Origin of the sequence: Pseudomonas sp. D4002, assembly GCF_013385665.1 — a bacterium.
GTDB lineage: Bacteria > Pseudomonadota > Gammaproteobacteria > Pseudomonadales > Pseudomonadaceae > Aquipseudomonas.
Genome location: NZ_JACAPN010000049.1, coordinates 1 through 53255, shown reverse-complemented (window position 1 = coordinate 53255; position 53255 = coordinate 1). Strand labels below are relative to the sequence as shown.

At 61.7% G+C, this 53255-nt stretch carries 47 protein-coding genes, 1 pseudogene and 2 riboswitches; of the genes and pseudogenes, 24 read left to right on the top strand and 24 right to left on the bottom strand.

What is annotated here, in order from left to right; all coding sequences use genetic code 11:
- Window positions 1–190: 190 nt before the first annotated feature.
- A complete protein-coding gene (locus tag HX824_RS29890; RefSeq protein ID WP_177055852.1) occupies window positions 191–1117 on the bottom strand; it encodes a carbon-nitrogen hydrolase family protein in 927 nt (308 codons plus the stop codon).
- A 109-nt stretch (window positions 1118–1226) separates the two neighbouring features.
- Window positions 1227–2111, bottom strand: a complete 885-nt coding sequence (locus HX824_RS29885) for a LysR family transcriptional regulator (protein ID WP_177055850.1) — start codon at window positions 2109–2111, stop codon at window positions 1227–1229.
- 119 nt (window positions 2112–2230) lie between these two features.
- Here HX824_RS29885 and HX824_RS29880 point away from each other — a divergent pair, with 119 nt between their 5' ends.
- From HX824_RS29880 to HX824_RS29870, 3 genes and pseudogenes are all read left to right on the top strand, one after another.
- Window positions 2231–3619 (top strand): M20 family metallopeptidase, encoded by a 1389-nt coding sequence (locus HX824_RS29880; RefSeq protein ID WP_087694379.1) that lies wholly within the window; start codon window positions 2231–2233, stop codon window positions 3617–3619.
- A gap of 66 nt (window positions 3620–3685) precedes the next feature.
- A pseudogene (locus tag HX824_RS29875) lies at window positions 3686–4962 on the top strand (MFS transporter).
- A 55-nt stretch (window positions 4963–5017) separates the two neighbouring features.
- Complete coding sequence (locus tag HX824_RS29870; protein WP_087694394.1) at window positions 5018–5935, top strand: LysR substrate-binding domain-containing protein; 918 nt, start codon at window positions 5018–5020, stop codon at window positions 5933–5935.
- On the opposite strand, the gene HX824_RS29865 is transcribed toward HX824_RS29870, so the two are convergent.
- Window positions 5910–6161, bottom strand: coding sequence for a hypothetical protein (locus tag HX824_RS29865; RefSeq protein ID WP_003217960.1), 252 nt, complete (start codon window positions 6159–6161; stop codon window positions 5910–5912). The genes HX824_RS29870 and HX824_RS29865 overlap by 26 nt on opposite strands.
- A gap of 176 nt (window positions 6162–6337) precedes the next feature.
- On the opposite strand from HX824_RS29865, the gene HX824_RS29860 reads away from it, so the two are divergent.
- On the top strand, window positions 6338–6658 hold the full coding sequence (locus tag HX824_RS29860; RefSeq protein ID WP_003217958.1) for a YqjD family protein: 321 nt from the start codon (window positions 6338–6340) through the stop codon (window positions 6656–6658).
- Between the two features lie 40 nt (window positions 6659–6698).
- Here HX824_RS29860 and HX824_RS29855 read toward each other — a convergent pair whose 3' ends face one another.
- Window positions 6699–7736 carry an Ldh family oxidoreductase gene (locus HX824_RS29855; protein WP_177055849.1) on the bottom strand — a complete coding sequence of 346 codons (1038 nt, stop codon included), beginning with the start codon at window positions 7734–7736 and terminating at the stop codon, window positions 6699–6701.
- Between the two features lie 170 nt (window positions 7737–7906).
- Here HX824_RS29855 and HX824_RS29850 point away from each other — a divergent pair, with 170 nt between their 5' ends.
- Entirely contained in the window at window positions 7907–13021 is a 5115-nt protein-coding gene (locus tag HX824_RS29850) for a dermonecrotic toxin domain-containing protein (RefSeq protein WP_177055846.1), read from the top strand.
- Between the two features lie 41 nt (window positions 13022–13062).
- On the opposite strand, the gene HX824_RS29845 is transcribed toward HX824_RS29850, so the two are convergent.
- The gene (locus tag HX824_RS29845) at window positions 13063–13332 is read right to left on the bottom strand and encodes a PepSY domain-containing protein (protein ID WP_003217951.1); all 270 of its coding nucleotides are present in this window, start codon (window positions 13330–13332) and stop codon (window positions 13063–13065) included.
- Between the two features lie 152 nt (window positions 13333–13484).
- Between HX824_RS29845 and HX824_RS29840 the strand changes: the two genes are divergently transcribed.
- From HX824_RS29840 to HX824_RS29810, 7 genes are all read left to right on the top strand, one after another.
- Window positions 13485–14480, top strand: a complete 996-nt coding sequence (locus HX824_RS29840; protein WP_003217949.1) for a FecR family protein — start codon at window positions 13485–13487, stop codon at window positions 14478–14480.
- A 317-nt stretch (window positions 14481–14797) separates the two neighbouring features.
- A complete protein-coding gene (locus HX824_RS29835) occupies window positions 14798–15244 on the top strand; it encodes a hypothetical protein (protein ID WP_003217947.1) in 447 nt (148 codons plus the stop codon).
- Window position 15245: 1 nt separating this feature from the next.
- Window positions 15246–15803 (top strand): hypothetical protein, encoded by a 558-nt coding sequence (locus HX824_RS29830; protein WP_003217945.1) that lies wholly within the window; start codon window positions 15246–15248, stop codon window positions 15801–15803.
- 79 nt (window positions 15804–15882) lie between these two features.
- A complete protein-coding gene (locus tag HX824_RS29825; protein ID WP_003217943.1) occupies window positions 15883–16578 on the top strand; it encodes a hypothetical protein in 696 nt (231 codons plus the stop codon).
- Between the two features lie 61 nt (window positions 16579–16639).
- Window positions 16640–17320, top strand: coding sequence for a C39 family peptidase (locus tag HX824_RS29820; RefSeq protein WP_003217941.1), 681 nt, complete (start codon window positions 16640–16642; stop codon window positions 17318–17320).
- A gap of 37 nt (window positions 17321–17357) precedes the next feature.
- Window positions 17358–18107 (top strand): hypothetical protein, encoded by a 750-nt coding sequence (locus HX824_RS29815; RefSeq protein ID WP_003217939.1) that lies wholly within the window; start codon window positions 17358–17360, stop codon window positions 18105–18107.
- 49 nt (window positions 18108–18156) lie between these two features.
- Complete coding sequence (locus HX824_RS29810) at window positions 18157–19470, top strand: autotransporter domain-containing protein (protein WP_043224814.1); 1314 nt, start codon at window positions 18157–18159, stop codon at window positions 19468–19470.
- A 65-nt stretch (window positions 19471–19535) separates the two neighbouring features.
- On the opposite strand, the gene HX824_RS29805 is transcribed toward HX824_RS29810, so the two are convergent.
- The gene (locus HX824_RS29805) at window positions 19536–20864 is read right to left on the bottom strand and encodes a sigma-54 dependent transcriptional regulator (protein ID WP_003217935.1); all 1329 of its coding nucleotides are present in this window, start codon (window positions 20862–20864) and stop codon (window positions 19536–19538) included.
- Window positions 20865–21207: 343 nt separating this feature from the next.
- On the opposite strand from HX824_RS29805, the gene HX824_RS29800 reads away from it, so the two are divergent.
- Entirely contained in the window at window positions 21208–21468 is a 261-nt protein-coding gene (locus HX824_RS29800; protein WP_088423840.1) for a hypothetical protein, read from the top strand.
- A 137-nt stretch (window positions 21469–21605) separates the two neighbouring features.
- On the opposite strand, the gene HX824_RS29795 is transcribed toward HX824_RS29800, so the two are convergent.
- From HX824_RS29795 to gnd, 3 genes are read right to left on the bottom strand one after another with little or no spacing between them, the layout of a single operon-like run.
- Window positions 21606–22430 carry an HAD family hydrolase gene (locus tag HX824_RS29795; RefSeq protein ID WP_003217930.1) on the bottom strand — a complete coding sequence of 275 codons (825 nt, stop codon included), beginning with the start codon at window positions 22428–22430 and terminating at the stop codon, window positions 21606–21608.
- Entirely contained in the window at window positions 22427–23950 is a 1524-nt protein-coding gene (gene zwf, locus HX824_RS29790; protein WP_177055844.1) for a glucose-6-phosphate dehydrogenase, read from the bottom strand. Before zwf ends, HX824_RS29795 begins: the two co-directional genes overlap by 4 nt.
- The gene (gene gnd, locus HX824_RS29785) at window positions 23947–24954 is read right to left on the bottom strand and encodes a phosphogluconate dehydrogenase (NAD(+)-dependent, decarboxylating) (protein ID WP_371319425.1); all 1008 of its coding nucleotides are present in this window, start codon (window positions 24952–24954) and stop codon (window positions 23947–23949) included. The genes zwf and gnd overlap by 4 nt, the downstream gene beginning before the upstream one ends.
- Window positions 24955–25198: 244 nt before the next feature.
- Between gnd and HX824_RS29780 the strand changes: the two genes are divergently transcribed.
- The 4 genes from HX824_RS29780 (at window position 25199) to HX824_RS29765 (ending at window position 30040) form a co-directional block, all read left to right on the top strand.
- Entirely contained in the window at window positions 25199–25375 is a 177-nt protein-coding gene (locus HX824_RS29780; RefSeq protein ID WP_157222824.1) for a DUF6026 family protein, read from the top strand.
- Between the two features lie 154 nt (window positions 25376–25529).
- Window positions 25530–27269: a phosphoethanolamine transferase CptA gene (locus HX824_RS29775; protein WP_003217921.1), complete on the top strand. Its 1740-nt coding sequence runs from the start codon at window positions 25530–25532 to the stop codon at window positions 27267–27269.
- A gap of 155 nt (window positions 27270–27424) precedes the next feature.
- On the top strand, window positions 27425–29674 hold the full coding sequence (locus HX824_RS29770) for a TonB-dependent siderophore receptor (RefSeq protein WP_177055840.1): 2250 nt from the start codon (window positions 27425–27427) through the stop codon (window positions 29672–29674).
- Between the two features lie 150 nt (window positions 29675–29824).
- Window positions 29825–30040, top strand: a complete 216-nt coding sequence (locus HX824_RS29765; protein WP_177055838.1) for a hypothetical protein — start codon at window positions 29825–29827, stop codon at window positions 30038–30040.
- A 99-nt stretch (window positions 30041–30139) separates the two neighbouring features.
- On the opposite strand, the gene HX824_RS29760 is transcribed toward HX824_RS29765, so the two are convergent.
- The 4 genes from HX824_RS29760 to HX824_RS29745 all read right to left on the bottom strand — a co-directional run bounded on the left by HX824_RS29760 (window position 30140) and on the right by HX824_RS29745 (window position 32989).
- The gene (locus HX824_RS29760; protein WP_008432012.1) at window positions 30140–30631 is read right to left on the bottom strand and encodes a GNAT family N-acetyltransferase; all 492 of its coding nucleotides are present in this window, start codon (window positions 30629–30631) and stop codon (window positions 30140–30142) included.
- A gap of 91 nt (window positions 30632–30722) precedes the next feature.
- Window positions 30723–31856: a cell division protein ZapE gene (gene zapE / locus HX824_RS29755; protein WP_177009799.1), complete on the bottom strand. Its 1134-nt coding sequence runs from the start codon at window positions 31854–31856 to the stop codon at window positions 30723–30725.
- Window positions 31857–31878: 22 nt separating this feature from the next.
- The gene (locus tag HX824_RS29750; protein ID WP_008432007.1) at window positions 31879–32220 is read right to left on the bottom strand and encodes a nuclear transport factor 2 family protein; all 342 of its coding nucleotides are present in this window, start codon (window positions 32218–32220) and stop codon (window positions 31879–31881) included.
- Between the two features lie 52 nt (window positions 32221–32272).
- Window positions 32273–32989 carry a YafY family protein gene (locus HX824_RS29745; RefSeq protein ID WP_177046601.1) on the bottom strand — a complete coding sequence of 239 codons (717 nt, stop codon included), beginning with the start codon at window positions 32987–32989 and terminating at the stop codon, window positions 32273–32275.
- A 182-nt stretch (window positions 32990–33171) separates the two neighbouring features.
- Between HX824_RS29745 and HX824_RS29740 the strand changes: the two genes are divergently transcribed.
- A complete protein-coding gene (locus HX824_RS29740) occupies window positions 33172–34227 on the top strand; it encodes an aldo/keto reductase (RefSeq protein ID WP_177055836.1) in 1056 nt (351 codons plus the stop codon).
- A gap of 121 nt (window positions 34228–34348) precedes the next feature.
- On the opposite strand, the gene pepN is transcribed toward HX824_RS29740, so the two are convergent.
- The 6 genes from pepN to HX824_RS29710 are packed head-to-tail and all read right to left on the bottom strand — an operon-like array spanning window position 34349 to window position 40856.
- Window positions 34349–37006 (bottom strand): aminopeptidase N, encoded by a 2658-nt coding sequence (pepN, locus tag HX824_RS29735; RefSeq protein ID WP_177055833.1) that lies wholly within the window; start codon window positions 37004–37006, stop codon window positions 34349–34351.
- Window positions 37007–37019: 13 nt separating this feature from the next.
- On the bottom strand, window positions 37020–37850 hold the full coding sequence (locus tag HX824_RS29730; RefSeq protein WP_003217902.1) for a DUF2797 domain-containing protein: 831 nt from the start codon (window positions 37848–37850) through the stop codon (window positions 37020–37022).
- Window positions 37847–38107 (bottom strand): YeaC family protein, encoded by a 261-nt coding sequence (locus tag HX824_RS29725; RefSeq protein ID WP_003217900.1) that lies wholly within the window; start codon window positions 38105–38107, stop codon window positions 37847–37849. The genes HX824_RS29730 and HX824_RS29725 overlap by 4 nt, the downstream gene beginning before the upstream one ends.
- Before the next feature lie 15 nt (window positions 38108–38122).
- On the bottom strand, window positions 38123–38998 hold the full coding sequence (locus tag HX824_RS29720) for a rhomboid family intramembrane serine protease (RefSeq protein ID WP_003217899.1): 876 nt from the start codon (window positions 38996–38998) through the stop codon (window positions 38123–38125).
- A complete protein-coding gene (locus HX824_RS29715; protein WP_177055854.1) occupies window positions 38995–39969 on the bottom strand; it encodes a metallophosphoesterase in 975 nt (324 codons plus the stop codon). Before HX824_RS29715 ends, HX824_RS29720 begins: the two co-directional genes overlap by 4 nt.
- Complete coding sequence (locus HX824_RS29710) at window positions 39966–40856, bottom strand: NAD(+) kinase (protein ID WP_003217892.1); 891 nt, start codon at window positions 40854–40856, stop codon at window positions 39966–39968. Before HX824_RS29710 ends, HX824_RS29715 begins: the two co-directional genes overlap by 4 nt.
- Before the next feature lie 143 nt (window positions 40857–40999).
- On the opposite strand from HX824_RS29710, the gene HX824_RS29705 reads away from it, so the two are divergent.
- Complete coding sequence (locus HX824_RS29705) at window positions 41000–41986, top strand: DUF1853 family protein (RefSeq protein WP_008431991.1); 987 nt, start codon at window positions 41000–41002, stop codon at window positions 41984–41986.
- Here HX824_RS29705 and HX824_RS29700 read toward each other — a convergent pair.
- The 5 genes from HX824_RS29700 to HX824_RS29680 all read right to left on the bottom strand — a co-directional run bounded on the left by HX824_RS29700 (window position 41943) and on the right by HX824_RS29680 (window position 49245).
- On the bottom strand, window positions 41943–42545 hold the full coding sequence (locus tag HX824_RS29700) for a VWA domain-containing protein (RefSeq protein ID WP_177055856.1): 603 nt from the start codon (window positions 42543–42545) through the stop codon (window positions 41943–41945). The genes HX824_RS29705 and HX824_RS29700 overlap by 44 nt on opposite strands.
- Window positions 42546–42598: 53 nt before the next feature.
- Window positions 42599–43597, bottom strand: coding sequence for an ATP-binding protein (locus HX824_RS29695; protein WP_008431987.1), 999 nt, complete (start codon window positions 43595–43597; stop codon window positions 42599–42601).
- On the bottom strand, window positions 43597–47370 hold the full coding sequence (gene cobN / locus HX824_RS29690; protein ID WP_177055831.1) for a cobaltochelatase subunit CobN: 3774 nt from the start codon (window positions 47368–47370) through the stop codon (window positions 43597–43599). The genes HX824_RS29695 and cobN overlap by 1 nt, the downstream gene beginning before the upstream one ends.
- A gap of 3 nt (window positions 47371–47373) precedes the next feature.
- Window positions 47374–48435: a cobalamin biosynthesis protein CobW gene (gene cobW / locus HX824_RS29685; protein ID WP_177055828.1), complete on the bottom strand. Its 1062-nt coding sequence runs from the start codon at window positions 48433–48435 to the stop codon at window positions 47374–47376.
- 92 nt (window positions 48436–48527) lie between these two features.
- A riboswitch (cobalamin riboswitch) is annotated at window positions 48528–48730 on the bottom strand.
- The gene (locus HX824_RS29680) at window positions 48727–49245 is read right to left on the bottom strand and encodes a helix-turn-helix domain-containing protein (protein ID WP_134326793.1); all 519 of its coding nucleotides are present in this window, start codon (window positions 49243–49245) and stop codon (window positions 48727–48729) included. It overlaps the preceding riboswitch by 4 nt.
- A gap of 113 nt (window positions 49246–49358) precedes the next feature.
- Here HX824_RS29680 and fabF point away from each other — a divergent pair, with 113 nt between their 5' ends.
- The 5 genes from fabF to cobM all read left to right on the top strand — a co-directional run bounded on the left by fabF (window position 49359) and on the right by cobM (window position 53094).
- Window positions 49359–50627: a beta-ketoacyl-ACP synthase II gene (gene fabF / locus HX824_RS29675; RefSeq protein WP_087694357.1), complete on the top strand. Its 1269-nt coding sequence runs from the start codon at window positions 49359–49361 to the stop codon at window positions 50625–50627.
- 36 nt (window positions 50628–50663) lie between these two features.
- Window positions 50664–50880, top strand: a riboswitch (cobalamin riboswitch).
- Between the two features lie 96 nt (window positions 50881–50976).
- Window positions 50977–51165, top strand: coding sequence for a CbtB-domain containing protein (locus HX824_RS29670; protein WP_003217883.1), 189 nt, complete (start codon window positions 50977–50979; stop codon window positions 51163–51165).
- A gap of 11 nt (window positions 51166–51176) precedes the next feature.
- Window positions 51177–51875: a CbtA family protein gene (locus tag HX824_RS29665; protein WP_177055826.1), complete on the top strand. Its 699-nt coding sequence runs from the start codon at window positions 51177–51179 to the stop codon at window positions 51873–51875.
- Complete coding sequence (locus HX824_RS29660) at window positions 51872–52264, top strand: cobalamin biosynthesis protein (protein ID WP_003217881.1); 393 nt, start codon at window positions 51872–51874, stop codon at window positions 52262–52264. The genes HX824_RS29665 and HX824_RS29660 overlap by 4 nt, the downstream gene beginning before the upstream one ends.
- An 83-nt stretch (window positions 52265–52347) precedes the next feature.
- The gene (gene cobM, locus HX824_RS29655) at window positions 52348–53094 is read left to right on the top strand and encodes a precorrin-4 C(11)-methyltransferase (protein WP_003217880.1); all 747 of its coding nucleotides are present in this window, start codon (window positions 52348–52350) and stop codon (window positions 53092–53094) included.
- Window positions 53095–53255 lie beyond the last annotated feature (161 nt).

The following is a 53255-nucleotide window of genomic DNA, read 5'->3' as shown; positions in this document are numbered from 1 at the left end:
TTAGCCGCGCCGGGCCATGGATGGCCCGTCGCGGCGGCCCGCGGAGCAATGCCGGAGTGAGGGAACACCGAGCCTAGGCGAGGTGCCGACAGGCGGGGCAGAGCCCTTTGCTTACTTTGGGGCTTTTCCAAAGTGAGCCGCTGTAAGAGCGGAACCATAAGCCGCCGTTACCGAAGAAACGGATATGTACTCAGTCAACAATAAACCGCACCCCCGCCCTAACCCGCTCATCCACGGTCAATTCGAAAATATCCGGCCGGGCATAATGCCCAACCACATCATAGTCATACCGCGCCCGCACCAAATCATCCGTATCAATCCGCGCCACCAGCAACCCCGCCCCACCGAGCAATGGCCCGGCAAGAACGTCCCCCATGGGCCCGACAATCACACTGCCCCCCGCGATCAGAGGCCGATCCACCGGCCAGTTCGCCACCTCCACACCCAACGCCTGGGGTGACGCCTGCACCTGACACGCACTCACCACAAAACACCGCCCCTCATGGGCAATATGCCGCATGCTCACCTGCCACATTACCCGCTCATCCACCGTCGGCGCGCACCACACTTCCACACCCTTGGCGTACATCGCGGTGCGCAACAACGGCATCATGTTCTCCCAGCACACGGCGCCACCGATGCGCCCTACCGCGGCATCAATCACCGGCAACGTCGAACCATCACCCTTGCCCCAGATCAGCCGCTCAGTGCCGGTAGGCATCAATTTGCGATGCCTGGCCACCAACCCGCCCACCGGCTCGAAATACAGCACCGTGCAATACAACGTGCTGCCACTGCGCTCAATCACACCCAACACCAGGCTCGCCCCGGTGCGCGCCGACAAGCCGGCCAGCGCTTCGGTCTCCACGCCCGGCACATCAATCGCATTGGCAAAATACCGCGCAAAGGCCTCACGCCCTTCAGGCAGGCGATAACCCAGCTGGGTGCCGAAGCCCTCACCCTTGGGATAACCCCCGAGCAACGCTTCGGGCATCACCACCAGTTGCGCACCGCTGCGCAGGATTTCGTCCTCGTAGGACAGGATCTGTTCCAGGGTCTCAGCCTTGCCTCCCGGCAAGGAACCGATTTGCAGCGCAGCCACGGTAGAAACAGGCATCACGATCACTCCGTATCAATGGGGGTTGCCCATTCTCCGGCCAGCGGCAATCATGAATAAAGCCCGCTTCGCTGCTAACTGATATGAGCCATATGAATATCATCATCCATCAGTCAGCGTCCTTCAGGAATCCGACAAGACTCTCGATAAACCGCTCCAGCGCCACCGGCAAAGCACGCTTGGGCATGGTCAGGACTTGAATCGCCCGGTCTGAAAACTGCGGGTCCGACAGCGCAACCGAGGTCAGCTCGTCGCTCCCATTCGCCCGATGACTGATCGCCCCACCAAACGCGATGGTGTCCGTGTTGCGAACGAATTCATGGATGGCGCCCGAATAATTGCAGGTCATTACGTGATTGAACGTCAGCCCTTCCATCTGGCAAACCAGGTCGAACAATTGCCGCTGGGTGGAGCCTTTTGGCGTCAGCGCCAACGGGTAAGCGGACAGCGATCGAAGGGACAGTTGCCTGACCGCCGCCAGTGGATGCCCCACCCGCATCACCGCGCGGATCGGCGAGCGACTGGAATGCCGCACTTCAACCCCTTCGACAGGCTCGGTACTGAACACCAACCCCACATCGGCTTCGCCGCGTCTCACTTTATCCGCGCATTCGTGAGGCGACATCACTTCCAGCACATACTGGAAAACGGGATTTTGCTGATAATGCCGGATCAGCACCTGAGGCAGGAAATAACGGGACAGCCCCTCGGTGGACACCAGCCGAACCACTTTCGCGCCCGGATAATCGCCCGCCCGTAGCTCCGAGAGCAGGCTTTGCTCCTCCAGCAAGGCACGCCGTGCGTGATCGGCCAAGGCATTGCCGGCCGCTGTGGGCTGCATGCCCCTTGGCCGGCGCTCGAACAATGGAACCCCGATGGTTTCTTCCAACAGGGAGATTTGGCGACTGACCGCACTGGGCGCGATGTGCAAGCGTTCGCCGGCAGCAGCCAGTGATCCTGTATCGAATACGGCCAGGAAATAACGATAATCCACAGTTTGATTCCTTTACCCAAGGATCTATTTATTAGAAGGCAAACGTCAAAAAACAGCAATATACACACCGATGCATGACTTCTATATTGGATTGAACCTCAGCCCGCACCGGAACTGTCATGTCCAAGCAACAAGCGCTCGCGAATGTTCGCCAGTACCTGGCCGAAGGCCATTTTGAAGCCGATCTGCGTCGCAGGATCGCCATTCGCAGCGAAAGCCAGAACCCCGGCCAGGCGCACGAACTGACGCGCTACCTGCAACAGGAAATACAACCAGCGCTGATCGCAATGGGTTTTGAATGCCAGATGCTCGATAACCCGTCGGGCGCCGGGCCGTTGCTGTTCGCCTCACGCCACGAAGGGGCTGATTTGCCCACGGTATTAACGTATGGACATGGCGACGTAGTGCTCGGGTATGACGAGCAATGGCGCGAGGGCCTCAGCCCTTGGGCGTTGAGCGTGGAAGGTGATCGTTGGTATGGCCGAGGCACCGCGGACAACAAGGGCCAGCACAGCGTCAACCTGACTGCCCTCGAGCACGTCATCAAGCAACGTGAGGGGCGCTTGGGCTTTAACGTCAAAGTGCTGTTCGAAACCGGCGAAGAATGCGGTTCTCCCGGGCTGCGGGAGATTTGCACTCTGCACCGGGAGCTGTTGCAAGCCGATGTGTTCATCGCCTCCGACGGGCCGCGCTTGAACGACAGTCGCCCGACAATATTCCTCGGTTCCAGAGGTTCCGCGTTGTTTTCCCTGGAAGTCAACGCACGCGACAAGGGCCTTCACTCCGGTAACTGGGGCGGTGTGATGTCCAACCCCGCCGTAGTATTGGCCAATGCGCTAGCCAGCCTGGTGGACAAGGACGGTCGTATTCGCTGCCGAACGCTGGTGCCTGACGCCATACCCGACTCCGTACGCGAAGCCATCCGCGACTTGGACATCCATCCGCGCTCTCTGGGACGGGAACTGGATGTTGATTGGGGCGAGCCTGGCCTGACCCTGGGTGAACGACTCTTCGGCTGGAACACGGTGGAGATCCTTGCGTTTATCGCAGGCAATCCGACCAAACCGGTCAACGCCATTCCACCCCGCGCCACCGCGCATTGCCAGTTGCGATTTGTAGTCGGCACTGACTGGCAGAATCTGCAAAAGCTGCTGCGCCAACACCTGGATGCGGAGGGGTTTCAACAGGTCGATATCGTGATTGACCGTTGCACACCGGCCAGTCGCCTGGACCCTGACAACCCTTGGGTACGCTTCGCCAAACAGTCGATCGCCGATGCCACCCACCGGCCCGTTGCCGTGTTACCGAACCTTGCAGGCACCCTGCCCAACGATATTTTCGCGGACATATTGGGTTTGCCCACCTTGTGGATACCGCACTCCTACCCCGGGTGTTCACAACATGCTCCGGATGAGCATCTGTTGGGCTCGGTAGTCCTCGAAGGGCTGCAAATCATGACCTCGCTGTTCTGGGACCTGGGTCACCTCGCCCCCTTCAAACCACAATAAAAAATCGGGGTCCGCCGACCCTTTTTATCTGCCGCTCACCCCCTTATAAAATCAGGAGCGTCAAGAATGACAGCGTTATCGTCCCCCACCGTTTCACCCACGATCGCAAAGGCCACGCCCCTCTGGAAACCCATTGGCGCGGCCTTGATCGGTAATACGCTTGAATGGTTCGACCTGTCGGTGTACGCCTATTTTGCGCTGACCATCAGCAAGGTATTTTTCCCGGCCGCCGACCCGGCCGTGTCGCTGTTCCTGGCCTTCGCGACCTTCGGCCTTTCATTTCTTATCCGGCCACTGGGCGCTGCCGTGCTCGGTTCCTATGCCGACAGAAGGCGTTGACGCTGTCCATCATGCTGATGCTGATAGGGACGGCGATGATTGCCGTGATGCCCAGCTATGCAACTATCGGGATTATTGCGCCGATCGGAATTCTGTTCGCCCGCCTGCTCCAGGGTTTCTCCGCCGGTGGTGAGTTCGGCAGCTCCACCGCGTTCATGATGGAGCATGCACCGCAGAAGACCCGTAACTTTGTCGCGAGCCTGCAGTTTGCAAGCCAGGGCTTTGGCGTGGTCATCGCCTCATTGTTCGGCTACTTCCTGACCATCAGCCTGAATGATCAACAGATGTTCGACTGGGGTTGGCGCGTGCCGTTTTTCTTCGGGCTGATCCTCGCCCCGGTGGGCCTGTACATCCGCCGCACGGTGGATGAGTCGCCCGATTTCAAGGAAAGCCAGCCGGGCTCACGGCCGTTGCGGGAAGTGCTGCTCTCGCAGAAGACCTTGTTGCTGGTGGCGATGGGCGTGCTGATCGTGTCGACGGCGTCCAACTTCATGATCAAGTACATGCCGTCTTATGCCTCGACCACCTTGGACATTCCCCAGTCCACAGGCTTCCTGGCCACGCTGACGGGCGGGATCATCCTGACCGTGGTGACGCCGGTTGTAGGGTTCATCACCGGTTATGTCAGCCGGATCAAAATCATGTTGTGGGCCTCGAGCATCTACATCCTCGTAATCTTTCCGGCATTCGCCTGGCTCAACAGAGTACCGAGCGCCACCTCGTTGTTGCTGGTGGTGTCGATGATGGCGTTGATCAAGGCCGTCTACTTCGCCCCACTGGCATCACTTATGGCCGATGTATTTCCCGTACGCACCCGGGTGACCGGCATGTCACTCAGCTACAACCTGGCCGTGACGATATTCGGTGGCTTTGCACCGGTGATTGCAACCGGGTTGATCGCGCTGACCGGCTCGCAGCTGGCGCCGAGCTTTTACCTGATAGCGGCGGCTGCCCTCAGCATTGGCGCGCTCGTGGTGGCAAAGAGAACATTGCGCCTGGTGTAGCACCTGGCGGGACGTTATATATTCAAGGCATATCCAGTCACATGATATGAGCCTGATGAATATCGCCAACGTCGATCTCAACCTGCTGAAAACCTTCGAGGCCCTGCACGACGAATCCAGTGCCAGCCGTGCCGCCCTGCGCCTTGGCGTCACGCAGTCGGCGATCAGTGCAGCCCTGCGCCGCTTGCGCGATGTGTACGGCGATCAGTTGTTCGTGCGTACCGGCCGGGGCCTGGCGCCCACCTTGCGGGCCAATCAGTTGAAGCCGGTGATCAGCGAAGCGCTGGATCGCTGCCGCCAGAGCCTGGCGATGGTGGATCCCCTGGGCAATCACTATCAGGGCCGTTCGGTGGTGGTGGGGTTATCGGATGATTTCGAAATCGCCTACGGCCGGCGGCTGATTGAAGAGATTGCCCGGCGTGCGCCAAAGCTGCGGTTGATGTTCCGCCAGACCCACAGCCAGATCGTTGCCGACGCCCTGCTCGACCGCAGCCTGGACCTGGCAATCACCGCCGGCGGGTTTGCCGAGCGCCGGTTGAGCCGGCAGGTATTGGGGGAAGGCCATTACGCCTGCCTGGTGGACCCCGACAGCCTGGCGCCGGGACAACAGGCCATCGACCTCGACGAGTTCGTCAGGCGCGAGCATGTGCTGGTGTCATCCGGCGGGTTTATCGGGATCACCGACGAGGGCCTGGCCGCGCAGGGGCTGAGCCGCCACGTAGGTGCCTCGACCACGCACTTCGCGGCGCTGCCGTTCCTGCTCAAGGGCAGCCAGGCGGTGGCGACCATCCCCGGCCATGCGGCCCAGGCCATCGCGCAGATGACCGGACTGAGGGAGCTGCCTTGCCCGCTGGCGCTGCCGCGTTACCCGGTGGAGCTGGGCTGGCGCACCCAGGCGCAACTGGATCCGTTGCTGCTCAAGGTGCGCGAGGCAATCGAGGCTTGTTTTACTTCGCCGCCATCAGGCGATTGACTTCACTGCGCACCATGTTCGAGAACTCCGGCGGTGACATGCCGTCCAGTTCTGCACGCACCCATTCGGCCCATTTGCCCTTGCGCTTGGCGCGTTCGCCAAACAGGCGGGCGGCCTCACCCTTGGCCTTACCCAGGTTGCTTTGCCAGAGGTCGTAGAGACGGGACTTTTCATCTTCCAGCGCGGCGCGCTCGGCGAGGGGCTTGTTGGCCAGATTGAAGCTCATGTTGAATTACCTGCTGCACAAATTAGGTGACATCTTACACTGTAGGTTGAAATTTCCTGGCCTGGATTTCTCCTAAGCTGACCGTAGGAAAAAAACTGCAACTTTTGCCTGCTTCAAACACTCCATTCTTCATCAAGCGCATTCATTGCCACATTCACCCGCAAGGAGTTAACCCAATGGCCCGCAAATCTGCCGCCCAAGCCGTCGAAGACCAAATCAAGGACCAAGCCTTCAGTGAACTGACCGCACTGATCGAAGAATCGGACAAGCTGCTCAAAAGCAGCGCGTCACTGGTGGGGGAAGAAGGTGAAACCCTGCGTGAACAGGTCGCCATCAAGCTCAAGCAGGCGCTGGACTCGGTGTCCAACGTGCGCGAGCGCAGCAAGCCGGTGGTGGATGCCACCGAAACCTATATCGGTGGCCACCCATGGCAGACCGTGGCGATTTCCGCCGGGTTTGGCCTGGTAGTCGGCCTGTTGCTGGGCCGCCGCAACTGATCTGATGCAACGGCTGCGCCCTCCCCGGGCGCAGCGCGCTTCAGGCCTGTGCCAACACCCGCAACCGGCTCAACTCCTGAGTTTCGATCTCAATTCCGCCTGCCTGCGACTTCGCCCGTGTGCGATGGCGCCTGTCCCCCGGCAAACGCCGCAACCCTGCCGCATGCATCTGTCGCACCAATTCCTGGCTGCGCTCGGCGAAGCTCTGCCCGGCGGTCTTGCTCGGGTCGATCACGATCAGCAGTTGGCCGGTCCATGGGGTGCGGGCGCCGGGGTGATCGGACCAGTTGAACTCAAACGAGAAGTTACCGCCCGTGAGGGCCGCGGCCAGCAGCTCGACCATCATCGACAGGGCCGACCCCTTGTGCCCGCCAAACGGCAGCAGCGCGCCGCCTTCGAGGATCGCCCTGGGGTCCTGGGTCGGCTGGCCGAGGCTGTCCACACCCATGCCCGGCGGCAGGCGCTCGCCCTTGCGCGCGGCAATCTGTACGTCGCCATGGGCGATAGCGCTGGTGGCCAGGTCAAACACGATCGGCAGGCCATCGGCGCGGGGCGCGGCGAAGGCAATGGGGTTGGTGCCGAACAGCGGGCGGTCGGCGCCGTGGGGCACCACGCAGGTCATGCTGTTGACCACGCTCAAGGCCACCAGGCCTTCTTCAGCAAAAGGCTCGACATCCGGCCAAAGCGCCGCGAAGTGGTGGGAGTTATGGATCGCCAGCAAGGCAATCCCGGCACTGCGGGCCTTTTCCACCAACAGCGCACGGGCGGCTTGCAGTGCGGGCTGGGCGAAGCCGTTAGCCGCATCCACCCGCACAAACCCGCTGGCCACATCCTCGACCACGGGCACCGCCTTGCCGTTGACCCAGCCACTGGCCAGGGTCGAGACGTAACCGGGGATACGGAATACACCGTGGCTGTGGGCACCGTCGCGCTCGGCGCTGGCGCAGTTCTCGGCCAGCACCTGGGCCACATCGGCCGACGTACCGTGGCGGACAAACACCTGGCGCAGCAGGTCGGTCAATTGCGCATAACTGAGTCGCTCTGATGAAGACTCGACATCCAAAGGCGATGCAGACATCTGAAGCTCCCGTTTAATTATTGGAATGGGCAACAGCGTACAAGAATCGGTCCGTCGATTAGACAGGGTTTGCCCCATGGCTGTCGACAGGGAGCGCCAGACATATCTAGCCCCTCGTGGCGCCAGGCCTGGATAGGTTGCAGGCACGCAACTCTTCAAGGATCAGGATGATGAGCCACACCCCTCTCCCGTATTTTTTCCCCGAAGCCATGCGCGTGGGCTGGAGGGCGCTGGACCGTGAGCGCCAGCTGAACATCGACAGCAGGGACATCGAGTTTCTCGGCAAGGTGTTTTTTGCCAGCGATGCAGGCCGTCGCCAACAGTCGCCGCCAATGATCGCGCAGCGCATCTGGTTGAATAAAAGCACTGCCAATGCCGTCGAACTGGCCGGCAGCTTCATGATGAGTTCAACCAGCGCCTACCCACATGCCTGGCTCTACACCCCGTACGGCGGCCTGGAAAAATTCGACAGCCCCGCCCACTTGCTGACAGCACTGACCGAGCGCTTGAAAACCCCGGACAGCGCCACGCAACTGCTGTACTTCCTGCCCTTGCAGCAACAACCATCGCCGCTACTCGACAACCGACTGGTGCTGACACCGGAGGCCATGCTCGGCGACGTATTGGGTGAACAGGAAAAAACCCTAAGGCGCTATCAGGAGAATAATCGCCAGGCGCTGCTGGCGGCGTTGAAACAGTTGCCCGCCCTCGGCGCCCTGCTTTCAAAACTGCTCGAAAGCGTCTGCCGCCCACTGTTCCCCGGGCTCAGCCCCGGCGAAGCCCACGTGAGTTTTTTCGCCATACAGCCCGTTGGGTACACGGTGCCTCGCTGGATCGACTCGCTGCAACTCAATGACGCGGTGCTGTTGTACTACCGTGAACAAGCCTGGCCCGCCGGGCAAACCCGGGAGTTTTTCCACCCCAAGCGGCCTGCCGACGCCAAGGCCCGCGACACGCAGCGTTGGGAAACCGCGATCAAACAAGCAGCCGGCCAACTGATCCCGTTCCTGCACAGTGCACTGGAGACGTTCTGGAACAGCGAGATCGCACCGGGCGTGTCGCGTCGGGCCTGGTTCGCCCGGGCCATGGCCGCCAATGCGCAACTGGATCTGCTGTTCAAGCGCCAGCAATCCATCATCAGTCCGGAGCAAAGCCGGGCATTGGCAGCGCTGTACTCTTCCCGGGGTAACGAGGCCCCCCCGAACAGCCAGACGCTGCGCGTCGAGAACGTACAGATCTGGGAGCAGCCGAGCAACGCCGTCGAGCTGGCCAGCACCTTCATGATCGGCAATTCGCAGACCTTTCTCTACACCCCCGAGAAGGGCCTGCAGGTGCTCGGGACCTACGACGATCTGATGGACACCCTCAAGGCCATGGTCAAGGCACCAGGCTATGAAGACGACCTCTACAACCTGATGTCCCTGGAGGAGCGGGCGCTGTTTGTAGGGTTCAAGACGCCGCAGTTTTCCGGTACTCCCATCGCCGGCAATCTGTTTGAGCAGGTGCTCGAAACCATCATCGGCAAGCAGCAACAGAACCTACGCTACGCGCTAGATCTGTACCGACGCACCCGCGCCGGCATTGACCCCTCCGCCTTGCTCGACTACGCGCTGGATGTGCGGTACATGATCGACAGCCACCTCCCGGGCCTGGATACCGCGGGACGCTGGACGCCTCATTCGGTACTGGCCGACCCGACTCGCCCGGTGTCGCTGGCCGCCGAACGTGCCGCCCTGCTGCAAAAGCAGATGACCGATATCCAGGACACGCTGGCAACCCAGGTGCGAGCGCAACCCACATTGGCCAACACCGTCAATCAGGCGCTCACCGCCGAGTTCAACCGCCGCGGCTTGGCTGGCCACGATCCCGGCAAGATCTACGTCAATCGCTACGCCGCCAGCGCAAGCGCGACACCCGCCACTGCGCCCCTGGAAAGCCAGAGCCTGCGCAGTTACTTTCTTGCGCGCCTGATACACAAGCGCGGGCCGATTCCGCAAACGCCGCACTATGGCCTTTACGCCAGCCAGGTCGATGGGGCTGTCACACCGCTGGGCGGCCTGGACATAGCGCAAGCCAACGCAGTGCTCGATGCCGCACTGGTCAAGTTTCATCACTCCAACATTGCCGATATTCCCCGCGAATACCTGGAACAGCTCAAGGCGCCGATGGCCCATGCCATGGCGGTGGCGATCCAGGGCGAAGCCAGGCTCAGGCGCCTCAACAACAGCCTGGACGCGCGTGATGAGGCGATCGCGCAGACGGTGTTTGATCTTCAACACCCTGATCGCCGCCGACGCCAGGGCCTGGGTGGATTCATCCCGGATGCCTATGCGTTGACCGTCGAACCCGAGGGCCTGACGCAACGGGTGCCCCTGGCGCATTGCTTGATGCTCACCGAACGCGGTGGCCTGGCCCCGTCCCACTCAGGCCGGGCCGTGCTGTGGACGCCGGCGCGCGGCCTGGAGAGTTTCGCCAACGTCAGCCAATTGCAGACAGAACTGCAACGACGACTGGCCGCGCCGGACCTTCGCAGGCAGCTACTGGCCAATCTCGACCCGCGCTATCTCAAACCGCACCAGGCCTGCGCACTCGGTCAGTTCATGCTGATCAACGGCGCGGTCGCACAGCACTGCCAGCAGTCCTGGATTGATCATTACAGGGCACAACGGGCTCACTGCCTCACCCTGACGCTCTCAGGGGACGCCTTGCTGAAGCGTCTCGGGGGGCTGGAAAAGGCCTTGCCGGCCAACGACCTGAGCCATGCCTCACAAATCGCCCAGACCTTCATGGCACAACAATCACTGCCCGCCTGGCTGGGGATGGCGTCTGTCAGCCAACAGCGTCGCCATGTCGAAATCCTTGAGCAATACCGCCACAGCCTCACGGACGACAAGGACTACCTTGACGATTTCCTGCCGCTGCCAGCGTATCTCGGCAGCAAGCTCATCGACTTGTTGCAGCCCTATGACGTGCGCCCGCAAGACGTCTACATCCTGCCCAAGCTGGTATTGGCCGGCCAGCGGCAGAACCTGGTGGACTACGCCCTCAATCACGTCAGCCAGCAAGCTGCTGCATTCGATGTCGAGTCCACAGCCGCCGGCCTGACACCTGCTGTGGTGCGCCAGATCCTCGCGCGCCTGCCCCTCAAGCAGGACCACCAGGCTTGCCTGGTCGAAAAACTCACCCCGGGCAAGCCGGGCGCAGACGTGCGGGAGCGCCGGTTTATTCGGCAACTGCCCTGGCAACTGCTGCAAAATGCCCACGCGCTGAGGCTGCAGGAACTGTTATCCGCCCCGGGCCTGAGCCTGGTCGAACAGGTCCTCGACATGCCGGACGCGCTCGCCCGCGCAGCGGTCGAGGGCGCGACCTCGACAGTGCGTCCGCTGGAGTTGATCGCCACGGCGGGGGCCCGGTCCATCAAGGCCCTTGGGGTCTACTTGATCAGTGCCGTCGAAAGCACTCCGCTGGTGATGTATGCGCCCTATGGGCCGCAACAGGCGTTCCAGGAGTTCGACAACGAGGCGGATTTGATTCGCCGGCTCAACCTGCCCGGCCCCTTGCAGGACTGGGTGATCGGTCGCCTGCCAGAGGCTGAGCAAGCCACGTATAGACACCTCTGGGCCAGCACGGTCGGGGGAACCTCGGAAATCACCCTGGGGGCCAATCCGATCAGGGGCCACGCCCTCAAGCAGTTGTACCGCGACAACATCGGATTGATCTCGAACCTGTTTGAACAGCAATCCCAGGCCAACGGCCGGTCAGCCTGGGACACCCTCAAAGCCTTGTTCAGCAGCGGACTGCAGCACGCGCAGGCGTTGCTGCCGGGCAAACTGATGGTGCCGCTGGTGATCTGGCAAAGCTACAAACTGTTCCAGGCCTCTGCCGAAGACTTGCAGCAACACCGCTGGCGCGAGGCGCTGCAAACCTTCATCGGCGGTGTCGCGCAAATGGCTTCGATCCGCGCATTGATGGATGAACCCTCGACACCAGGCACCGCCCCCGCGCAACCCGCGCCGACGCAAACGGCCAGTGCCTGGCACGACATCGACGTCACCGCCCGGGCCCGAACCCGGCTGCAAGCGTACGAAGCCTGCGACATCAGCCTGGAGGGCCTGACGGCAGGCAACACGGGCGTCTACACAGCGACGGACAACCGGCATTACCTGCCGTGCGCAGGCAAGGTCTACCGCGCCAGGCAGGTCGAAGGCCATTGGCGGCTTTTCAGTGCACGGTCCAAAGGACCGTTTGTACGCCTGGATGCCAACCGCAAATGGACCCTGGACCCGGGCGCATCGGTTCGCCGCCACGGCCCCGGATGGAGTGCAATGATGGACCGCCGTGAGGTGCGGACAGCCGTGGACCAGGTGATGAACGTCGAGGCCCGCGGCCTGGCCGAAATTCGGCGTGTGTCGCCCTCCAGGGCCCAGGCGATCGTCGAAGCACTGGACCTGGCAACCTTCTACCTGCACAACTGCCAGCAGAACCTGAAGCTGCTCGACCACCAGTATCCGCCCGTGACCCGGGTGCATCGCTTCATCAACCGCTTCTTTGGCATCCCGATAGACGCCGACACCGGCCCGGCCAAATTTCCGCCAACCCTCGCGCAAAAGCTCATGGACACGGTGACCGACATTCTCGATGAGGCGCTGGAGCCGGCACTCTACTCGCTCAATTCCCGGCGTTTCGTCTCCGGTGCGCATATTGCCGAACCCGAACGGCATTGGGCGTTTACCATCGACGGCGACCCGGATCGACGCATCTACCTCACTGAAAACTTCTTCAACCCCCCTACGGCCGATTTCGAAGGGCGCCTGATCAATCACTTCGACCAAAGAGCCCATGCCCGCGCGGCCACCTTGATTCATGAGTTGACTCATATCGTGAGCAATACCGCCGACGTCGCGTACCTCAATTCCACATCACCTTTTTCCGACCTGATTGAAGTACAGACCCAAGCCGGTCGCGATCTTCAGGACTGGCTGCGCAACGTGCAGGAGAATGCGTACTCGATCAACACGCCAGTGGGGCAGTTGTTCAAATCAGCGGACGCGTGGGGGGCTACCGGGTCTGATCTGGGAACCGACCCGGAAGATGACTACATCAGGCAGCAGATTCTTGCCACGACCGGAGGCGTGGACTTGAGCAATGCGCGGGGAATTTTCAAAACCAACCTGACGCGGCGGTTCAACACACAGATGGATAACGCCGACTCACTGACCTTATTGATCACAACCCTGGGGCGCCAGCTGGACCCCGTGCCTTCGATTGCCGAAGCCACACCGTAACAGACAGGGTGCGGGCCGAACGCCCGCACCCGTCAGTTCATTCAGTCTTTCTGATCGCGCAACACATTGCCCGACTCACCGTCGATGCGGAACTCATAGACCACGCCATCGGCCTTGCGCCCCTCACCTTCCCAATAGCCATCGTTATCGGCTTCGATCTTGTAGATCTGGACGTAACCAGCCTTGGTCTTGGCGGTCTCGATGGCTTTTTCGATGGTGATCCAGCCTGCGCCCGGTTTGTCCGCCAGGGCGGCTCCAGCACTGAGCAAGGCGGTGGTTGCGACAACGGCGGCTAAGGTTTTCTTAAGCATTTTCGTGCTCCATTAGGGAATGAGTGTTACCGGTCCTGAATTTTTTAGGGCCCTGCAGACGAGAATTAGTTCCAATTGATGTGCATTCGCCATGATGGCTGTTCTCGCCGTCCTGCTGTGGAGGTTAGAATGTCGGAAATCAGGATGAGTTAATGACAGATAAGTCCCTATCAGAAGCCGAATACGACGCCATCACCGATGCCGCTGCGCACTGGTGCATGCGTCTGCACGCTGGCGATTGCACGACGGCGGAGCGTCAGGCCTTCGAGCAGTGGCACGATGCGCATCCACTGCATGCCTTCGAATACGCCGCGATGCTGGAAATCTGGGACGTTGCCGATCACTTGCCCCGCAGCGAGCCGGCCCCCGTCGTGGCGCGACGACAACCTCGCAGCCGTTTGAGGAACTACGCGGTAGCGGCGGCGATATGCCTGGTGGCCTTGCCACTGGCGGCCTTTACCGGCTGGGAAGCAGGCTGGCTGCCCAGCTCGTACAACCATTACGAAGCTGAAAACAGCTTGCGCCTGGTCACCCTTGACGACGGCAGCCAGGTTGAACTGAATCTGGGCACCGAACTGGTCTACAGCAATTTCAAGGATCAGCGCCGGGTTACCCTGAAAAAAGGCGAGGCGTTTTTCAAGGTCAGCCATGACGCGCAGCATCCGTTTATCGTCCACGCCGGTGACGGCCAGGTTCGGGTGACCGGCACTCAGTTCAATGTCTGGAAATACGAAGACCATGTGCGGGTCATGCTGCTGCAAGGCTCGGTGCTGGTGAACAGCGACGACGCCCACAGCGGCCTGCGCCTGTCGCCCGGGATGCAGGCCAGCTACAACCGTGGCGATGCCAGCCCCCAGGCCCAGCCAATTGCCCCGGGCGACACGGCCCTGGCCTGGCGTGAAGGCAAGCTGATCCTCGACAACCTGGCCCTGGCCGACGCGTTGCCGTTGATCAACCGCTACCTGAGCAAACCGGTGATGCTGGCCGACGCCGGCACCGGCGCGATCCGCATTGGTGGCATCTACAACATCAACGAGGTGTCCAACCTCGTCCCCTCCCTGCCCAAGGTCCTGCCGGTCTACCTGACCCAGAACCAGGACGGCAACCCTGTACTCAATTCGATTCCGCGCAAGACCCCAAAGAGCTGAGCCAGGGTCATGGGCTGCGCCCTCCTCCCGGATCCCGCCTGCGTCAAATCGTCCATTTTTGAAACACTTGCACCGGCTGAGCTGACAGCCGGCTGCGGAGTGCCGGGTTTACGGCGCGCAGTGTTTCATCCCTGAGACACCTGCCAGGCGGGCTGGACAAGGGCCCGCTGTCTCACAATTGAAACACATCCACTGCGCGTTCTTTCTCCCGCGCTCATAACCCCATGTATGTCATCACAAATTCAAAAGCGGCACAGCTCCTGCTCTCTTCCTGACAGCGCTGTTTAGGGTCAGCGCCAAGAATAAGGAATGCCGTCGTGAAGACACTTAATCCAGGTTCGTTGAGCCTTCTGCTGATCAGCTGTGTACTGAGTACCAGCGTGAGCCTCCCGGTGCTCGCGGCAGGCGACGGTGTGATCGTGATTCAGCGCACCGTCCAGGGCCACATGGCTGGCCGCACCGCTGGCGTCGATCCCAACCCGGTCACCGTCAATGCCAATTCTTCTCCACAGATCCTGCGGGCCACCAGCGAGCTGAGCGACAACGACTACGCCAACATCAGCAGCGGCTCCAGCATCACTCGCGCCATCCTGCCTGGCGGCAACCTTCCCGGCTTGACCAACAACGGGGGTGGCGTAGGCCTTGGTGGCGGCGCAGCGGCCGGCCATGGTGGCGGCTCCAGCCTCTCGGGGCAGATCAACGGCTCAATCTCCCGCGGCATGGCGCCTTTGAACAATATCGGCAGCCTGATGGGAGGCCAGTGAGATGAACCATTCCTGGTTGTTCCTGGCGATCCTGGGCTGCTCGGCAGCCATGGCTGACAACAGCGCAGTGATCGACAACTCCGGCAAGCAATACAACGGCATCGTCTCGATCAACCAGGCGGCCGGCAATCAGCAACAACAGCTCAACAGCCGCGCGATTTCGGCGGGCAGCAACTCCCAGGCGGGCGGCGCCCTCAGCCAGACCATCGGCGGCGCACCGGCCGATCGCTCCCAGAACGCCAGGGTGGCGATCCAGGGCAGCTCTTTCAGCAATGGCAGCGGTGTACTGGGCGTCAACCAGTCGGCCGGGGCCAGCAACCAGATGATCAATGCGGTGCGGATCAGCGTGAACGCTGGCCCGCAAAGCATCGACGACAGCGTCATGTCGCAACAGAACGTGGCGCTGTCACCAAACTCAGGGTTCACCTCTACCACTGGCAGCCGCCAGGTCGTCACAAGCGACCAGGCCTTCACCGGCAGCCGTGGAGTGGTACAGGTGAATCAGAGTGCCGGGGTGGGGAACCGCATGGCTAACGCCCTGAATGTGCAAATCCAATGATTCATTGGAGCTCGAAGCTGGACCGTACCAACACTTAACCAACTAATTAGAAGCAAGGGGAAATACCATGAAAACTACAATGGCTCTTAAACCACTGGCCTTCGCTCTCGCTGCAATCATGGCTGCCGCCGCACATGCCAACCCACCTACTCATCAGCCTACCGCTGCAGTAGCCGCCGTTTCCGATGCGCAATCGAGCAACCACAATGGCGTGCTCAACCTGGGCACCCAGAACAACGCATCGGCCAACAACTCGTTGAACGGCAGCAGCGGCAACGCCCAGGCCAACATCGCAGCCGGTGATGGCAACCAACAAGACAACCAGACCGCCATTGCGGCCGGTGACGCAGATGCCGTGTTTGCCCTGGGTACCATTACCCAAGACAACCGCAACAACATCTCTGTGCAAGTGGCTACCCACAACAACGCTTCGCTCAACAACTCGGCCAACGGCAGCTCCGGCAACCTGGGCGTGAACGCGACCGCAGGCAACTTCAACCAACAGAAAAACCAACTGGCTATTTCCTCGGCCAAGGGTGCTGCTGCTGCCGCATCGAGCAACACCACGCAAACCAGCGTGGACAACGCCTACCTGAACACCGTGGCCACTCAGTCTGGCCCATGGGGTAGCCACACTTACCTGCCTGTCGTGAACAACGCCAGCGCCAACAACTCGCTTAATGGCTCTTCGGGCAACTTGGGCGCCAACATTTCTGCAGGCGTGGGCAATCAGCAAGGCAACACCACTGTGATCTCCTCTGGCGTGCGCTTCTGATCCAACGGGGCCTTGGCAACAAGGCCCCTTTTTATTCCAGTGTCCACCAGGCCATTCGATCATGCGGATCATCGCCCTCACCCTCCTGTTATTGCTCACCGGCCCGACTTGGGCGGGGCAAATGGCGATTGCTGCCATGCCCGGCGGTGGCGTGATCTTCAAGAAGGTCGAGAGCATCCGTGAACGCAAGTTCGCCAACCTGGTGGAACAGAAAACCGATTTCAGCTGCGGTGCCGCCGCCCTGGCCACCATCCTGCGCCAGGCCTACTGGATGGATGTGGATGAAGACCACATCATCAAGGGCATGCTGGTCAACGCCGATCAGGACCTGGTGCGTACCCAGGGCTTTTCGATGTTGGACATGAAGCGCTACCTGGAAAGCATCGGGATGCGCGCCCGGGGTTACCGGATCAATGCAGACACCCTGCTCACGGTGAAGATCCCGGTGGTGGTGTTGCTGGAGATTCGCGGCTACAAGCACTTCGTGGTGATGCAGCGCGCCGACAAGGACTGGGTGTACATCGGCGACCCGGTACTGGGCCATAAACGCTATGCCCGCGACGACTTCGTCAAAGGCTGGAATGGCATCGTCTTCGCGGTATTGGGCGAAGGTTATGACAAGACCAACGTGCTGCTCGACCCGCCCACCCCACTGACGGCGAAAAACAGAATCAATGAGTTCAGTCCGGTGCGGGACAGTGAATTGATGGACTTCGGTTTTATCCAGAGCGACTTCTTCTAGAAGCGCAATAAGGGGCAGGACGCTCCAGGAGCAAACGATGAACACTTACCGTTGGCTGACGGTCATGTGCCTGGCAGCCTCAATGCCCGCTTATGCGTCATCGGTGTTCAAACCGATTGAAATAAAGGACTCGGAACTGGCTGACCTGCGTGGTCGCTACGTGATGCCGGGGCGGATCATCAGTTTTGGCATCGTTATGAGCAGTACCTGGACCAATGCCGCCGGCGACAGCGTGACCGGCTCGGCCAGCATGAACGTCAACGCGTCGACCGTCACCCCGCAGTTTTATGTGCAGGTAACCGACAGCCCCACCAAAGTCTCGCCCAACCAGCCGAATGGCACCGGCACGGTGGTCGGTGGTGCCGGCCTGGGCAGTGGCCAGGGTGTGACCCAAAGCGTGCGCGCCGCCGGCGATGGCAACACCGCCAGCAATAACGTGAATATCAATGTGAACCAGAATGGCTTGTCGCCGGCCAATGTCGTCCAGTCCGGACAAGCCCTGGTGGCTGGCCAGTCGGTCACCGGCAGCACGGGTGCCGGCCAGGTCACGGTGTCGGCCGCCAATGGCGGGCTGCAAATGGCGATCCTGGCCAACAACAATCAGGGCAATTCGTTGCAGCAGATCGGCGCCGGGAATGTCCTGCAAGGCACGGTTTTGCAGGGTAACAGCAATTTCGTCAGCAACATGACCCAACTCAATGTGGTGCTGGGCAACAACGGTTTGAACAATTTGGGGCAGAACCTCAACCTGAATCAGCTCAGGGGCCTACGCCCTAACGGTTATTGAACTACGCTGTGCCTCGACACTTGCGCATTAGAAAGGGACGGCTTATTCCATGCATCGATCGCTATCGTTACGTGCCGTAATTTGTTTAAGCACGCTCCTGCCCGCATCCATGTTGTATGCCGCGCCGGACACCGACATAGACACATTGAAAAAGGAATTGCTGGAGCTCAAGCAACGCTACGAAGTGCAGCAAAAAGCACTGGCGGTGCTGGAGCAACGGGTACGCCAGGTGGAAGAACAACCGGTGGCGCCGCCGCCCAAACGCCTGGCCAAATCCCCGGCAGACTTCCAGAAAGGCGGCACCACGGTGGCCGGCAACACGCCGGGAGTCGGCGCGGCTGCGGCCTCGGGCGGTGCAGCCGGTGGCGCGTCCTACGGCCAGTCCCTCAAGGATGATTCGGCCCCGGCACAGAGCGTGAGCAACTTGTATAACGAGGCCAGCGGGTTCTTTGGCAACGGCAAGTTCAGCTTTGAAACCGGCGTCACCTATTCCCGCTACGATGCCCGCCAGTTGACCCTCAACGGCTTCCTGGCGCTGGACTCGATCTTTCTCGGCAACATCAACCTGGACCGGATCAAGTCGGATAACTGGACCGTCGACCTCACGGGCCGCTACAACCTCGACAACCGCTGGCAGTTCGATATAAACGTGCCGGTGGTGTACCGCGAGTCGACCTATCAGTCCGGTGGTGCCAACGGTGGCAGCGGCACCGCGACCTCGGAACAATCGGTCACGCGTGACCCGACTATCGGCGACGTCAACTTCGGGATTGCCTACAAATTCCTCGACGAGAGCGTCAACCTGCCGGATGCCGTGGTGTCGGTGCGGGTCAAGGCGCCCACCGGCGAAGATCCGTTTGGGATCAAGCTGGTCCAGTCATCCAGCAACACCAACCTTTTCGTGCCGGAAAGCCTGCCCACCGGCAACGGTGTGTGGTCGATCACGCCGGGTATCTCGCTGGTCAAGACCTTCGACCCGGCGGTATTGTTTGGCTCGCTGTCGTACACCCACAACTTCGAAGACTCGTTCAGCGATATCAGCTCCCAGGTCGGCCAGAAGACCCCGGGGAAAGTGCAGTTGGGCGACAGCTTCCAGATCGGCGCTGGCGTGGCGTTTGCGTTGAACGAGAAGATGAGTATGTCGTTCTCGGTGTCCGACCTGGTGCAACGCAAGAGCAAGCTCAAGCCGGATGGCGGCGACTGGCAGTCAGTGGTTTCCAGCGATGCCAACGCGGGTTACTTCAACGTGGGCATGACGATTGCGGCAAGCGACAACCTGACCATCGTGCCGAACCTGGCCATCGGGATCACACCGGATGCGCCGTCGTTCAGCTTCAGCCTGAAGTTCCCGTATTACTTTTAAGGCATGACAACGGGAAAAGCCCCGCAACGATAAGGGTCGTTGCGGGGCTTTTCGGTTTACCCGCCCTAGCGGATCTGGTGTTTGTGCAGCAACCGGTAGAACGTCGGCCGGGAAACCCCCAGCACACGCGCCGCGACACTCAGGTTGTCGCTGTGCCGGTTGAGCACATCGCACAGCGCCTGGCGTTCGGCACGGTGCTTGTAATCTTCCAGTGTAGCCATCGGCAGCGCGATTGCCTGCTGGCTTTGCAGTCCCAGATCAACGGCTTCGATTTGCCGCCCTTCAGCCAGTACCAGGCCACGCCGCACGCGGTTGGCCAACTCGCGCACATTGCCCGGCCAGCCGTGCTCGCCCATGGCCACCAGCGCGTCTTCACTGAAGCTGCGGGGACGGCGGCCGGTTTCCTGGCTGTAGAAGTGTGAAAAATGGTTGGCCAGCATCGCCACGTCACCGTGGCGCTCGCGCAACGGCGCGGTGACCACTTGCAGGACGTTGAGCCGGTAATACAAGTCTTCGCGAAAAGTGCCCTTTGCGACCGCGGCTTCCAGGTCGACGTGGGTAGCCGCCAACACGCGTACATCCACCGCAATCGGCTGGCTGCCGCCGACTCGCTCGATCTGTTTTTCCTGGAGAAAACGCAGCAGGTTGGCTTGCAGCTCCATGGGCAAGTCGCCGATCTCATCGAGAAACAAGGTGCCGCCGTGCGCCGCCTCGATCCGCCCCACCTTGCGCTGATGGGCGCCGGTGAAGGCGCCCTTCTCATGGCCGAACAGTTCGGACTGGATCAGGTGTTCGGGAATCGCCCCGCAATTGATCGCCACAAACGGCTTGGCATGGCGCTGGGATTGGCGATGCAAGGTACGCGCGACCAATTCCTTGCCGGTGCCGCTGTCGCCACGGATCAACACCGGGGATTCAGTGGGCGCCAGCTTGGCGAGCAGCTTGCGCAATTCCCGGATCGGACGGCTGTCCCCCAGCAACTCGTGTTCCGGCTGGCCCGCAGGCGCGTTGTTGCCCTTGCCCCGCAGGCGCGCCATGCCGAAGGCGCGGCCCAGGGTGACCTGCACCCGCGACACGTCAAACGGCAAGGTATGGAAGTCGAAGAACCACTCACAGACAAAATCGCCGACATTCTGCAGGCGCAGCACTTCCTGGTTAAGCACCGCAATCCACTCGGTGCCGCTGCGGCTGATCAGTTCCTTGACCGCTTCGGGTCGCTCCAGGTGAAACGGCTGCAGGCGCAACAAACCCACGTCACAGGAGCGCTCACCCACCGACTCGAGGGCGCAGCTGTCCACGTCCCACCCCGCTGCGCGCAAACCGGGCAATAGCCGATGGCAGTCATCACAGGGATCGACCACAAGCAGGCGGCGCGGGGCAGGTGTAACAATCATGACTATTCCTTGGCGTCAAAATCGTTAAAGTTATTTAAAAACAACTATTTGCAAAGTCTGCTGATAACCCTAGCAAGATCTTGACGCACCCTTTGTACCGATTCGCTATAAGTCGCGAACGAACCGGGTCTTTTATGTCAGTCGGGTGCGGTCAATTGCCGCGGCATAACTTTCATGAGGCTTTCAAAATAGCCCCTTACATGACTTTAATCAGGGAAAGTTAAAAAATCTTCTTCTAACATGTGACCCGCACCCGGTGATCGTGCATCAGTACAAGTAACCAGTCGTTAGGCACGCCCAACCAACGGCTTCCACTTGAATGGGCATTTAGAGAGAAGACCCCATGAACGCCCCGCTCCGCATCAACGAAGCTCTTTTGATCGCAGACCGTGCTTTCCAGCCCTTTCAATGTGTGGCCTGGCACGACGGCAACGGCGCCCTGAGCCTGAGCGTCATCGACCGCACCAATACCCGTATCGGTAGCAAGCAGCTGTCTTCCAGCACTTATACCGACCCGGCACAGCTCGAGGACTTGCTGTTGCAGGCCCGTGCCGAACTCGACAAAGATGGCTACCAGTTGCAATCCTGGGCAATGCCCAAGTAACTGAAGCGTGCGTGAGACGGCACCCGAAAGTGTGCCGCCCGGCTGCGCAATATATTGACCCGCACTAACTCAAGTGGACAGTCAGCCATGCAAGTTGCAACTTTGCATAGCTGACTACTTATTAGTGTGGTTACCGATCAATAGGCCGAGAGAATAAACCGCTCGATGGCTTCCGCCGCACCGTCATCGACATTGCTGCCGGTCACGACGCTGGCCTGGCGCTTGACCACCTCTTCTGCCTGGCCCATGGCAATCGACAACCCCGCCACATGAAACATCGCCGGGTCATTGCCGCCATCACCGATGGCTGCGGTCTGTTGCAGTGGCACACCGAGGTGCGCCGCAAGGGTTCTCAATGCTTCACCCTTGTTGGCCTTCATGGCGGTGACATCCAGGAACACCGGCTGCGAACGCGACACCTGGGCCAATCCCTCGACCCTGGGCTGCAACTGCGCCTCAAGCTCCATCAGCAGCTGGGTATTGGTACTGGCCGCAACAATCTTGTCGACCCGATCCAGATACGGCTCGAAGCTCTCCACCACGATCGCCCCATAGCCCAGGCCGTGCTCCTCGCGAACCGCCATCGGTCCCCCGGGATCGCGACGCAGCCAGTCGCCGTCGGCAAACAGCCAGACTTCAACGTCCGGCTGCGGCGTAAACAAGGCCAACGCCACCAGCGCCGCTTCTGCCGGCAAGTGATGCGCCACCAGAATACTGCCGTCGGGATTGACCAGCGTGCCGCCGTTGAAGCCGGCAATCGGCACATCGATGCCCAGTGCTTCGACCTGCTGACGCATGGCCTTGGGAGGTCGCCCGCTGGCCAGGCTGAAAAACACCCCGGCCGCGCGCAAGGCGCGAACCGTATCAATGGTGCGCTGGCTGAGGCTGTGATCCGGATGCAGCAACGTGCCATCCATATCACTCAACACAAAACGGATGGGTTGACTCGGCAAGTCACTCATCCGAGGCTGTGCCAGGTACGGCCATCGCGGGCCAGCAACGCATCAGCCGCCGCCGGGCCGTCCTCACCCGCCTTGTAGGCCTGGATGCCGTCATCCTGCTTCCACGCATCGAGAAAAGGCTGCACCGCACGCCAGCCGTTCTCGATGTTGTCGGCGCGCTGGAACAAGGTCTGGTCGCCGGTCATGCAGTCGTAGATCAGGGTTTCGTAACCTGTCGACGGCTGCATCTCGAAGAAGTCCTTGTAGGCAAACCCCAGCTCCACGTTGGCCATGTCCAGGGTCGGCCCGGGCTTTTTCGCCAGCAGGTCGAACCACATGCCTTCATTCGGCTGGATCTGGATCTTCAGGTACGTCGGCTTGAGTTCATCGACCTCGGTATCACGGAACTGCGCGTAAGGCGCCGGCTTGAAGCAGATGATGATCTCGGTGTCGCGGATGCTCATGCGCTTGCCGGTGCGCAGGTAAAACGGCACACCCACCCAACGCCAGTTGTCGATCAACACCTTGAGGGCAACGAAGGTCTCGGTGCTGCTGTCTGGCGCAACATTGGCCTCTTCGCGGTAACCCGGCAACTGCTTGCCGCCGACTTCACCCGAGGTGTACTGGCCACGCACCGAGTTGGCCCGTGCGTCTTCCAGCGACCAGGGCCGGATGGCCCCGATCACCTTGGCCTTCTCGCCCCGCACTGCGTCGGCACCAAAGGCAGCCGGCGGTTCCATGGCGACCATCGCCAGCAACTGGAACAGGTGATTGGGCACCATGTCCCGCAGGGTGCCGGTGTGTTCGAAGAAACTGCCACGGGTTTCCACGCCGACGGTTTCGGCGGCGGTGATTTGTACGTGGTCAATGTAGTGGTTGTTCCAGAACGCCTCGAACAGCACATTGGAAAAACGGCTGATGAGGATGTTCTGGACGGTTTCCTTGCCCAGGTAATGGTCGATGCGGTAGATCTGCTTTTCGCTCATCACCTTGAGCAGGCAGGCGTTCAGCGCTTCGGCGGTGGCGAGGTCGGAGCCGAACGGCTTTTCGATCACCACCCGGCGGAACGCCTCCGGGGTTTCTTCCAGCAAGCCGGCCGCGCCGAGGCGCTGCACCACTTCGGCGAAGAAACGCGGCGCAGTGGCGAGGTAAAACACCGCATTGCCAGTACCGCTGTCGGCAATCTTCTTGCCGATATCGGTGTAGGTGCCGTCGTCGAGGAAATCACCCTCGACGTAGCTGATGCCTTTGGCCAACTGTTCCCACAATGCAGGGTCCAGGGCGTTCTCGGCATTGCCCTTGACCTTGCTGGCGGCCTCGGTGCGAATGAAGTCCTCGAGCTTCTTGGCGAAATCGGCGTCGCTGATGGCGTTGTGATCTACGCCGACAATGCGCAAGCCATCGCCCAGCAGCCCGTCGCGGCTGAGGTTGTACAGCGCCGGCATGAGCAGGCGCTTGACCAGGTCACCGTGGGCACCAAACAGAAACAGTGTGGTGGGCGGAGCGGGTTCGGCCTTGGGTTTCTTGCCGTTGGCGGTCATTTTTTGGGAGTCTCCACATGGCCGCCAAAGCCGAAGCGCATGGCAGAAAGCATTTTGTCACCGTAGGTACTTTGCTGGCGGGAGCGGAAGCGTGCGAACAGCGAGTTCGACAGCACCGGAACCGGTACCGATTGTTCCATGGCGGCCTCGATGGTCCAGCGGCCTTCGCCACTGTCGGCGACCGAGCCGGAATACCCGTCGAGCTTCGGATCGGTGGCCAGGGCGTCGGCGGTCAGGTCCAGCAGCCAGGACGACACCACGCTGCCGCGGCGCCAGACTTCGGCGATATCGGCAACATTCAGGTCGAAGCGCTGGTCTTGCGGCAGGTTCTCCGAATTCTTGGTCTTGAGGATGTCGAAACCTTCGGCGAAGGCCTGCATCATCCCGTACTCGATGCCATTGTGGATCATCTTGACGAAGTGCCCGGAACCGGCAGGCCCTGCGTGGATATAGCCGCGCTCGGCACGGCTGTCCGCTGCGGCGGAACGGTCCTTGGTACGCGGGATGGTGCCCAGGCCCGGTGCCAGGCTTTCGAAGATCGGGTCCAGCAGCTTAACGGTCTCGGCGTCGCCGCCGATCATCATGCAGTAGCCGCGCTCCAGGCCCCAGACGCCGCCGGAGGTGCCGACGTCGACATAGTGCAGGCCTTTTTCCGACAGGGTCTTGGCCCGACGGATGTCATCCTTATAGAAGGTGTTGCCGCCGTCGATGATCACATCACCGTCTTCAAGCAGTTGGCTCAGTTCTTCAATGGTGTTCTCGGTCGGGTCGCCTGCCGGCAGCATCACCCAGATCGCCCGGGGCTTTTGCAGCCCGGCCACCAGGCCTGCCAGGTCAGCAACGCCCGTGGCGCCCTCGCCTGCCAGACCTTTTACGAATGCTTCATTGCGGTCGTAAACCACGGTGGTATGCCCATTGAGCATCAGGCGCCGCGCAATGTTGCCACCCATGCGGCCTAGTCCAATAATCCCCAGTTGCATGTGCTGATGCTCCTTACTACGAATAAATGTGTGTCACAGTTTATAGCGCAATGAGGCTAATGAGGGTTAGTCCAGAGCGGATTGGCATAGTTTCATGACAAAAAGTGGCCATCCTTTCGCCTTCAGTGGGTTAAAAGTCACAACGACCATCAAAAATAAAAAAGTTCCCTTCATTAAAAAAAGAATTCAGAATTGCCCCGACTGTTGCCGAGAGCCTCGATTCAAGCGCTCTGGCACCGCGATAGACCGGCTATTTGCGAGGTAAGCAATGAGCACTGCACACATGACCCGTCCGCCACAGACCCTCTACGTCACCATTCGCCGCGATGAATTGCGCCAGTTGAAAAACGAGCGCGACCAACTGCAGCAGGAAGTCATGCGTTTGCGCTCGCACCTGCAGGGCCAGCTCAATCAGCCGTCCGACACCCAGCCCGCACTTTGCTGAACGTGGGCTGAACGAACCGTTCAGGAATAACTCACGAAGTTTTCACATCCCCCTCCCGATACTCCCGCCGAATAGGGCCGCGCTACGTGCGCAGGCCCTCTGTTTGCGTGCATCCCTGCGCGTTGACACTGAAATTATCGGGTTGGAGCGCTGGATGGCGATGTTCAAACGCAGCACTACGTCTGCGAAAGGTTTTGATTGGGCCGGCCTCGGCTGGATGTTTCTGTTCTTCTGGTATTTCTCGGGCATTACCCAACTGCTGATCCAACTGACCGGCACCTCCGGCTTCAGTGGTTTCCGCCAGGCATTCTTCATGAGCGCCCTGTGGCTGGCGCCGATGCTGTTGTTCCCGCGTCGCGCGCGCCTGGTGGCGGGGTTGATTGGCGTGGTGCTGTGGGCCTGTTCCATGGCCAGCCTGGGTTATTTCTTCATCTACCAGCAGGAATTCTCTCAAAGCGTCATCTTCATCATGTTCGAGTCGAACATCTCTGAAGCCGGCGAATACGCCACCCAATACTTTGCCTGGTGGATCGTGCTGGCGTTCATTGCCCACACCGCCATGGCCGTTTTCCTGTGGACCCGCGTACGCCCGGTTTACCTGCCACGTGGCCAGGCCATGCTGGCGGCTGCCGCAATCGTGATTGCCATCGTCGGCTACCCGCTGGTCAAGCAGATCGCCAAGAGCGAGACCATGGAACTGGCCATCGACCGCTTCGAAACCCGTATCGAGCCGGCAGTGCCATGGCAGATGATCGTCGCCTACCGCCGCTACACCGAACAACTGGATAACATGCAAGGCATGCTGACCAGCGCCAGCAAGATCCCGCCCCTGACCAACCTCAAGGACAGCATGGCCGGCCAGCCGTCGACCCTGGTGCTGGTGATCGGCGAGTCCACCAACCGCCAGCGCATGAGCCTGTATGGCTACCCGCGCAACACCACGCCGGAACTGGACAAGCTGCGGGACCAACTGGCGGTGTTCGACAACGTCATTACCCCGCGCCCGTACACCATCGAGGCGCTGCAACAGGTGCTGACCTTCGCCGACGAAGAAAACCCGGACCTGTACCTCAAGACCCCGTCCATCGTCAGCGTGATGAAGCAGGCCGGCTACAAGACCTTCTGGATCACCAACCAGCAGACCATGACCAAGCGCAACACCATGCTCACGACCTTCTCCGAACAGGCCGACGAGCAGGTGTACCTGAACAACAACCGCAACCAGAATGCGCGCCAGTATGACGGCGACGTGCTGGAGCCGTTTGCCAAGGCCATGTCCGACACCGCCGAACGCAAATTCATCGTGGTGCACCTGCTGGGTACCCACATGAGCTACCAGTACCGCTACCCGCCGACCTTCGACAAGTTCACCGACCGCCAGGGCGTGCCTGAGGGGGTCAGCGACGCACAGTTGCCGACCTACAACAGCTACGACAATGCGGTGCTGTACAACGATTTCGTGGTGTCGAGCCTGATCAAGGACTACGCCAAGACCGATCCGAACGGTTTCCTGCTGTACCTTTCCGACCACGGCGAAGACGTGTTCGATTCGGCCGGCCACAACACCCTGGGCCGCAACGAAGGCAAGCCGACGGCACCGATGTACACCATTCCGTTCATGGCCTACGCATCACCCAAGTGGCGTGAAAGCCATGACTGGAGTTTTGCCGGTGACTTGCAGCGCCCTTACACCAGCTCGCAGCTGATCCATACCTGGGCCGACATGGCCGGGTTGAGCTTCGACGAACTGGACCACAGCAAGAGCCTGGTCAGTGACAGCTTCAAGCCTCGGCCACGGCTGATTGGCGACCCGTATGCACGCCAGCAAAAACCGCTGATTGATTTCAGCCTGATCAAGCCGAAGCCAGACGCCGCCAACGTGGTCGTCAAGTAGCTTGAATCGCCCGGGTTTCATCCGCGCAATGCGGTGAAACCCGATTTGGCTGCAGCGCAAAGATAATAATTATTCTCGTTTAGCGCTAAAGTTCTCCGCCTCCTTTCGTCTTTGAGCCAATGGCATTTTTCATAGACGACAAGGAGTTCGCCGCGATGTTCGCGCCTATTACCCGTTCCATGACCTTGACCCTGGGCCTCTTCAGCGTGGTGCTGAGCCCGGACCTGCTGGCCGAAAACGACCCCGACCAGGAATCCCAAGCGCCGGCCAAAGCCCTGGAACTGGGCAGCACCAGCATCACCGCCGAAGGCCTTGGCGCCAACACCGAACACACCGGTGCCTACACCACAGGCTCAATGGGCACCGCCACCCGGTTGAACCTGTCCATCAAGGAAACCCCGCAGTCAGTCTCGGTGATCACCCGCCAGCAGATGGACGACTTCAACCTCAACACCCTGACCGAAGTGATGCGCCAGACCACCGGCGTGGTGGTGCAGCACCTGGACTCCGACCGGGTCGGCTATTCCTCGCGCGGCTACGGCATCACCAACTTCCAGATTGACGGCATGCTCAACACCTTCGGCCGCATGAAGTCCGATGCCGACACCATCATCTACGACCGGGTCGAAGTGGTCCGCGGCGCCACCGGCCTGACCACCGGCGCCGGCGACCCCTCGGCCACGGTCAACATGGTGCGCAAACGCCCGACCGCACAGTGGCAGGCCAAGACAGGCGTCAGTGGCGGCTCCCACGACAATTACTACAGCTACCTGGACGTTAGCGGCCCCCTGGCATTTGACGGGCGCCTGCGCGGCCGCACGGTTCTCGCCTACCGTGACACCCAGTCCTACCGCGACAACTACGCGCTGCAACGGGAAGTCGGCTACGGCATCCTCGAAGGCGACCTGACCGACGACACGGTGCTGGCGGTGGGCTTCGATTACCAGAACAAGCATGTGCAGGGCACCGCGTGGGGCACCTTGCCCTACTGGAACAGCGACGGCAGCAAAGCCAGGCTGCCCCGCTCCGCCAACATCGCGGCCCACTGGAGTTCCTGGCCGCTGAAAGATGAAACCACCTTCGCTACCCTCGACCACCGCCTGGCGGGTGACTGGCACCTGAAGGCCGCCTATACCTACCGTGAAAGCGACACCGACGGCAAGGTCTATTACGGCGGCTCAGGCTTCCCGAATGCCGACCGCAGCGGCATGACCGCCTGGACCAGCCACATGCTCGGCACCTCGAAAATGGACGTGGTCGACTTGAACCTGTCCGGGCCCTATGCCCTGCTGGGTCGTGAGCACGAATTGATGGTGGGTTACGGCGAGTCCGAGCAGCGTGACGCTTCGCCACACCTGCGCAGCGGTACGGTGCCGAAGGACTACACCAGCATCGACGATTGGAAACACATGGGCGGGATCGGCAAATTCCCCGACACCAACACCGGCCTCAAGGGCGAACAAGGCAGCACCCGCCAAAAGGCCGGCTACCTGGCCACCCGCCTGAGCCTGACCGATCGCCTGCATGCGGTATTGGGCAGCCGCTACGGCAGCTGGGAGATCGAGAGCACCACCTACAACTACAACAGGGACACTGACCAGTTCCTCGGTACGTCAAAATCCAGCCAGACCCACAACGACATGTGGACACCCTACGCCGGCCTGCTCTACGACCTGACCCCGGAGTACACCGTCTACGCCAGCTACACCGATATCTTCAACCCGCAGGAAGAACGCACCGCCAGCAAGCAATACCTGGAGCCGGTGGTAGGCAGCAACTATGAAGTGGGCATCAAGGGCAGCCTGCTGGAAGAGCGCCTGAACCTGGCGGCCGCGTACTTCTGGAGCAAACAGGACAACGTCGCGGAACTGGACAGTTTGACCCCACCGGATCCGGAGACCGGTGAGCAGTTCTTCACATCCGGCGGCAAAGGCAACAAGGTTCAGGGTTTCGAGGTAGAGGTGTCCGGAGAGGTGCGCCCCGACTGGAACCTGACCGCCGGATACACCTACACCCACTCCCTGAACGGTGACAAGCAGCGCAACAACACCCACCTGCCGCTGAACCTGCTGCGCGTGTCCACCGCCTACCGCCTGCCCGGCGAATGGCACGCGCTGACGGTCGGCGGCGCGGTGAATTGGCAAAGCGACTTCTACGACTTCGCCTATCGCCCGGTTGGCCGGGACACCAATGGAGCCCTGATCAGGGAGCGCACCCGGATCACCCAGCAGGCCTATACCGTGGTCAACCTGATGTCGCGCTATGAGTTCGATGACCACTTGTCGGCGTCACTTAATATCAACAACCTATTTGATAAAAAATATTACGAGCGCGTCGGCTTCTATAACGGCGTGTATTGGGGAGACCCGCGCTCTATCAGCGTTGCACTGGACTGGAAGCTCTGAATTCATCGCTGCTAAAGATTGGAAGTTAACGAAATCGTTAACTTTCGGTCAGCGCGAGGTTAACCCTTACTTAATATCATTGGCCCACAGTCTCCCCATCCCGCCGCTGATGACAACGCGCGGACCCAACACACTTACTGAGACACTGCCATGAAATTTTCGACTGTTATCCTTGCCGGCCTGATGACCATGACTTCCGTAGCCGCCTTTGCAGAAGGCGGCTCAGAGCGTTCGAAGGAGTTCTACAACAACTTCACCTTCGTTCAGGAACAGACTCACGGTGCTGCCCAGCAAACCGCAATGGCTGACGGCAAGACCGAAAAGCCGGCATCGGCCGACCAAACTACCAACACACCGAACAGCTGATTTACCCGCAATACCTGTGCTATTCCGCTCTGATAGCCAAGGTCAATTTGGCGCCACTTGCTGGCGCCTTTTTTTTGCCTTTAATTAAATAAACATTAATTAAAGCGGCTTGCTCCAGAACAACATCCGGCCATGTTGCGGATCAAATACCGAATCATCAAACCCAAACTTTCGATACGCCGACTGCGCCACGGCGTTGCCTTCAAGCACCTCGAGGGTGATCTTGCAGCAACCGCGCTGGCGAGCAATTTCCTCGACCTTTTGCAGCATCTTCTGACTCAGCCCCAGGCCACGGAATTGATCCATCACCACCACGTCGTGCACGTTGACCAGCGGGCGGCAGGCAAAGGTGGAAAACCCTTCAAAGCAGTTCACCAGGCCGGCCGGCGTACCGCCGACAAAGGCCAGCACACTGAACGCGTGGGCGCGCTTGGCCAGCTCTGCCGGCAGTTGCTGCAAGCGGTCGGCCGGCAGGCTGTGGCCACCGCCCATGGGGTCTTCGGCGTAATGATTGAGCACCAGGCCAATGGCCTCGGCGTGTACCGGATTGGTGTAGCTGGCTTGCAGCACCAGGATGTCTGCGCTGTCCATTTCCTTCCTCGTTAACGGTGCGACAGGGACTCGGTCCCCATAAAAGGGCTCGATTGTAAGCGTGGTGCAGGCATTAGATGAAGGAGATTAACTACATTTGCCCGCGTGAAAGCGCGCCAGGCTCGCCAAACCGTGCCAGTTGCATCTCCTGCAGGCGGCTCAGGGTGCGGCGAAATGGAAACTCCAGGTAACCCTCGGTGTAGAGGCTTTCCAGCGGCACCCGGGCCTCGATGTACAGCGGCACCTTGCGGTCGTAGCACTCGTCCACCAGCGCGATGAAACGCCGGACGCTGTCGTCATGCACCGACAGTTCCGGCAGTTCCCGGTCCCCGGCGTCCACCCGTTCGGCAGCGTCTTCGGTGCCACGAGCGATTCGTCCCGGGCGCTTTTGCGCGCTGAGGTTGGGCACCTCGCCGAGCAAAATGGCCTTGAACCGATCACACAGCAGCATGAAATCCATCGCCGCCAACGGCTGCTCACACAGGTCGGCGTAGCAACACCACAGCACGGTTTCACTGGACTGCACTGCCACGATGGAGCGGTAGCCGACCGCAACCGGGGCGCTGCTCACTGCCTGCCCGGCGCTCAACTGGCGAAACACCTCGGCCAACGCGTCGGGCTGGTCGACCCAGTAACGCTGCAGTGCGGTGCCCGGGTGCAGCCGATGATCCTCCCCGCCATCGACTGCCACCACCCGCATATGCTGTTTGATCGCTTCGATTCCCGGCAGGAAACGATCCCGGTTGAAACCGTCGGCGTACAGCTGGTCCGGTGGCTGGTTGGACGTGCAGACCATCACCACGCCTTCCTCGAACATCACCTGGAACAGCCGGCCGAGGATGATGGCGTCACCAATGTCGTTGACAAACAACTCATCGAAACACAGCACCCGCACTTCCCGGCTCAGTTCGCGGGCCAGGGCCTGCAAGGGATCGTGGGTGCCCGTGAGCTGGAATGAACGCTGGTGCACCCAGCCCATGAAGTGATGAAAATGCTGGCGCCGCGCTGGCACTCCCAGGCTTTGGTAGAACTGGTCCATCAGCCAGGTCTTGCCCCGGCCGACCGGGCCCCACAGGTACACCCCGGTGATGGGCCCAGGGCCGTGGTGCAAGGCCTGATGGCAGTCCTGCAGGGCTTGCACCGCCTCACGCTGGGCGTCGTCGGGGACAAAACCCTGTTCGGTGATGGCGTGCTGATAGGCGGCAAGTGGCGAGTCGAAAGTCATGCCCGGCAGTATGCCATGACGGCTACAGGGAAATATCCAATCGGGCAATCTTGCCGTGTTCATTGAGGCGGAAGGTATAGCGCAGCTCCAGCGGGCTGCCGGGAAAGCTGCCGGTGATCAGGTTGCTGACCAGCACCTTGCCCGTGCGGTGCTGCACATTCAGCACCTGGACCCTGGGCTGGTAACGACGCCCGGTGTCTTCCATCCAGCGGGCGATGGCGGCTGTACCTACCCGGTGCTCGCCTTCGTCGAACACGTTGGCATCTTCGGCGAAACAGTCGGCCACCAGCGAGGTGTCGCCGGCATTCGCCGCGGCAATGTAGGTTGCAATCGCCGGGGCCAGTTCAGGGGTGGGTTGGGACATGGTGACAGCTCCTTTTTAGTGATTTATGGAGCCATGCTAAAGCAGCGTTGTGTCAGTTCTTGTCAGGAGTGAACGGCCCGGATTCGTTCTGTTCCATCAGCTTGCGCCAGCCCCGCAACCAATCGCTGCGGCGCCCCGGATACCGTTCACCTTGCAGGCGCGCGGCGGCCACTCGGTCGGTGCGGAAGGTGCGATAGGACCCACGCAATTCACACCACGCGACGATCACCCGCACTTCGTTGAGAAAACCCAGGGCCAGGGGCCAGATCAGGCGCTGGCTGGCGGTCTGGCTGGCATCGGCGTAGTCGATGTGCAGTTTGGCCTGGCCGCGAATGGCCTCGCGGAACACATTCAACGGCACGCGATTTTCCGGGTAGCCGAAGCCTGGCGGGCCCGGCAGCACCGTCGGATTGCGCAAGGCTTCCTGGGCAGCCGGGTCAAGCACGTCGGCGATCTTTGCAAGCGCATTGGCCGCCGCCTGGCTCAGTACGTCATCACCGCGCTGGTCGACATACCGCAAGCCCAGCACGATGGCTTCGGTCTCGTCGGCATTGAGCATCAGCGGCGGCAGGAACAGGCCCGCACGCAGCACATAGCCCACGCCCGCCTCGCCGTAGATCGGTGCGCCCAACGCGGTCAGTTCGGCGATATCGCGGTACAGCGTGCGCTCGGAAATCTCCAGTTCTGCCGCCAGCACGGCGGCCGTCACCGGGCGCTTTTTGCCCCGCAGGACTTGCAACAAGGTCAACAGACGACTGGTACGCGACACGTTGATCATGCTCGAAAAAGAAAGGTGGCGCAGCTTAGCAGAGGCCTCCGTCAGAAAGTGTCAGGAGCAGGCACCCTTCCCTTCAGCCGCCAAAAAAGCCCCTTGACGAAATATATGACTCGCATCATATTTAATAGATGTTGCGAAACATTTAAACCAACCACAGCGTCAGGAGTTTCGGTATGCGCAATAAAGTCTTTGGCCGTCGCAGCGGCCTGCGGGTTTCAGAGCTGGCCCTGGGTACCGCCAATTTCGGCACAGGCTGGGGCCACGGCGCCGAGCGCGAAGAGTCCAAGCGAATCTACGAAGGCTATCTGGAGGCCGGCGGAAACTTCCTCGATACTGCCAACGGCTACCAGTTCGGCCAATCGGAAGTGCTGCTCGGCGAGTTCATTGCCTCGGAACGCGACCGCTTGGTGATCGCCAGCAAATACACCCTGCGCACCCAGCCTCAAGACGAAGGCACCCTCAAGCTTGGCAACAACCGCAAGAACATGGTGCGCGCCGTCGAAGAAAGCCTGAAACGCTTGAACACCGACCACATCGACCTGTTCTGGGCGCATATCAGCGACAACGTCACGCCGATGGAAGAGATCCTGCGGGGTTTTGATGACCTGGTGCGTGCCGGCAAGATCCACTACGCCGGGCTGTCCAACTTCCCCGCCTGGCGCATTGCCCGCGCCGACCTGCTCGCTGAAGTGCGCGGCTTTGCACCCCTGGTAGCGATCCAGACCGAATACAGCCTGGCCGAACGCACCGCTGACCGCGAGCTGCTGCCCATGGCCGAGGCCCTGGGCCTGGCCGCGACTTTATGGTCACCGCTGGGGGGTGGTTTTCTGACCGGGAAGTACCGCAACAGCCAGGACGATACCCGCGCCAGCAAGCTGGGGATTTTGGTCCACGCTGAAAAAAGCGCACGGGAAACGGCAGTGCTCGACACCCTGCTGGCGGTTGCCGGTGAACTGGACGCCACGCCGACTCACATCGCCATCGCCTGGCTACGGGAAAAGGCCCGTCGTTCCACTACCGCGCTGATCCCGATCCTGGGGCCGCGTACCCGCGAACAACTGGACGGCACCCTGGGTGCGTTGAGTGTGCAACTCTCGGCTGAGCAAGTGGCCCGCCTGGATGCTGCCAGCGCGATACCGCTGGGCGTGCCCCACGAGATGATCGCGGAACGCTTCCCACGTTATACGGACGATGATGCACAAGACCTGCGCTGGCCGCCGGTTATCTAAGACCCGTTGTGGCGAGGGAGCTTGCTCCCGCTGGGCTGCGTAGCGGCCCCAAAATCTTGGGAGCGCTGCGCACTCCAGCGGGAGCAAGCTCCCTCGCCACAGATGCAGTACTCAGCCTCAGTTAAGCGAGGCTTTTGCTCACCACTTCAAACACATCGCTGGACAGCTCGCCCGAAGCGCGAATCCGCTCCAGCTCGCCTTTCATCAGCGCCTGCCGCGCGCTGTCGTACTTGCGCCAGCGGGTCAACGGCGCCAATTGCCGCGAAGCAATCTGGGGGTTGAAGCCATTCAACTGGATCACCAGGTCCGCCAGGAACCGATAGCCCGAACCATCCGCCGCGTGGAAGTTGATCAGGTTCTGCCCGGCAAACGCGCCCACCAGTGCCCGCACCTTGTTCGGGTTCTTGATGTTGAACGCAGGGTGCTGCATCAACGTCTTGACCCGCTCCAGCGCGCCCGGCAAACCATTGCCCGCCTGCACGCTGAACCACTGGTCCATGACCAGCGGGTTGTCCTTGAAGTTCTCGGCAAACACCGCCAGCGCCTTGGCTTTCTCTTCTTCGAACGGCGAGTTGACCAGCACAGCCAGGGCCGTCAGGCGCTCGGTCATGTTGTCGCACGCGTCGAACTGTTCAAGGGTCGCCGCCAGCACTTCTGGCTTGCCGCTGAGCATCAGGTACGACAGCGCAATGTTCTGCAAGGCGCGACGGGCAAAGTGTTCCGCCTCGGCCACGTACGGGGTTTTCTTCGACAGGTCGCGATTGGCCTGGTAACGCAGCCACAGGCCCTCGAACAGGTTGTCGGCCAACTGCTTGCGAGCAAACTCGCGGGCCGCGTGGATGGCGTCGACATCCGCCACCTCGCTGATTTCGGTCAGGTAGGCTTCGCTCGGCAGCGAGAGCATCTCGGCGACCATCGCCTGGTCCAGGCTTTCGTCGCTCAATACGCTGCGCAGTGCAGTGATCAGGCGTTGATCCAGCACCAGCGCCTTGCCCTGCTGATGTTGGGCGATCAGCTCCTGCAACACCTGCACCGACAGCTGCTGGCCGGCGTCCCAGCGATTGAAGCCATCGCTGTCGTGCTGCATCAGGAACATCAGTTGGTCGCGGTTATACGGGAAGCTCAGCTTCACCGGCGCCGAGAAGCCACGCAGCAGCGACGGCAGCGGGTGCTCGGCGATGTCGACAAAGGTGAAGGTCTGTTCGGCTTCGGTCACCGAGATCACGCGGGACGTGGCGCCGGCAGCGGTTTCACCGGCCAGGCGCAAGGCGATGCCCGCGCCCTTCCCGTCCAGCAGGCCCAGCTCAACCGGAATCACGAACGGCAGTTTTTCCACCTTGTCCGGGGTTTCCGGGCAGCTTTGACGGAAGGTCAGGCTGTAGGTTTTAGCCACCGCGTCGTAGGACTCGCTCACCGCCAGACGTGGCGTACCGGCCTGGCTGTACCAGCGCTTGAACTGGGTCAGGTCAGCGCCGTTGGCGTCTTCCATGGCCTTGATGAAGTCATCGCAGGTCACAGCCTGGCCGTCGTGGCGTTCGAAGTACAGGTCGCTGCCTTTGCGGAACCCTTCGGCGCCGAGCAAGGTTTGGATCATACGGACGACTTCCGAGCCCTTTTCGTACACGGTCAGGGTGTAGAAGTTGGAGATCTCGATAAAGCCGTCCGGACGCACGGCGTGGGCCATGGGACCGGCATCTTCGGCGAACTGGTGAGTGCGCAGATAAGCCACGTCCTGGATGCGCTTGACGGTGGCCGAGTTCATGTCGGCAGAGAACTGCGAATCACGGAACACCGTGAAGCCTTCCTTCAGCGACAGCTGGAACCAGTCGCGGCAAGTCACGCGGTTGCCCGACCAGTTGTGGAAGTATTCGTGGGCAACGATCGCCTCGACTCGCTGGTGCGCGGCGTCGGTGGCGGTTTCGGCACGAGCCAGCACGGCGCTGGAGTTGAAGATGTTGAGGCCCTTGTTTTCCATGGCGCCCATGTTGAAGTCGTTGACCGCGACGATCATGAAGATGTCGAGGTCGTACTCACGGCCATAGACTTCCTCGTCCCAGCGCATGGATTTCTTCAGGCTGTTCATGGCGTGCTGGCACTTGTCGATGTTTTCCGGCTCGACATAGATACGCAGCGCCACGGTGCGCTCGGTCATGGTGGTGAAGGTGTCTTCGACACACCACAAATCACCGGCCACCAGTGCAAACAGGTACGCCGGCTTCTTGAACGGATCTTCCCAGGTCGCCCAGTGCCGGCCGTCTTCGCCAGGGCCGGAAGCAATCGGGTTGCCGTTGGACAGCAACACCGGGTAGCTGTGTTGCTCGGCGATCACCGTGGTGGTGAACACGCTCATCACGTCCGGACGGTCGAGGTAATAGGTGATCTTGCGGAAACCCTCGGCCTCGCACTGGGTGCAGAACATGCCGCCGGATTTGTACAGGCCTTCCAGGGCGGTATTGGTTTCCGGGTGGATCTTCACCGTGGTGTCGAGGGTGAAGGTCGCGCTGGTGGGGTGCACGGTCAGGTGGCTGTCGCTCAACTGGTAGTCGGCGTCGGTCAGTTCCTGGTCGGCCAGGTTCACCGACAGCAGCTCCAGCTGCTGCCCGTCCAGCACCAGCGGCGGCAAGCCGGCGCCGCGCTCGGGGTTGCGGCGCATCACCAGCTGCGCGTGGACCAGGCTATGGTCCTCGAACAACTCGAAGGTCAGGTGCGTCTCGTCGATCAGGTAATCCGGCGCCTGATAGTCCTTCAGGTAAATCATCTTCGGCTGTTCGGTGCGCATGTCTGTCGTCCTTCTACTGATGCACGGCGAGCTGGTAGGCCGTGTATTTACGAATATTGATCACGCCGGTATCGAAGATCAGGTATTGGCCCTTGATCCCCATCAGCGTGCCTTCGGCAATCGGGTTCTTGTCCAGGTTGAAGCTGACGATCTTGGTCGGATACTGCTCGATCGGGTAGCGGATTTCGATCGGTTCGATGTCGGTCACCGGTTGGATGGCCTGCAGGCCAAAGCGTTCCTGCAAACCGAGCATGCCTTCGGCACAGCTGGCGAACAGTTCGTCGCGCACCTGCGCAAGGTCGACGGCCTGGGCATCGCCCTTGAGCAGCGCGCGCCAGTTGGTCTTGTCGGCCACCTGGCTGCGGAACAGGTCTTCGACGAAGCCCGACTGCTGGCGCGTGGCAACGCGCATGATCGGCAGCGCCTGGCTGGCGCCCTGGTCGAGCCAGCGGGTCGGCAGCTGGCTGGCGCGGGTGATGCCGACCTTGATCCCCGACGAGTTCGCCAGGTACACCACGTGGTCGGTCATGCAGAATTTTTCACCCCAGGCCGGATCGCGGCAGGTGCCGGCGTCGTAATGGCAGCGCTCGGGGCTCATGATGCACAGGTCGCACTGGGCCAGTTTGGTCATGCACGGGTAGCAGTAACCCTGGCTGAAACTGGTCTTGGTCTTGCGACCGCAATGGGTGCAATGGATCGCACCGAGGTATTCCAGGCGCACGGTAGTGCCGATCAATGGATTGACCGGCACCTCGGTGTCGCCCAGGCGAAACGCGTATTGAACGGTCGGCTCACCCAGCTGCGCCGACATCTTGCTGACTGCACCACGGCCAATCTCAATCAATGGATGGCATCCGACTTGAACAGGATGTTCGGCACCGGCGCCGACTTCGAGGCGCATTCCTGCGGGCCCATGTAGCCGGTGCGCTGGTCTTCCGGCAGGTTCTGCAGTTCCCAGGCGATCACCGCCTGCAACGACAGTTCACGCTGCTCGGCGGTGAGCTTGCGGCCATCGGACCATTTGCCGATTTCCACGGCGAGCTTGAGGCTCTCGTAGATGTCCGGGGTGATGTTTTCGATCATTTCGACAAAAGAGGACATAAGACTCTTCCTTAACTAAATAGGAGACATTTTGCGGCGGCTGTACAAGCCACCCAACAAACCGGTCAGGCAACCCATCACCAGGCCACCCACGTGGGCCGCGTTGGCGATTTCGCCGAAGCCGATCATCGAGACCAGGCCCGACAGGCACAGCACCAGCCACACCAGCATCATCACCAACACCCCGCGAGGCAGGCGATACATCGGATTCGGCGACACCCACTGATAGATCCAGCAATGCCCGAGCAAGCCATACAGCACGCCGGACAACCCGCCAAACAGGCCGGGACCACCAAAATAGTATTGAGCGTAGTTCGACACCAGGCTGAACAGCAGCGTCAGGCCCAGCAGGTTGATGCTGCCCTGGCGCAACTCGATGCGTCGCCCCAGCTCCCAGTACCACATGCCGTTCATGGCCAGGTGCAGGATGCCGAAGTGGATCAACATCGGCGTGACGAGGCGCCACCACTGTCCCGACGCCAGGCTGTCGGTCAATGGCGTGAAACGGATGTACTCGCCTGCCACGCTGAACGGCAGGAACGTCAGCCAGCTCATGGCTTGCAGGTTATCCCCCAGCAACGTAACGGCGCCGACGATGATGCTCAGCAGCAACACCAACGCGGTCACCGGGCTGTGGCGAAGCTGCTGGGCAAACCCGGGACGCCTGGTCGACGTCGCCTGCTCGGGAATGTCCAGTTGCTGGTCCGGGTCACCGGCCGGAAAGCGCTGGTACAGGACCTTCACGTCTTCACTGATGGAATCAGGCACCCACAGCACCTGCTCCCCGGCTTCTTCGCTGACGCGATGGGGCACTTGCATGCGTTGCAGAAGCTTGACGAAACCACTCAAATCCACCGCCAGCGGCAGGCGTAATACAGCAACGGTACTCATGAAATAACCTCAGGGCGCTCGACATCGACCCAAACAAATTTACGCGGGTCCAGGCGGGTTTCCTGATCCAGCCGGTACGCCACCAGCTTGCCGTACAGCACCGCGCTGTAGTCCAGGCAGGCCAGGTTCGGGCGGATCGGCGCCGGTTTGCCGCTGCGCCAGTAGTGGCCGACGAACAGCAATGGCTCGTCGACGCCGTAGCGCAGCAGGGAATTCTTTTCAGTGGACGACAGCGGCGTGGCGGCCACAGGTTCCGGCAGCGCATCGGGCTGGAACACGATGTCGCCGTAGGTTTTCGGGTCTTCTTCCCAGAACTTGGTGCGGAAGAACGAACGCGTCAGGCCGTCGCCGCCGGTCAGGGTCAGGCCGTCCGGCAGGCGCATGTCGGTACCGCGCAACAGGCGGTCGAAGGCATTGCTGGCGAAACTGCCGGGCACGGCGGCGGCTTGCAGGAAGTGTTCGTCGATGCAGCCATCCGGGAAATGCGCGCGCAGGGGCTCGATAAAGCCGTTGTCCCAGCAAGCGTGCACTACGCGGAATCGCCCGGCGTCGACAAACAGCGGCATGTCATAGAACCAGCCGAGGAAATCGTGCCAGTCTGCCGGGTGCTGTTCGAACTGGGTCAGGGTCTCGTGGATCAACCGCGCGTGGCGTGGCGTGTGCTCGCGCACAAACTGCTTGCCGCTGCCTGGGGCGGCGGGCGTGCTCCAGCCCAGCGCGTTGAACTCATGGTTGCCCATGATGCACAGTGCCTGGCCGGCCTCGGTCATGTCGTGGACGATATGCAGCGCCTCGCGAATGCGCGGGCCACGGTCGATGATATCGCCGAGGAACACGGCCATTCGCGACGGATGGCGCCAGGTACCGCCCTGCTTGTGGTAACCCAACCGGTCGAGCAAGTGCTCAAGGGTATGAGCGCAACCGTGCACGTCACCAATCAGGTCGTAGCTACGCGCGGGATCGAGCATCAGTCGCCTCCACCCCCCAAGCGGCTGCCCCAGCCCAGCTTGGTCCGGCACACTTCGTAGTAGTTGTGGTCCAGCGGGTGGATCAACCGCAACTTCTGTGCCTTTTTGCTCACGGTGATGGTGTCACCGGGGGCGCAGGTGAAATGGTTCTGCCCGTCGCAGGAGACTTGCGGGTAGATCTGCATGTCTTTTGACACCACGATTTTCAGCTCACTGTTGCCATCGACCACGATAGGCCTGCTGGACAACATATGGGGATACATCGGCACGATCACAATGGCATCCAGCTTGGGATGCATGATCGGCCCACCGGCCGACAGCGCGTAGGCCGTGGACCCGGTCGGCGTGGCGACGATCAGGCCGTCGGCCTTCTGGCTGCACACGAACTGGCCGTCGATGTACAACTCGAATTCGATCATCCGCGTCGACTTGCCGGGGTGCAGCACCACATCGTTGAGGGCGTCGCCCTGGCCGATGGCTTCGCCGTGGCGGCGCACTTCGGCTTGCAGCAGGAAGCGGTTTTCCACCAGGTAATGGCCGTCCAGCACCTTGGCCACTTCGACTTCCAGCTCGTCGGGGCGAATATCGGTGAGGAACCCCAGGCTTCCGCGGTTGATCCCCAGCACCGGCACGTTATGCCGCGCCAGCGCCCGGGCGGCGCCCAGCAGGCTGCCGTCGCCGCCTACCACGATCACCATGTCGCAGACTTCACCGAGCATCTTGCGCGACGAGGTCTGCAGGCCATGGCCCGGGAGGATTTCAGCGATGGTGTCTTCGAGGATCACGTGCAGGTGGCGCTCGAGCAGAAACTTTTTCAGTCGGCGGACGGTGTCCAGCACCTGGGTACTGCCCAGGCGACCGATAATGCCGATATTGCGAAATTGCTCCATGGGGCTCCTGCGGGGTTCGGGTTCTGCAAAAAAGAACGATTATGGGCGAAAGCCGGCGTTACACAAAATCCTTTGTCGCCGCAAACCCCAGACGACAACGGTTCTCAGCCCCCTTCCCGGCTGTAAAAGGCTATGCTCGGACCATGACTCTGTTCCCTGATTTGCAGCACCTGCCCCGCCAACTGCGTCACCCCGAGGTGCGCGATCTCGCGTGGGTGATGCTCGCCCCGCCGATGCTCGCGCAAACGCCGTGGCCACAACGCCACCCGCTGACCGGCAGCGACTGGGTGCAGGCCCCGCATTTGCTGGAGCAGTGGCTGCGCCAGCTGGACCAGGACAGCAGTGCCTTGCTGCATTGGCTGAGCCAGGCACGCACCCGCCGGCTGGGGTTGTATTACGAACGGCTGTGGCAATTCGCCGTGCAGCATGCGCCGGGCGTGGAACTGCTGGCGGCCAACCTGCCGATCCGCCAGGCCGGGCATACCCTGGGCGAACTGGACATGCTGCTGCGCGACCGTGACGGTGTGCATCATCTGGAACTGGCGATCAAACTCTACCTCGGGCCCCAGGACGGTAATGGCCGGGACACCGCGCAATGGCTCGGCCCCGGCTGTCATGACCGGCTCGACCGCAAGCTGGCCCACCTGGCCCAGCACCAACTGCCGATTTCCGCCCGGCCGGAGAGCCGCGAGGTCCTGGCCGCGCTGGATATCCAGGCTTTTGATGCCCATCTGTGGCTGGGCGGGTATCTGCTCTACCCATGGCCGGGCATGGCGCAGGCCCCCCAGGGCGCGCATCCCCAACACCTGAATGGCCGCTGGCTGCATCAGCGCGATTGGTCGAGGTTTATCGAGCAAAGCCCGGCAGGACGCTGGCAACCGCTGCCCCGCCACGCATGGCTGGCGCCGGCGCACTACCCGGCGGACGAAGCCTGGGACGCGGCCCGGATGCAGCACTGGCTAACCGAACTGGACCCCATGGCGCCCGCGCAGTTGCTGGTGCGCCTGGTGGAAAACAGCGAAGGCGAATGGGAAGAAGCCGAACGGTTGTTTCTGGTGGCGGATCTTTGGCCGAACGTGCCGGCGCTTACAGGTTATCGATATGCCGATAGTCAATCTGTAACCCCATAGCCAGCTGCTTTGAACGGCCCAACCGAATCGGGCCGCGCTCGATGTCCACCAGCAAACCCGGGCAGTCCAGCGGCGGCAAACCCGCCACATCCTTCAGCCGCCCATCGGTGATCACCAGCAACCGCTGCCGCTCCACCGGGTAACGCTTGCGACGAGCCGCCAACCAGTGCCCCGCTTCGTTCAGCGCTGCCAACAATGGCGTGCCACCGCCTGCGCCGAGGCCATCAAGCCAATGACCCAGCCCTTTTGCCGCCTTTAATCCCTGCACCTGCCACTTTGGCGATTGCCCGCTCGCGGTGAGCAACGCCATGCGCGCCCGCTGTCGATAGGCATCGTCGAACAGTTGGGCCAGTAATCCCTTGGCATCGCTAAGCGCCTGATGCCGCCGGGTGGACGCCGAAGCATCGACAATCACCAGCCACAGTTCATGGGGCGTACGGCTACGCAGTTGATACAGCAAATCTTCGCGGCGTTGCGGCCGCCCGCCGAGCAAGGTACCCGGCCAGTTGATCGAACCTTCGGCCGCGCTGCGCGCCTGGCCTCGCCGGCCCTTGTTCAGTCGACCCGCCTTGGGCCGTGCATCCGCCCCCGCGTCAGGTTTGGGGCGAATGCCTAGGGCTTTTTTGGCCAGGTGGGCACATCACGGCGAGCACCTATCGGCAAGGCGGGTGCGGGCATGTCGCCCCATTGGCCCTGGCCTTCAGGTGCATCATTGGGCTTGGGTGATTGACCGCCAGCGGGCGGCGTTGCAGGCGGGGATTGCTCCTGACGACGATGGCGCAGGGCAAATTCCGCGACCGCTTCAATATCTTCTTCGCTGATAGCCGTCGCGCCCCGCCAGGCCGCATGGGCACGTGCGCCACGCAGCCAGACCAGGTCGGCGCGCAAGCCATCGACCCCAGCGGCAAAGCAGCGCTCGGTAATCTGCGCCAGCGCCTGGTCATCCAACGGGATGCTATCCAGCAATGCGCGGGCCCGGGTGCAGCGCTCACGCAACGCGGCCTGCCGGTCGGCCCATTGCCCGCAGAAACCCTGAGGGTCGCTGTCGAAATCCAGGCGGCGACGGATGATCTGCCCGCGTTCGGCCGGCTGGGTGTGCCCGCTCAGCGCCACGTTGAAACCAAACCGGTCGAGCAATTGCGGGCGCAGCTCGCCCTCTTCCGGGTTCATGGTGCCGATCAGTACAAAACGCGCCGAATGCCGGTGGGAAATCCCGTCGCGCTCGATCAGGTTGGTGCCGCTGGCGGCCACGTCCAGCAGCAGGTCCACCAGGTGGTCGGGCAGCAGGTTGACTTCATCGACATAGAGCACGCCGCCGTCGGCCTTGGCCAGCACGCCGGGGGAAAACTGTGCGCGGCCCTCACTGAGTGCCGCGTCCAGATCGAGTGTGCCCACCAGCCGCTCTTCGGTGGCGCCCAACGGCAGCGTGACGAACTGGCCGCTGGCGAGCAGGTCCGCCAGGCCACGGGCCAGGGTGGACTTGGCCATGCCGCGCGGGCCTTCAATCAGCACGCCACCGATCTTCGGGTCGATGGCGGTCAGGCACAGGGCCAGTTTCAGGTCGTCGGCGCCGACCACGGCGGACAGCGGGAAATGTGGAATGTCGGTCATCAACTGCCTTCTTCTATATCCAACAACAGGTTTTCCAACGCCTCGCGGTACGCCCCAGGCTCCTGCCACATGCCGCGTTGCTGGGCTTCGAGCATGCGTTCGGTCATATCCCGCAGGGCATCCGGGTTGTGCTGCTGCACAAAGGCGCGGGTGTCCGGGTCCAGCAAGTAGGCATCCGCCAGCAATGCATATTGATGATCGTCGATCAACGCCGTCGTAGCGTCGAACGCGAACAGATTATCCACGGTGGCCGCCATCTCGAACGCGCCTTTGTAGCCGTGGCGCTTCACCCCTTCGATCCACTTCGGGTTGGCCGCACGGGCACGAATCACCCGGTTCAACTCTTCCTTCAACGTGCGGATCTTCGGCAGGTCCGGCTGACTGTGGTCACCATGATAGCTGGCAGCCTTGTCGCCGCTCAGGGTTTCCACGGCGGCGAGCATGCCGCCCTGGAATTGGTAGTAATCATTGGAGTCGAGCAGGTCATGCTCGCGGTTGTCCTGGTTCTGCAACACCGCCTGCACCTGGCTCAAACGCTGGGCAAACTGTTCGCGGGCGGCGGTGCCTTCGTCGGAGCCGCCATAGGCGTAGCCGCCCCAGTTCAGGTAAACCTCGGCCAGGTCTTCGCGGCTCTGCCACAAGCGCCCATCAATCGCGCCCTGCACGCCGGCACCATAGGCACCGGGCTTGGCACCGAAGATCCGCCAACCAGCCTGCTTCGCCGCCGCGTCCTCGTCCAGGCCCGACAGGCGCAAGGCCTCGCGCTCACTGCGCACCTTGGCCGCCAGAGGGTTCAGGTCGTCGGGTTCGTCCAGCGCCGCCACGGCTTGCACCGCCGCGTCGAACAGGCGGATCAGGTTGGCGAATGCATCGCGGAAGAAGCCCGACACGCGCAAGGTCACATCCACCCGTGGCCGGTCCAGCAGACTGATCGGCAGGATTTCAAAGTCATCCACCCGCTGGCTGCCGGTGGCCCACACCGGGCGCACGCCCATCAGCGCCATGGCCTGGGCGATATCGTCGCCACCGGTGCGCATGGTGGCGGTGCCCCACACCGACAGGCCGAGTTGGCGCAAGTGGTCGCCATGGTCTTGCAGGTGACGCTCAAGGATCAGGTTCGCCGACTGGAAGCCGATGCGCCAGGCAGTGGTGGTGGGCAGGTTGCGCACATCCACCGAGAAAAAGTTACGACCGGTAGGCAACACGTCCAGGCGGCCCCGGCTCGGCGCGCCGCTGGGCCCGGCCGGGACGAAGCGCCCGTTCAAGGCATCCAGCAACCCGCGCATTTCCGCCGGGCCGCAGGCATCCAGGCGTGGCGCGACGACGATGCGCAAGCTCTCGATCACCGCCTTGACGTCTTCCCAGCCGGGCTCTTCAAGTTGTTCCACCGCACCTTCCAGGGCCTGCTCGATCAGGCGTGCGGCATACAGCTCCAGGCGTTCACGGGTGTCGCCGGCGGTGCGCCACAACTGCGTGTCGATCTTCTGCAACACCACTGGCCGGCGCCCCGTCCACGGCTCGGCCAGGGCGCAGTCCAGCGGATCGAAGCCCAGGTCGAAGGCCTTGGCCAATACCCGCAGCAGGCTCGATTGCGGCCCGCGCCCATCGCCACGCGGAATACGCAACAACGCCAGCAAGGTGTCGATGCGCAAGCGGCCCTCGGGTGACTCGCCGAAAATGTGCAGGCCATCGCGAATCTGCGACTCCTTCAAGTCACACAGGTAGGTGTCCAGGCGCGGCAGCCAGATCGCCGCATCGGCGTCGCTGTCGAGGTTTTCGTCCAGGGCCAGTTCCTGGTCGATGCGGGTTTCGCGCACCAGCTTGAGGATGTCCTTTTGCAGCTCGCGGGCACGCCGTGGGTCGAGCAGTTGTGCCTCGTAATACTCGTCGGCCAGCAACTCCAGGTCGCGCAGCGGCCCATAGGTTTCGGCGCGGGTCAGCGGCGGCATCAGGTGGTCGATGATCACGGCCTGGGTGCGGCGCTTGGCCTGGGCGCCCTCGCCCGGGTCATTGACGATAAACGGGTAGATATTCGGCAGCGGCCCCAGTAGTGCGTCGGGCCAGCAGTTCTCGGAAAGCCCGACGCCCTTGCCCGGCAGCCATTCCAGGTTGCCGTGCTTGCCAACGTGGATCACGCCGTGGGCGCCGTAGGTGTGGCGCAACCAGAAGTAGAACGCCAGGTAACCGTGGGGCGGCACCAGGTCCGGGTCGTGATAGACCGCACTCGCGTCGACCTGGTAACCCCGGGCCGGCTGGATGCCGACGAAGGTCAGCCCCAAACGCAGGCCCGCGATCATCATGCGGCCGTCGCGGAACATCGGATCGCTATGAGGTGTACCCCAGCGTGCCAACACGGCCTGGCGATTGGACTCGGGCAAGCGGTTGAACATCGCCTCGTAGTCATCCAGCGCCAGGCTCTGATGACACGGACGCAAGTCGAGGCTGTCCAGGTCGTTGCTGACGCCGCCCAAGAGCGCCTGGATCAGTGCCGTTCCGCTTTCCGGCAGCTCGTCCGGCAGCGGATAACCTTGGATTTTCAGTGCCCGCAGGATATTCAGCGCGGCGGCTGGGGTGTCGAGACCCACGCCGTTGCCGATACGTCCGTCCCGGGTCGGGTAGTTGGCGAGGATCAGCGCGATACGCTTTTCGCCATTCGGCACCCGCGCCAGTTCGACCCAGCGCCGCGCCAGTTCGGCGACAAAGTCCATGCGCTCCGGCTGTGCGCGATAGCACACCACATCCGACTGGCTGCGCTCGCTGCGCCAGGCCAGGTCCTTGAAGCTGATGGGCCGGCTGATGATGCGCCCGTCCAGTTCCGGCAACGCGATGTGCATCGCCAGGTCACGGGGGCCGAGGCCTTGCTCGCTGGCCTGCCAGCCGGGCTCGTTGTCCTGGGCGCAAATCGCCTGGATCACCGGGATATTGCGGCGAAACGGCCGCAGGTGCGGCGCTTCAGGGCTGGACTGGGCAAAACCGGTGGTGTTCAGAATCACCGAGGCGTGCACCTCGTCCAGTAAATCCTCGACCACGGTCAGGCAGCCGGGCTCTTTCAAACTGGCCACCGCCATCGGCAGCGGGTTGAGACCCGCGGCCTGCAAGCGCTGGCAAAAAACATCGATAAAGCCGGTGTTGGCCGCCTGCAAATGGGAGCGGTAGAACAGCACCGCCGCCACGGGAAAATCAGCTTGCCAGTCAGCCTGCCAATCGTTGAGACGGGCATTGGCTTTATGCGGGTGATAAATCGCCGTGCGCGGCAGGGTTTGCGGCTCGCTCCAGGCGTAATCGCGGCCAAGGTAGCCGGCGGCCAGGCAACGATAGAAATCCAGCGCATTACCCAAACCACCCTGGCGCAGGAAGTGCCAGAGCCGGTCACGTTCCTCGGCGCCCACGGTGCTGAGGCCACTGAGTTCCGGGTCCGGGCGATCATCCCCCGGCACCAGGATCAGCTGCACGCCGCGCTCGGCCAACTCCACCAGGCGCTCGATACCGTAGCGCCAATAACCGATGCCGCCGTGCAGCGAAATCAGGATGACCTTGGCGTGGCGCAGCACCTCGTCCACATACAGGTCGACCGAAGCATGGTTCTGCACCTGCATCGGGTTGGCCAGGCGCAGGCTCGGGTAATCCTCGGGCAACTGCTGGGCCGCTTCGGCCAGCAGCGCCAGGCTGGAATCACCGCTGCACAGGATCACCAGCTCGGCGGGGGTTTGCCCAAGGTCGGCGATGTTGTCATCCGAAACGAAACCGCCGGGCTGGGTCCTGAGCAGATGCATGGTTTAAACGCTGAGGGCAGCGCGCAGTTGCGCTTCGAGCAACGCGGCGTCGAGTTCCTGGCCGATCAGCACCAGGTGCGTGGCGCGCGGCTCATCGGCGCGCCAGGCGCGGTCGAAGTGCTTGTCGAAACGCGTGCCCACGCCCTGGATCAGCAGGCGCATCGGCTTGTTCGGGATCGCCGCGAAGCCCTTGACCCGCAGGATGCCGTGCTTGACCACCAGTTGGGTCAGGGCGTCCAGCAGCAGGCTTTCGTCGGCCTGGGGCAGTTCGATGGAGATGGAGTCGAAGGCATCGTGGTCGTGGTCGTCTTCACCTTCGTGGTGATGATCGTGATGGCTGTGGCGGCCATCGATGTGTTCTTCCGAGCCCGCGCCCAGGCCGATCAATACGTCCAGCGGCAGGCGACCGCTGCTGGCTTCGATGATTTTGACCGCCGGCGGCAGTTCTTCTGCCACTTCCAGGCGCACACGGGCCAGGTCTTCAGGGCTGATCAGGTCGGACTTGTTGAGGATCACCAGGTCGGCGCTGGCCAGTTGGTCGGCGAACAGCTCGTGCAGCGGCGATTCGTGGTCCAGGTTCGGGTCGAGTTTGCGCTGGGCGTCAACCTGGTCCGGGAAGGCGGCGAAAGTACCGGCGGCCACGGCCGGGCTGTCGACCACGGTGATCACTGCGTCAACGGTGCAGGCGCTGCGGATTTCCGGCCACTGGAATGCCTGGACCAAGGGTTTTGGCAGGGCCAGGCCCGAAGTTTCGATGAGGATATGGTCGAGGTCGCCGCGACGGGCCACCAGTTCGCGCATCACCGGGAAGAACTCTTCCTGGACCGTGCAGCACAGGCAGCCATTGGCCAATTCGTAGACGCGGCCGTTGGCTTCATCGATGGTGCAGCCGATGGAGCATTGCTTGAGGATTTCACCGTCAATGCCCAGCTCGCCGAACTCGTTGACGATCACCGCGATGCGGCGCCCCTGGGCGTTATCCAGCATGTGGCGCAGCAAGGTGGTCTTGCCCGAGCCGAGGAAGCCGGTAACGATGGTGACGGGGAGTTTGGCCAGTGTTTTCATCGGATGCCCTTTGGGGCGGGCATACGGGACGAGTGGCCCTGCGCGGGTGCGCAGAAGCAGAATTCGCCACCGGATCACCCCGCCCGGTTGAAGTAGAAAATCGGTTGCGAGGCAGGTCTCCTGGCTTGGGGCTTGCCGGCGGTGAGGCCGGCGCTGGCTGCGCCTTCCCGCCTTGTTCAGGCAGTGGCGTGGCAGTCAGATAAACCCTTTACAGTTGCGGGGGCAGCCGCGGCATTGACCGCGTTCCCTTCTTAGCTTCGGCCTGGGCCGAAGAACCTCGAAGGTGCAAGGCTACGCAGTGCGCGGGGACGGGTCAATGTCCGAGCGTTTGGCACTAAGCAGCGCCAGGCGCTCCAGCATGCCTTCGCTCGCCGCCGGCCCGGCCTGGACGCTGCATTGCTCGACGGACACTCGCACACCGTCGGCGTCCACCACCGCCACTTCCACCGGGCGCCGGGTTTCCCGGTCAACCAATTGCAGGCTTTCACCTTCGTTGGCGAAATGGCGGTTGCCCCAACCGACGAACGCCATGATCACCACCCGGAAATCCTCGCCGACCGGCGTCGGCACGTACTCGAAACGGGGCGGCCGCTCGCTGTATTGCCGGCGTTCCAGCAGCCCCGCTTCCACCAGGCTGTTGAGCCGGCGAGTGAGCATGTTCGGAGCGATCCCCAGGCTCTGGGAAAACTCATCAAAACGCCGCAAACCTTGCAGCGCGTCGCGCATGATCAGGATGCTCCACCACTCGCCTACCCGTTCCACTCCACGGGCTACCGGGCATTCGGCATTCACCAGCGACTTACGTTGCATTGCAGTTCCTCTGTGGGGCGGCTACGGAAATTTCAGCTATCGGATGTTACTTTCATAATGATAGTTTCGTCCATGCATTGCTACCAACCTGAAATTTGCGGAGCTAAGCGATCATGAGTAAGCGAATTGTTGTGACCGGCATGGGTGCAGTGACACCGCTGGCAACCGGCGTGGAACAGACCTGGAAGCGCCTGCTGGCCGGTGAATCCGGGATTCGCAGGCTACCCGAGGCATTGATCGGCGACCTGGCAATCAGCATCGGCGGCCAAGTGTTGGACCGCATCCAGGACCCTGAAGCCGGCTTTGACCCGGACACTGTCATCCCGGCCAAGGAACAACGCAAGATGGACCGGTTCATCGTGTTTGCCCTGGCAGCCGCGCAAGAGGCCCTGGCCCAGGCAGGCTGGAGTCCGCAGACGCCATCGCAGCAGGAACGTACCGCGACAATCATCGCCTCCGGCGTGGGTGGTTTTCCCGCGATTGCCGAGGCCGTTCGTACGGCTGACAGCAAAGGGCCTCGCCGCCTGTCGCCGTTCACGATCCCGTCATTCCTCGGCAACATGGCGGCCGGGCACGTGTCGATCCAGCATCAACTGAAAGGTCCGCTGGGCTCCCCCGTCACTGCTTGCGCCGCCGGCGTACAGGCGATTGGTGATGCTGCGCGCATGATCCGTGCCGGCGAAATCGACATCGCCGTGTGTGGCGGCGCCGAAGCCTGTATCCACCGAGTCAGCCTCGGCGGTTTTGCTGCGGCGCGTGCGCTGTCCAGCGATTACAACGACACGCCGGCATTGGCTTCCCGCCCGTTCGATCAAGGCCGCGACGGGTTTGTGATGGGCGAAGGTGCCGGGCTGTTGGTGATCGAGGAACTGGAGCATGCATTGGCTCGCGGGGCGACGCCTATTGCAGAGCTGGTGGGCTACGGCACCAGCGCCGACGCCTATCACATGACCTCGGGCCCGGAAGATGGCTCGGGTGCACGCAGGGCAATGGAACTGGCGATCGCGCAGGCAGGGATCAGCGCCGCACAGATCCAGCACTTGAACGCCCATGCCACGTCGACCCCCGTAGGCGACAACGGCGAACTGGCAGCGATCAATACGCTGTTCGGTGCAAATGCCAGCGTCGCGATCAGCGCCACCAAGTCGGCGACCGGCCATCTGTTGGGCGCCGCGGGCGGGATCGAGGCGATCTTCACCGTGCTCGCCCTGCGCGACCAGATTGCCCCGGCGACCCTCAACCTGGATAACCCGGACCCCGCCGCCGATGGGCTGGATATGGTCCGGGGCCAAGCTCGGTCGTTGCCGATTGAATACGCGATTTCCAATGGGTTTGGATTCGGCGGCGTGAATGCCAGCGTGCTGTTCAAACGCTGGCAATAACCCGGCGATTTGACGCCCATCGCCCGCCCATGCTCTCCTACACATCTTGTTTCGGGTGCCCTTCACAGGGTGAAACGGGAAACCGGTGAGTCATGTTCCTTTACTCAAGGGCGTGACGAGTCCGGTGCTGCCCCCGCAACGGTAAGCGAGTGAAGCATCAAAACCACTGTGCCTCTACGGCATGGGAAGGTGATGCTTTCAAGGCCCAGGCCCCTCGCAAGCCCGGAGACCGGCCCGAAAAAATCAGATAACAAACCCGCGGTGGGCGGGCGCTGTTCAGAACCCTGCGTGCCTGGCTCGCGGGGTTTTCATGCGCTCGTGTCACCCTGAAACCCTGAAGGGACGCGCCATGTCGATCATCAGCAGCACCGCCTCTACCGCCAGCACCACCGCCACCCTGAGCCAACGCCTGACTGCCGCCATCGGCGCGTCGATCCTCGGCGCGTGCCTGGTGTATTTCGCCGGTTTCTCGCACATCGAAGCGGTGCACAACGCCGCCCACGATACCCGCCACAGCGCTGCGTTCCCGTGCCACTGAGACCTGCCGACATGATCAAGCGTATTGCCCAAACCGCAGGTTTCACCGGCCTCCTGGCCGCCTTGCTGCTGACCTTGCTGCAAAGCTTCTGGGTTGCCCCGCTGATCCTGCAGGCGGAAACCTTCGAAAACGCCCCGGCCGCGACCGAAGTGCATGAACATGCCGAAGCCACGGCCCACACCCACGACGCTGAAGCCTGGGAGCCGGAAGATGGCTGGCAGCGTGTGCTGTCGACTACGGGCGGTAACCTGGTGGTCGCCGTAGGTTTTGCCCTGATGCTTGCCGGCCTGTACACCCTGCGTGCACCGACCCGTACGGTCCAAGGCCTGCTATGGGGCCTGGCCGGTTACGCCACCTTTGTGTTGGCGCCGACCCTGGGCTTGCCGCCTGAATTGCCGGGGACTGCGGCGGCAGACCTGGCGCAACGGCAAATCTGGTGGATCGGCACTGCCGCCTCTACCGCTGCCGGTATCGCGCTGATCGTGTTCGGTCGTAACTGGCTGCTGAAAATCCTGGGCGTGGCGATCCTGGCTGTGCCCCATGTGATTGGCGCACCACAGCCGGAAGTCCACTCGATGCTGGCGCCGGAGGCTCTGGAAGCTCAATTCAAGATCGCCTCGCAGTTGACCAACGTTGCCTTCTGGCTGGCGCTGGGCTTGATCAGTGCCTGGCTGTTTCGCCGTAACCGTGATGGTCAGTATTCGGCATGATCCTGGCGGTTGGCCTGGGGTGTCAGCGGGGTTGTTCTGTCGACATCCTGCGTGAACTGTTCAACGCCGCCCTCGCCGAGGGTGGCATTGAGCGTCAGCGCATCACTGCGCTGGCCAGTCTTGATCGCAAGCGGGATGAGCCGGGGTTGCTGGCACTGGCTCAGGTTCTGGATTTGCCGTTGGTATTTTTCAGTGCGGAGCAATTGGCGCCCTATGAAGATCGACTGAGCCATAAGTCCGAGACGGTTTTTGCTCATACCGGCTGCTACGGCATTGCTGAAAGTGCCGCCCTGGCCCTGGCAGAACAGCTGTCTCAAAGCCCTGCCACCCTGCTGATCACCCGCAAAAAAACCGCCCAGGCCACCTTTGCATTGGCTTGCGCCGGCTGAATTCCCGATAATCGTCAGCTTTGATCATGAGCAATCTTCATCTGGAGGGCTGCTCGCGTGCTTTTTTTCACAGGAATGAATCCATGACTGTCTTTTTCATCGGCGCAGGCCCAGGCGATCCGGAATTGATCACGGTCAAGGGGCAGCGGCTGATTCGCAGTTGCCCGGTGATTATCTATGCCGGCTCGCTGGTACCGGCGGCGGTGCTTGAGGGGCATCAGGCGGAGCTGGTGGTTAACAGTGCGGAGCTGCATCTGGAGCAGATCATTGGGTTGATCAAGACGGCCCATGAGAAAGGCCAGGATGTGGCGCGGGTGCATTCCGGGGATCCGGGTTTGTACGGGGCGATTGGGGAGCAGATTCGGCTTTTGCGGGAGCTTGGGATTGGGTTTCAGATCATTCCCGGGGTGACGGCGGTGGCGGCTTGTGCGGCGTTGTTGGAAGCTGAGCTGACGTTGCCGGACATTGCGCAGAGTGTGATTTTGACGCGGTATGCGGATAAGACGGCGATGCCTGAGGGTGAGGTGTTCAGTAGCCTGGCGCAGCATGGGACGACCATGGCGATTCACCTGGGTGTGAATCATCTGGAGAAGATCGTGGCTGAGTTGGTGCCTCACTATGGGGAGGATTGTCCGATTGCGGTGGTGCATCGGGCGACCTGGCCGGATCAGGATTGGGCCATTGGTACGCTGGCGGATATTGCCGGGAAGGTGGCAGCCAAGGGGTTTCGGCGTACGGCGTTGATTCTGGTGGGTCGGGTTTTGGCCAGTGACAGTTTTGGTGAGTCGTCGCTGTATCGTGCGGGGCATGCGCATTTGTATCGGCCCTGAGGGGGGATGGGGTACATATCCGTTATTTAGGTAACGGCGGCTTATGGTTCCGCTCTTACAGCGGCTCACTTTTGAACAGCGCAAAAGTAAGCAAAACGCTCTTGCCCCACCACTCGGCACCTCGCCTAGGCTCGGTGTGCCCTCACTCCGGCTTTGGACCG

Bases quoted from the DNA above. Each gene is read 5' to 3' on its own strand.
- HX824_RS29865 (WP_003217960.1), bottom strand. From the start codon at position 6,161: ATGAGCTTCAATCTGGCCAACAAGCCCCTCGCCGAGCGCGCCGCGCTG.
- pepN (WP_177055833.1), bottom strand. From the start codon at position 37,006: ATGCGCACCGAACAGCCGAAGATGATTTACCTGAAGGACTATCAGGCG.
- HX824_RS29660 (WP_003217881.1), top strand. From the start codon at position 51,872: ATGATCCTGGCGGTTGGCCTGGGGTGTCAGCGGGGTTGTTCTGTCGAC.
- HX824_RS29670 (WP_003217883.1), top strand. From the start codon at position 50,977: ATGTCGATCATCAGCAGCACCGCCTCTACCGCCAGCACCACCGCCACC.
- HX824_RS29705 (WP_008431991.1), top strand. From the start codon at position 41,000: ATGACTCTGTTCCCTGATTTGCAGCACCTGCCCCGCCAACTGCGTCAC.
- HX824_RS29750 (WP_008432007.1), bottom strand. From the start codon at position 32,220: ATGTCCCAACCCACCCCTGAACTGGCCCCGGCGATTGCAACCTACATT.
- HX824_RS29880 (WP_087694379.1), top strand. From the start codon at position 2,231: ATGTCCAAGCAACAAGCGCTCGCGAATGTTCGCCAGTACCTGGCCGAA.
- HX824_RS29765 (WP_177055838.1), top strand. From the start codon at position 29,825: ATGAAATTTTCGACTGTTATCCTTGCCGGCCTGATGACCATGACTTCC.
- HX824_RS29870 (WP_087694394.1), top strand. From the start codon at position 5,018: ATGAATATCGCCAACGTCGATCTCAACCTGCTGAAAACCTTCGAGGCC.
- fabF (WP_087694357.1), top strand. From the start codon at position 49,359: ATGAGTAAGCGAATTGTTGTGACCGGCATGGGTGCAGTGACACCGCTG.
- HX824_RS29820 (WP_003217941.1), top strand. From the start codon at position 16,640: ATGCGGATCATCGCCCTCACCCTCCTGTTATTGCTCACCGGCCCGACT.
- HX824_RS29830 (WP_003217945.1), top strand. From the start codon at position 15,246: ATGAACCATTCCTGGTTGTTCCTGGCGATCCTGGGCTGCTCGGCAGCC.
- zwf (WP_177055844.1), bottom strand. From the start codon at position 23,950: ATGACCGCCAACGGCAAGAAACCCAAGGCCGAACCCGCTCCGCCCACC.
- zapE (WP_177009799.1), bottom strand. From the start codon at position 31,856: ATGACTTTCGACTCGCCACTTGCCGCCTATCAGCACGCCATCACCGAA.
- cobM (WP_003217880.1), top strand. From the start codon at position 52,348: ATGACTGTCTTTTTCATCGGCGCAGGCCCAGGCGATCCGGAATTGATC.
- HX824_RS29695 (WP_008431987.1), bottom strand. From the start codon at position 43,597: ATGACCGACATTCCACATTTCCCGCTGTCCGCCGTGGTCGGCGCCGAC.
- HX824_RS29840 (WP_003217949.1), top strand. From the start codon at position 13,485: ATGACAGATAAGTCCCTATCAGAAGCCGAATACGACGCCATCACCGAT.
- HX824_RS29775 (WP_003217921.1), top strand. From the start codon at position 25,530: ATGGCGATGTTCAAACGCAGCACTACGTCTGCGAAAGGTTTTGATTGG.
- HX824_RS29855 (WP_177055849.1), bottom strand. From the start codon at position 7,736: ATGTCTGCATCGCCTTTGGATGTCGAGTCTTCATCAGAGCGACTCAGT.
- HX824_RS29760 (WP_008432012.1), bottom strand. From the start codon at position 30,631: ATGGACAGCGCAGACATCCTGGTGCTGCAAGCCAGCTACACCAATCCG.
- HX824_RS29825 (WP_003217943.1), top strand. From the start codon at position 15,883: ATGGCTCTTAAACCACTGGCCTTCGCTCTCGCTGCAATCATGGCTGCC.
- HX824_RS29680 (WP_134326793.1), bottom strand. From the start codon at position 49,245: ATGCAACGTAAGTCGCTGGTGAATGCCGAATGCCCGGTAGCCCGTGGA.
- HX824_RS29850 (WP_177055846.1), top strand. From the start codon at position 7,907: ATGAGCCACACCCCTCTCCCGTATTTTTTCCCCGAAGCCATGCGCGTG.
- HX824_RS29740 (WP_177055836.1), top strand. From the start codon at position 33,172: ATGCGCAATAAAGTCTTTGGCCGTCGCAGCGGCCTGCGGGTTTCAGAG.
- HX824_RS29810 (WP_043224814.1), top strand. From the start codon at position 18,157: ATGCATCGATCGCTATCGTTACGTGCCGTAATTTGTTTAAGCACGCTC.
- HX824_RS29665 (WP_177055826.1), top strand. From the start codon at position 51,177: ATGATCAAGCGTATTGCCCAAACCGCAGGTTTCACCGGCCTCCTGGCC.
- HX824_RS29800 (WP_088423840.1), top strand. From the start codon at position 21,208: ATGAACGCCCCGCTCCGCATCAACGAAGCTCTTTTGATCGCAGACCGT.
- HX824_RS29805 (WP_003217935.1), bottom strand. From the start codon at position 20,864: ATGATTGTTACACCTGCCCCGCGCCGCCTGCTTGTGGTCGATCCCTGT.
- HX824_RS29795 (WP_003217930.1), bottom strand. From the start codon at position 22,430: ATGAGTGACTTGCCGAGTCAACCCATCCGTTTTGTGTTGAGTGATATG.
- HX824_RS29860 (WP_003217958.1), top strand. From the start codon at position 6,338: ATGGCCCGCAAATCTGCCGCCCAAGCCGTCGAAGACCAAATCAAGGAC.
- HX824_RS29710 (WP_003217892.1), bottom strand. From the start codon at position 40,856: ATGGAGCAATTTCGCAATATCGGCATTATCGGTCGCCTGGGCAGTACC.
- HX824_RS29815 (WP_003217939.1), top strand. From the start codon at position 17,358: ATGAACACTTACCGTTGGCTGACGGTCATGTGCCTGGCAGCCTCAATG.
- HX824_RS29890 (WP_177055852.1), bottom strand. From the start codon at position 1,117: ATGCCTGTTTCTACCGTGGCTGCGCTGCAAATCGGTTCCTTGCCGGGA.
- cobN (WP_177055831.1), bottom strand. From the start codon at position 47,370: ATGCATCTGCTCAGGACCCAGCCCGGCGGTTTCGTTTCGGATGACAAC.
- cobW (WP_177055828.1), bottom strand. From the start codon at position 48,435: ATGAAAACACTGGCCAAACTCCCCGTCACCATCGTTACCGGCTTCCTC.
- HX824_RS29770 (WP_177055840.1), top strand. From the start codon at position 27,425: ATGTTCGCGCCTATTACCCGTTCCATGACCTTGACCCTGGGCCTCTTC.
- HX824_RS29725 (WP_003217900.1), bottom strand. From the start codon at position 38,107: ATGTCCTCTTTTGTCGAAATGATCGAAAACATCACCCCGGACATCTAC.
- HX824_RS29720 (WP_003217899.1), bottom strand. From the start codon at position 38,998: ATGAGTACCGTTGCTGTATTACGCCTGCCGCTGGCGGTGGATTTGAGT.
- HX824_RS29780 (WP_157222824.1), top strand. From the start codon at position 25,199: ATGAGCACTGCACACATGACCCGTCCGCCACAGACCCTCTACGTCACC.
- HX824_RS29845 (WP_003217951.1), bottom strand. From the start codon at position 13,332: ATGCTTAAGAAAACCTTAGCCGCCGTTGTCGCAACCACCGCCTTGCTC.